Annotated in this window: 52 protein-coding genes and 1 tRNA gene (2 of these 53 cut by a window edge); 38 read left to right on the top strand and 15 right to left on the bottom strand. The window is 32.8% G+C overall.

Translation table 11 applies throughout. The features are described 5' to 3' along the window. The 3 genes from gldM to DK442_RS01660 all read left to right on the top strand — a co-directional run. On the top strand, positions 1 to 398 hold the 3' portion of the coding sequence (gldM, locus tag DK442_RS01670; protein WP_109434105.1) for a gliding motility protein GldM. It extends 1,150 nt beyond the left edge of the window; only the last 398 of its 1,548 coding nucleotides appear in the window; its start codon lies off the left edge, out of view; it ends in the stop codon at positions 396 to 398. An 18-nt stretch (positions 399 to 416) separates the two neighbouring features. Next, positions 417 to 1,307 carry a gliding motility protein GldN gene (gene gldN, locus DK442_RS01665; protein WP_109434104.1) on the top strand — a complete coding sequence of 297 codons (891 nt, stop codon included), beginning with the start codon at positions 417 to 419 and terminating at the stop codon, positions 1,305 to 1,307. 70 nt (positions 1,308 to 1,377) lie between these two features. Then, positions 1,378 to 2,424 carry an FAD-binding oxidoreductase gene (locus tag DK442_RS01660; RefSeq protein ID WP_109434103.1) on the top strand — a complete coding sequence of 349 codons (1,047 nt, stop codon included), beginning with the start codon at positions 1,378 to 1,380 and terminating at the stop codon, positions 2,422 to 2,424. On the opposite strand, the gene DK442_RS01655 is transcribed toward DK442_RS01660, so the two are convergent. Continuing rightward, the gene (locus DK442_RS01655) at positions 2,416 to 2,802 is read right to left on the bottom strand and encodes a DUF983 domain-containing protein (RefSeq protein WP_109434102.1); all 387 of its coding nucleotides are present in this window, start codon (positions 2,800 to 2,802) and stop codon (positions 2,416 to 2,418) included. The two genes, DK442_RS01660 and DK442_RS01655, sit on opposite strands and share 9 nt — an antisense overlap. A gap of 57 nt (positions 2,803 to 2,859) precedes the next feature. Here DK442_RS01655 and DK442_RS01650 point away from each other — a divergent pair, with 57 nt between their 5' ends. The 6 genes from DK442_RS01650 (at position 2,860) to DK442_RS01625 (ending at position 11,623) form a co-directional block, all read left to right on the top strand. After that, on the top strand, positions 2,860 to 4,782 hold the full coding sequence (locus DK442_RS01650) for an ABC-F family ATP-binding cassette domain-containing protein (RefSeq protein ID WP_109434101.1): 1,923 nt from the start codon (positions 2,860 to 2,862) through the stop codon (positions 4,780 to 4,782). 222 nt (positions 4,783 to 5,004) lie between these two features. After that, a complete protein-coding gene (locus tag DK442_RS01645; protein ID WP_109434100.1) occupies positions 5,005 to 5,463 on the top strand; it encodes a MarR family winged helix-turn-helix transcriptional regulator in 459 nt (152 codons plus the stop codon). 164 nt (positions 5,464 to 5,627) lie between these two features. After that, the gene (locus tag DK442_RS01640; RefSeq protein WP_109434099.1) at positions 5,628 to 6,788 is read left to right on the top strand and encodes an efflux RND transporter periplasmic adaptor subunit; all 1,161 of its coding nucleotides are present in this window, start codon (positions 5,628 to 5,630) and stop codon (positions 6,786 to 6,788) included. 2 nt (positions 6,789 to 6,790) lie between these two features. Beyond that, positions 6,791 to 10,018 carry an efflux RND transporter permease subunit gene (locus DK442_RS01635; RefSeq protein WP_109434098.1) on the top strand — a complete coding sequence of 1,076 codons (3,228 nt, stop codon included), beginning with the start codon at positions 6,791 to 6,793 and terminating at the stop codon, positions 10,016 to 10,018. Positions 10,019 to 10,028: 10 nt separating this feature from the next. Continuing rightward, positions 10,029 to 11,363, top strand: a complete 1,335-nt coding sequence (locus DK442_RS01630) for a TolC family protein (RefSeq protein WP_109434457.1) — start codon at positions 10,029 to 10,031, stop codon at positions 11,361 to 11,363. Between the two features lie 77 nt (positions 11,364 to 11,440). Further along, positions 11,441 to 11,623 (top strand): CPXCG motif-containing cysteine-rich protein, encoded by a 183-nt coding sequence (locus tag DK442_RS01625; RefSeq protein ID WP_109434097.1) that lies wholly within the window; start codon positions 11,441 to 11,443, stop codon positions 11,621 to 11,623. A 156-nt stretch (positions 11,624 to 11,779) separates the two neighbouring features. Here the strand turns inward: DK442_RS01625 and leuB are convergent, their stop codons facing one another. The 4 genes from leuB to leuC all read right to left on the bottom strand — a co-directional run bounded on the left by leuB (position 11,780) and on the right by leuC (position 16,612). Beyond that, positions 11,780 to 12,838 (bottom strand): 3-isopropylmalate dehydrogenase, encoded by a 1,059-nt coding sequence (leuB, locus tag DK442_RS01620; RefSeq protein WP_109434096.1) that lies wholly within the window; start codon positions 12,836 to 12,838, stop codon positions 11,780 to 11,782. 15 nt (positions 12,839 to 12,853) lie between these two features. Further along, positions 12,854 to 14,377 (bottom strand): alpha-isopropylmalate synthase regulatory domain-containing protein, encoded by a 1,524-nt coding sequence (locus DK442_RS01615; protein ID WP_109434095.1) that lies wholly within the window; start codon positions 14,375 to 14,377, stop codon positions 12,854 to 12,856. A 219-nt stretch (positions 14,378 to 14,596) separates the two neighbouring features. After that, a complete protein-coding gene (gene leuD / locus DK442_RS01610; RefSeq protein ID WP_109434094.1) occupies positions 14,597 to 15,193 on the bottom strand; it encodes a 3-isopropylmalate dehydratase small subunit in 597 nt (198 codons plus the stop codon). Between the two features lie 21 nt (positions 15,194 to 15,214). Continuing rightward, positions 15,215 to 16,612, bottom strand: coding sequence for a 3-isopropylmalate dehydratase large subunit (gene leuC / locus DK442_RS01605; RefSeq protein WP_109434093.1), 1,398 nt, complete (start codon positions 16,610 to 16,612; stop codon positions 15,215 to 15,217). A gap of 393 nt (positions 16,613 to 17,005) precedes the next feature. Between leuC and DK442_RS01600 the strand changes: the two genes are divergently transcribed. From DK442_RS01600 to DK442_RS01590, 3 genes are all read left to right on the top strand, one after another. Continuing rightward, positions 17,006 to 17,078: transfer RNA gene (locus DK442_RS01600), tRNA-Met, on the top strand. 603 nt (positions 17,079 to 17,681) lie between these two features. Beyond that, positions 17,682 to 18,683: a sugar phosphate isomerase/epimerase gene (locus DK442_RS01595; RefSeq protein ID WP_109434092.1), complete on the top strand. Its 1,002-nt coding sequence runs from the start codon at positions 17,682 to 17,684 to the stop codon at positions 18,681 to 18,683. Positions 18,684 to 18,685: 2 nt separating this feature from the next. Then, positions 18,686 to 20,908, top strand: a complete 2,223-nt coding sequence (locus DK442_RS01590) for a heparinase II/III family protein (RefSeq protein ID WP_109434091.1) — start codon at positions 18,686 to 18,688, stop codon at positions 20,906 to 20,908. A gap of 421 nt (positions 20,909 to 21,329) precedes the next feature. Here DK442_RS01590 and DK442_RS01585 read toward each other — a convergent pair whose 3' ends face one another. Further along, positions 21,330 to 22,082 (bottom strand): SDR family oxidoreductase, encoded by a 753-nt coding sequence (locus DK442_RS01585; protein ID WP_109434090.1) that lies wholly within the window; start codon positions 22,080 to 22,082, stop codon positions 21,330 to 21,332. A gap of 389 nt (positions 22,083 to 22,471) precedes the next feature. Between DK442_RS01585 and DK442_RS01580 the strand changes: the two genes are divergently transcribed. From DK442_RS01580 to DK442_RS01525, 12 genes are all read left to right on the top strand, one after another. Continuing rightward, on the top strand, positions 22,472 to 22,876 hold the full coding sequence (locus DK442_RS01580) for a nuclear transport factor 2 family protein (protein ID WP_109434089.1): 405 nt from the start codon (positions 22,472 to 22,474) through the stop codon (positions 22,874 to 22,876). Between the two features lie 235 nt (positions 22,877 to 23,111). Further along, complete coding sequence (locus DK442_RS01575; protein WP_109434088.1) at positions 23,112 to 23,666, top strand: peroxiredoxin; 555 nt, start codon at positions 23,112 to 23,114, stop codon at positions 23,664 to 23,666. Between the two features lie 46 nt (positions 23,667 to 23,712). Further along, positions 23,713 to 24,810: an NADH:flavin oxidoreductase gene (locus DK442_RS01570; protein WP_109434087.1), complete on the top strand. Its 1,098-nt coding sequence runs from the start codon at positions 23,713 to 23,715 to the stop codon at positions 24,808 to 24,810. A gap of 34 nt (positions 24,811 to 24,844) precedes the next feature. After that, the gene (locus DK442_RS01565) at positions 24,845 to 25,267 is read left to right on the top strand and encodes a nuclear transport factor 2 family protein (RefSeq protein ID WP_109434086.1); all 423 of its coding nucleotides are present in this window, start codon (positions 24,845 to 24,847) and stop codon (positions 25,265 to 25,267) included. Positions 25,268 to 25,635: 368 nt separating this feature from the next. Beyond that, positions 25,636 to 26,478, top strand: a complete 843-nt coding sequence (locus DK442_RS01560) for an AraC family transcriptional regulator (protein WP_109434085.1) — start codon at positions 25,636 to 25,638, stop codon at positions 26,476 to 26,478. A gap of 133 nt (positions 26,479 to 26,611) precedes the next feature. Then, positions 26,612 to 27,145, top strand: a complete 534-nt coding sequence (locus DK442_RS01555; protein WP_109434084.1) for an NAD(P)H-dependent oxidoreductase — start codon at positions 26,612 to 26,614, stop codon at positions 27,143 to 27,145. Between the two features lie 75 nt (positions 27,146 to 27,220). Continuing rightward, on the top strand, positions 27,221 to 27,733 hold the full coding sequence (locus DK442_RS01550) for a hypothetical protein (RefSeq protein WP_109434083.1): 513 nt from the start codon (positions 27,221 to 27,223) through the stop codon (positions 27,731 to 27,733). A 19-nt stretch (positions 27,734 to 27,752) separates the two neighbouring features. Further along, positions 27,753 to 28,217 carry a hypothetical protein gene (locus tag DK442_RS01545; RefSeq protein WP_160114009.1) on the top strand — a complete coding sequence of 155 codons (465 nt, stop codon included), beginning with the start codon at positions 27,753 to 27,755 and terminating at the stop codon, positions 28,215 to 28,217. A 255-nt stretch (positions 28,218 to 28,472) separates the two neighbouring features. Next, positions 28,473 to 28,769, top strand: coding sequence for a putative quinol monooxygenase (locus tag DK442_RS01540; protein ID WP_109434081.1), 297 nt, complete (start codon positions 28,473 to 28,475; stop codon positions 28,767 to 28,769). 49 nt (positions 28,770 to 28,818) lie between these two features. Next, positions 28,819 to 29,583, top strand: a complete 765-nt coding sequence (locus tag DK442_RS01535; protein WP_109434080.1) for a DUF6503 family protein — start codon at positions 28,819 to 28,821, stop codon at positions 29,581 to 29,583. 130 nt (positions 29,584 to 29,713) lie between these two features. Next, positions 29,714 to 29,938, top strand: a complete 225-nt coding sequence (locus DK442_RS01530; RefSeq protein ID WP_109434079.1) for a tautomerase family protein — start codon at positions 29,714 to 29,716, stop codon at positions 29,936 to 29,938. A 72-nt stretch (positions 29,939 to 30,010) separates the two neighbouring features. Beyond that, positions 30,011 to 31,078, top strand: coding sequence for an alkene reductase (locus DK442_RS01525; RefSeq protein ID WP_109434078.1), 1,068 nt, complete (start codon positions 30,011 to 30,013; stop codon positions 31,076 to 31,078). Between the two features lie 217 nt (positions 31,079 to 31,295). On the opposite strand, the gene DK442_RS01520 is transcribed toward DK442_RS01525, so the two are convergent. From DK442_RS01520 to DK442_RS01495, 6 genes are all read right to left on the bottom strand, one after another. Then, entirely contained in the window at positions 31,296 to 32,906 is a 1,611-nt protein-coding gene (locus tag DK442_RS01520; protein WP_109434077.1) for an isocitrate lyase, read from the bottom strand. 962 nt (positions 32,907 to 33,868) lie between these two features. Further along, on the bottom strand, positions 33,869 to 34,726 hold the full coding sequence (locus DK442_RS01515; RefSeq protein ID WP_109434076.1) for a hypothetical protein: 858 nt from the start codon (positions 34,724 to 34,726) through the stop codon (positions 33,869 to 33,871). Between the two features lie 186 nt (positions 34,727 to 34,912). Next, on the bottom strand, positions 34,913 to 35,716 hold the full coding sequence (locus tag DK442_RS01510) for a DUF4249 family protein (RefSeq protein WP_109434075.1): 804 nt from the start codon (positions 35,714 to 35,716) through the stop codon (positions 34,913 to 34,915). 4 nt (positions 35,717 to 35,720) lie between these two features. Continuing rightward, positions 35,721 to 38,414 (bottom strand): TonB-dependent receptor, encoded by a 2,694-nt coding sequence (locus DK442_RS01505; RefSeq protein WP_109434074.1) that lies wholly within the window; start codon positions 38,412 to 38,414, stop codon positions 35,721 to 35,723. Between the two features lie 86 nt (positions 38,415 to 38,500). Beyond that, positions 38,501 to 39,457: a FecR family protein gene (locus DK442_RS01500; protein ID WP_109434073.1), complete on the bottom strand. Its 957-nt coding sequence runs from the start codon at positions 39,455 to 39,457 to the stop codon at positions 38,501 to 38,503. A 71-nt stretch (positions 39,458 to 39,528) separates the two neighbouring features. After that, positions 39,529 to 40,047: an RNA polymerase sigma factor gene (locus tag DK442_RS01495; RefSeq protein ID WP_109434072.1), complete on the bottom strand. Its 519-nt coding sequence runs from the start codon at positions 40,045 to 40,047 to the stop codon at positions 39,529 to 39,531. A gap of 405 nt (positions 40,048 to 40,452) precedes the next feature. On the opposite strand from DK442_RS01495, the gene DK442_RS01490 reads away from it, so the two are divergent. From DK442_RS01490 to DK442_RS01460, 7 genes are all read left to right on the top strand, one after another. Beyond that, positions 40,453 to 41,169 (top strand): PspA/IM30 family protein, encoded by a 717-nt coding sequence (locus tag DK442_RS01490; protein WP_109434071.1) that lies wholly within the window; start codon positions 40,453 to 40,455, stop codon positions 41,167 to 41,169. 166 nt (positions 41,170 to 41,335) lie between these two features. Continuing rightward, positions 41,336 to 41,713, top strand: coding sequence for an adenosylmethionine decarboxylase (speD, locus tag DK442_RS01485; RefSeq protein WP_109434070.1), 378 nt, complete (start codon positions 41,336 to 41,338; stop codon positions 41,711 to 41,713). After that, the gene (locus DK442_RS01480; RefSeq protein WP_109434069.1) at positions 41,703 to 42,497 is read left to right on the top strand and encodes an ion transporter; all 795 of its coding nucleotides are present in this window, start codon (positions 41,703 to 41,705) and stop codon (positions 42,495 to 42,497) included. The genes speD and DK442_RS01480 overlap by 11 nt, the downstream gene beginning before the upstream one ends. Before the next feature lie 5 nt (positions 42,498 to 42,502). Next, a complete protein-coding gene (locus DK442_RS01475) occupies positions 42,503 to 43,036 on the top strand; it encodes a DUF4178 domain-containing protein (protein ID WP_109434068.1) in 534 nt (177 codons plus the stop codon). 10 nt (positions 43,037 to 43,046) lie between these two features. Next, on the top strand, positions 43,047 to 43,751 hold the full coding sequence (locus tag DK442_RS01470) for a hypothetical protein (protein ID WP_160114008.1): 705 nt from the start codon (positions 43,047 to 43,049) through the stop codon (positions 43,749 to 43,751). Between the two features lie 33 nt (positions 43,752 to 43,784). Then, positions 43,785 to 44,654, top strand: coding sequence for a DUF350 domain-containing protein (locus DK442_RS01465; protein ID WP_109434066.1), 870 nt, complete (start codon positions 43,785 to 43,787; stop codon positions 44,652 to 44,654). A gap of 23 nt (positions 44,655 to 44,677) precedes the next feature. After that, a complete protein-coding gene (locus tag DK442_RS01460; RefSeq protein ID WP_109434065.1) occupies positions 44,678 to 46,216 on the top strand; it encodes a polyamine aminopropyltransferase in 1,539 nt (512 codons plus the stop codon). Here DK442_RS01460 and DK442_RS01455 read toward each other — a convergent pair. Next, a complete protein-coding gene (locus tag DK442_RS01455; protein WP_109434064.1) occupies positions 46,213 to 47,730 on the bottom strand; it encodes an FAD/NAD(P)-binding protein in 1,518 nt (505 codons plus the stop codon). The genes DK442_RS01460 and DK442_RS01455 overlap by 4 nt on opposite strands. A 9-nt stretch (positions 47,731 to 47,739) precedes the next feature. Next, positions 47,740 to 49,281, bottom strand: coding sequence for a polyamine aminopropyltransferase (locus tag DK442_RS01450; protein ID WP_109434063.1), 1,542 nt, complete (start codon positions 49,279 to 49,281; stop codon positions 47,740 to 47,742). Between the two features lie 481 nt (positions 49,282 to 49,762). Between DK442_RS01450 and DK442_RS01445 the strand changes: the two genes are divergently transcribed. The 4 genes from DK442_RS01445 (at position 49,763) to DK442_RS01430 (ending at position 53,077) form a co-directional block, all read left to right on the top strand. Further along, positions 49,763 to 50,515, top strand: a complete 753-nt coding sequence (locus DK442_RS01445) for an SDR family oxidoreductase (RefSeq protein ID WP_109434062.1) — start codon at positions 49,763 to 49,765, stop codon at positions 50,513 to 50,515. Positions 50,516 to 50,592: 77 nt separating this feature from the next. Next, positions 50,593 to 51,474, top strand: a complete 882-nt coding sequence (locus tag DK442_RS01440; RefSeq protein ID WP_235010883.1) for an AraC family transcriptional regulator — start codon at positions 50,593 to 50,595, stop codon at positions 51,472 to 51,474. A gap of 276 nt (positions 51,475 to 51,750) precedes the next feature. Then, complete coding sequence (locus DK442_RS01435; RefSeq protein ID WP_109434061.1) at positions 51,751 to 52,170, top strand: RidA family protein; 420 nt, start codon at positions 51,751 to 51,753, stop codon at positions 52,168 to 52,170. 34 nt (positions 52,171 to 52,204) lie between these two features. Beyond that, positions 52,205 to 53,077, top strand: coding sequence for a sulfurtransferase (locus tag DK442_RS01430; protein ID WP_109434060.1), 873 nt, complete (start codon positions 52,205 to 52,207; stop codon positions 53,075 to 53,077). 106 nt (positions 53,078 to 53,183) lie between these two features. Here the strand turns inward: DK442_RS01430 and DK442_RS01425 are convergent, their stop codons facing one another. Continuing rightward, positions 53,184 to 55,061 (bottom strand): sulfatase, encoded by a 1,878-nt coding sequence (locus tag DK442_RS01425; protein ID WP_109434059.1) that lies wholly within the window; start codon positions 55,059 to 55,061, stop codon positions 53,184 to 53,186. A gap of 354 nt (positions 55,062 to 55,415) precedes the next feature. Between DK442_RS01425 and DK442_RS28040 the strand changes: the two genes are divergently transcribed. The 3 genes from DK442_RS28040 to DK442_RS01415 all read left to right on the top strand — a co-directional run. Beyond that, complete coding sequence (locus DK442_RS28040) at positions 55,416 to 55,583, top strand: hypothetical protein (protein ID WP_160114007.1); 168 nt, start codon at positions 55,416 to 55,418, stop codon at positions 55,581 to 55,583. Positions 55,584 to 55,689: 106 nt separating this feature from the next. Beyond that, positions 55,690 to 56,187, top strand: a complete 498-nt coding sequence (locus tag DK442_RS01420; RefSeq protein WP_109434058.1) for a DinB family protein — start codon at positions 55,690 to 55,692, stop codon at positions 56,185 to 56,187. Positions 56,188 to 56,274: 87 nt separating this feature from the next. Beyond that, positions 56,275 to 57,671 carry the 5' portion of a cobyric acid synthase gene (locus DK442_RS01415; RefSeq protein WP_109434057.1) on the top strand. The gene runs 73 nt beyond the window's last position, so the window shows 1,397 of its 1,470 coding nt (coding positions 1–1,397); its start codon is at positions 56,275 to 56,277; its stop codon lies off the right edge, out of view.

Raw genomic sequence — 57,671 nt, 5'->3', positions numbered from 1 at the left:
GTATTAAAGTAAGTGGTAAACTTGCAAATGGTACTACTGTAAGTGATAGTAAGAAATTTAGAATTAAAGATATTCCAAGACCTGTAGGAACAGTTCGTGGAGAAGATGGTTCTATCAAAATGGCTAGAAATGCATTAGAAATTTCTTCTATCGGAGCTATTTTACCAGATTTTGATTTTGATATCAAATTAAAAGTTACTGGATTTAAATTTAAAGTAGAAGGTCAGCCTACGGTTAGTGTACGTAGTGGTAGATTGGATTCTAAAGCTAAATCTGCTTTACGTAAGGCTAAAAGAGGTTCTTCTGTGCAGATTATAGATATAAAAGCGCAATTAACTACGAATGCTGGATATAAATTGAAAAAGATATCTCCGGTTATTGTTGAGTTAACAAATTAAAAATAAACTTACGCAGTTATGAATTTGAGAAATTTTTTATTAATCGTTTCCGTTCTATTGGTTTCCATGATGTCGTACGGTCAGATCAATGTATTAAATGCTAATGAGCCTGCAGAAATTGGAATGAAAACTGAAGAAATGATCGCATATGATAATGACCATCCTTTAGAGTATGGTTATGTAGATAAGCGTGATATACTTTGGGCAAAGACTACATGGGAAACTATTGATCTTGATGAAAGAATTAATTTTCCTTTGTATTATCCTATAGATACCAATAACATTGGTGTGAATCGTAGATCCCTATATGATGTATTAGTATCTAATATTAAGAACGGAAAGATCAAGAATATTTATTCAGATTCATATTTTACTGAGACTCGTACATTTTCAGATTTAGAATCTACAATGTCTAAAATAGATACTACTGATTTAGGATATGAGCAATACAATGCTGGTGAAGAGGTTGATCCTCAATATATCAATAGAAGAGATATCAGTTCTGCAGATATAGCAGAATATAAGATAAGAGGATATTGGTATTTTGATAAACGTTTAGGAGAATTAAGATACAGATTGCTAGGATTGGCGCCTGTTGCTCCAGATGTTAACTTTATCGATGATGATGAGCCTGATATGGTAGCATTATTTTGGATTTGGTATCCAGATGCAAGAGAAATTCTACATAATGCATTAGCATTTAATAGGAGGAATACTTCCATGCCATTTACGCTAGATCATATTTTAAATGCTAGACGATTTAATTCTGTAATTTATAAGGAAGATAACGAACAAGGAGATAGATCTATTGATGATTATATTGTAGATAATGCCTTAATGCAACTTCTGGAAAGTGAAAGAATTAAAGAGAGTATTCGAAATTTTGAAATGGATATGTGGAGCTATTAATAGTTTCGGTATTTATTAAATTATAAGAAAAACGCCCAACTATAAGTTGGGCGTTTATTATTTTTGAGCTATGTTAGATTATATTGTAGTTGGATTTGGATTATCAGGTTTGTCCTTTGTAGAACAATTGGATCTTGATGGTAAATCGTACAAAGTTTATGAAAACTATTCTCAGAAATCGTCCCGTGTTGCGGGGGGGCTTTACAATCCAGTTATCCTAAAACGTTTTACGCTTGCTTGGCAAGGGGATAAGCATATGGAAGAGGCGGTGCCTTTTTATAAACATATAGAAACCAAATTGCAACAGTCTTTTGTCTCACAACTTCCGGTATTGCGACGATTTAATGCTGTAGAAGAACAAAATGCCTGGTTTGAAGCAAGTGATAAGCCTTTTTTAAATGAATTTCTTTCTTCAGAATTAATCCGAAATACGAATTCAGCTTTAGAGATCCCTTATCAATTCGGAAAAGTAAAACATACCGGAAGAATTAATATAGAGGTCATGTTATCTTCATATATACAGTATCTTAAAACAAATAATAATTTTGAGAACTCTTCTTTCGAACATGATAAAGTAATTCTAAAAGAAGATCATGTTGAATATGATGGGGTTAAAGCAAAAAATATTGTATTTGCAGAAGGTTTTGGTGTAAAGAACAATCCATTTTTTAACTATTTACCTCTATATGGTAACAAAGGAGAATACATTGTTATCAAATCCAAAGCGTTAAAATTACAAGATGCAGTAAAATCTTCGATATTCATTATTCCATTAGGTGAAGATGTATATAAAGTAGGAGCGACGTATAATAATAAGGACAAATCACCAGAAATAACTAGTGTTGCAAGAGAAGAGTTGCAAAAAAAATTAGAACGTTTTATGTGTGTCGAATATGAAGTTATTGATCAGGTTGCAGGGATAAGGCCAACTGTTAGAGATAGAAAACCATTAATTGGCACTCACCCAAAATATCAAAATATGCATATTTTAAACGGATTAGGGAGTCGAGGTATACTTATTGGTCCAACTGTAGCTAAAGAACTGTATGCGTCTATTGAAAAAAGAATTCCTTTAGATCAGGAGATTGATATTAAACGTTTTGAAGCGTTAAGATAAGGGTTCTTTTTTTTTGTAATGCATAAAAAAATTGATCCAAATATTTCTTGATAACCGTAGGATAATAGGTAAAAAGACAATCATGGTTCCCGCAATTACAAAAAAAGTAGCAACTAAATTTAATTTTAAAAAGAGATTACTGATAACAAAGGCTGCAACAGCAAAAGCTATACCTACTGGATAACTTACATACATAGCTCCATAGAAGAAAGAAGGCTCTATTTTATATTTGGTATTGCAATGACTACATCGATCTTGCATTTTGAGCGTTTGACTTAGTTTATAAGGGTTAGATTCCTTATACATACTTTCTTCCTGGCATACAGGACACCTACCAGTAAAGATGCTATAAATTTTAGTTCCGCGTAAGAAGTTCATAAGCGTTTTTATTCTAACACAAAATTAATCATCTTTGCACAAAATATTCAAAAGCTGATGTTAAACATACATAACTTATCGATTTCGTTTGGGGGAGAGTACCTTTTTGAAGAAATAAGCTTCAGGTTAAATGCAGGAGATCGAGTAGGGTTGATTGGTAAAAATGGTGCGGGTAAATCTACCATGCTTAAGATCCTATCCAAAGAACAAGAGCCGGATTCTGGTCAGATAGCAATGGATAAGGATATAAAAATAGGATTTCTAAAACAAGATATAGATTTTGTGCTGGGACGTACAGTTTTAGAAGAAGCATATGAGGCTTTTACTGAGATTAAAAAGATTGAAAGAGATATTGATAATATCAATACGCAATTGGCAGAACGTACCGATTATGAAAGTGAAGCATACAATCAATTAATTACTGATTTAAGTGATCATACACAGCACTATGAGGTTCTGGGAGGATATAATTATCAAGGAGAGACAGAAAGAGTGTTACAAGGGCTTGGATTTGCAAGAGAAGATTTTGACAAACTAACCGATACCTTTTCTGGAGGGTGGAGGATGCGTATTGAATTAGCAAAGCTTTTATTACAAAACAATGATATCTTATTGTTAGATGAGCCAACAAATCACCTGGATATCGAATCTATAATTTGGTTGGAGAATTTTTTAAAAAATTATGGAGGGGTAGTGGTTATTGTTTCGCACGATAAAATGTTTCTTGATAATGTTACCAATAGAACGATAGAAATTTCTTTGGGACGAATCTATGATTATAATAAACCATACTCTAAATATCTGATACTTCGTAAAGAAATTAGAGAACAACAGTTAGCTACTCAAAAAAATCAATCAAAACAAATCGAACAAACAGAAAAGTTGATTGAAAAATTTCGAGCTAAAGCTTCTAAAGCTTCGATGGCACAATCGCTGATTAAGAAATTAGATAAGATCGATAGAATAGAGGTGGATGAAGATGATAATGCAGTAATGAATATTAGTTTTCCTATACATGTACAACCAGGAAAAGTAGTGATAGAAGCAGATGGTGTAGGTAAAAGTTATGGAAATAAAGAAATTCTTAAAGATATTGATTTGCTCGTGGAGCGAGGATCAAAAATAGCTTTTGTTGGTCAGAACGGACAAGGTAAATCTACCTTAGCCAAAATTATAATTGATGAAATAACATATGACGGGGAGTTTAAATTAGGGCACAACGTACAAATAGGATATTTTGCTCAGAATCAATCAGAATATTTGGATGGAGAATTAACCGTTCATGATACCATGATAAATGCTGCAGATGAGAAAACACGTAGTAAAGTACGTGATATGTTAGGCTCATTCCTATTTAGAGGAGATGAAGTAGATAAAAAAGTAAAGGTACTTTCTGGAGGTGAACGAAACCGATTGGCGTTATGTAAAATGTTATTGCAACCTTTTAATGTATTGGTAATGGATGAGCCCACGAATCATCTGGATATTAAATCCAAAAATGTATTAAAAGAAGCCCTGAAAAATTTTGAAGGGACCCTGATCCTGGTATCACATGATAGAGATTTTTTACAAGGATTAAGCAATACCGTATATGAGTTTAAAAACAAAAAAATTAAAGAATACCTTGGGGATATAAACTTCTATTTGGAAGAACGAAGACTAGATGATCTGCGAGAAATAGAAAAGAAAGATAAGCAAGTTACATCTGTTTCTGATACAAAAGAAACGGCCAAACAATCCTATCAGGATCAGAAAAAGCTCAAATCACTTAATAATAAGTTGAGTAATGTAGAATCTAAAATCAATAAATTAGAAAGAGAAATCAAGGAGATTGATGTCGAATTAGCAATTAATTATGACCAGACTATAGCGCAGCCAGATTTTTTTGATAGTTATCAGGCAAAAAAAGATAAATTATCTTCTTTGATGGAAGATTGGGAAGTATTACAAGAAGAAATTGATGCTATAAATGCAGTTTGATTTTTTTCTTAAATTTTAAAGAATCCATAAAATTAAATGTATAATTTACATTTTTAATATTCTCAATATGGTTTTTTTAAGAATACCGCACAATATAGACGTATCTTCCTAAAGTAGTACAGAATACGGTATGTTACTTTTGTGATATTTTTATAGTGAGTAGCAGGTACAACTAGAATTTTATAGATATTTTTGCGTTTGATAATTTAAAGAACGGTATTTATGAATGATACAAAAGCCATAGATTTAAATGCTCATGCATTATCCTGGGTAGGCAAGATTCACTATGATTTTGGGTTTTTAGTTCAAAAAGCATTTGGAGAAAATGGATTGGACTTATCCAAAGAACAATGGAGTGTTTTAAAACGCCTAAATGTAGATGATGGACAGCCCCAAAATGACCTTGCATTTATTACACATCGTGATAAAACATCCATGACTCGATTAGTGAATACCATGGAAAGTAAAAAACTTGTTGTTAGAAAAAGTGATGAAAATGACAGAAGGGTTAATCGTATTTTTTTAACCGATTACGGAAAAGAAGTTATAGAAAAAGTACAGCCTATTATGTATGATCTTATTCCGGCGGTTCAGGAAAGCTTGGATGATGAAGAGATCGAAACCTTGATTGCGGTATTGAAAAAGGTAAAATCTAAGATTGCGCAAATCGCTGAAGAATAGAGAGTAAGTATCATATTTTATTATAAAAAGCACCCGTATTAATGGGTGCTTTTTTTGTGGTAAACCGCAGGGATTTAACTTTTATGAGTTTTTTAACTGCATCGCACTGCTATGGTTGATAGTTTTGTATGCGATTTTGCACTAAGTGCAGATACAATTATGCTATGAGAAAAATTATACTTTCTATTCTTGGATTATTATTAATTGTGGTTGCAGTATTTGCCGCCAAAAAGATTGTTGATAATAAAAGAAGACCCAAACCTAAACCTGCAAAAGTAATTAAGACTGTTTTTGTAGACACTGTAAAAAATACCACTATCCCCATTCAAATTGCTGCCAATGGTAATTTAACAGCAAAAAGAAGGTTGGAGTTATACTCCGAGGTTCAGGGGATTTTTAGAGGAGGAAGTCAGCTTTTTAAAACAGGTCAGCAATACAAACGTGGACAAGCATTAATAAGAATTGATGCATCAGAGTATTATGCAAGTGTACAATCGGCGAAAAGTAATTTGTATAATCTGGTTACTTCAATAATGCCTGATTTACGATTAGATTATCCAGAGATTTATGATAAATGGCAAGAGTATCTTAATACTTTTGATATGAGTAAAGCGACACCAAAACTACCGGAAATCACTTCAGATAAAGAAAAATACTTTATAACAGGTAGAAATATATTTACCACCTATTATAATGTAAAAAATCAAGAACAACGCCTGGCTAAATATACTATTTCTGCCCCGTTTGAAGGAGTACTAACAGAGGCTTTGGTTACTGAGGGAACTTTAATCAGACAAGGACAAAAATTAGGAGAGTATATCGATACGAGTACATACGAAATGCAAGTCGCTATTGGGAAAGAATATGGAGATTTACTTCAAGTGGGAGAATCTGTAGAACTTTCTAATCTTAATAAAACAAAAACATTTACAGGGAAAGTAGCCAGAATTAATGGAAGCGTTAATCAAGCTACTCAAACCATCACTACATTTATAGAGGTTGCTGATCCATCGCTTAGAGAAGGGATGTATCTAGAGGCTAATCTTGATGCAAAAAAAGAAGAAAATGCTATAGAGATTGATCGAGGATTACTTCAGGAAGGTGATAAGCTATTTGTTGTTAGAGATAGTATTCTTGATATTATAGATGTAAATCCTGTGTATTTCTCTGATAAAAAAGTGGTGCTCAAAGGAATTCCCGAAGAAACCATCATACTATCCAAAAGCGTTCCGGGAGCATATGCCGGAATGCTGATCAAGATCTATCAGGAAAAGAAGAAAAATGTTCTTATTGATACTGCTGTGAGTACAACTAAAAAACAATAGTTATGCGTAAAATTATTGCTTATTTTATTAAGTACCACGTTGCTGTAAATGTTGTCGTGATTGCATTTTTTGCCTTTGGTATTGTGGGAGCACTTTCATTAAAATCTTCATTTTTCCCTTTAAGTGATTCTAAAAATATATCTGTTAATATTACTTATCCAGGAGCATCTCCTCAAGAGGTAGAAGAAGGAATTGTACTTAAAATAGAAGATAATTTAAAAGGATTAGAAGGTGTAGATCGTGTAACATCGGTCTCTAGAGAAAATAGTGGAACCATAAATGTTGAAATTGAAAAAGGAAAAGATATCGACTTTATGTTATTAGAAGTAAAGAATGCGGTAGATCGTGTTCCTTCTTTTCCGGTGGGCATGGAGCCTTTGGTAGTGGCAAAGCAAGAAGCAATTCGTCCTACTATTAACTTTTCGGTAAGTGGCACAGAGATACCTCTTTCAACTTTAAAACAAATTGCAAGACAAATTGAAAATGATCTTCGAGGGATAGATGGTATCTCTCAGATTAATATTTCAGGATATCCGGCAGAAGAAATTGAAATAGCTATAAACGAAAAAAACTTACTGGCATATAATCTTAGCTTCACCGAAGTTGCGCAAGCAGTAAGTCGAGCTAATATTTTAACAACAGGAGGAACCATCAAAACAGATGCCGAGGAATACCTCATAAGAGCAAATAACCGCTCGTATTATGGTAACGAACTTTCTAATTTGATTGTTCGTGCTGACGCTACAGGTCGGGCAATACGATTAAAAGACGTAGCAGTAATACGTGATCGTTTTTCAGAAACACCAAATGCCACATATTTTAATGGAGATTTGGCGGTAGATGTGCAGATTACAAGTACGAATACCGAAGATTTGATTTCTTCAGCGGAAAAGGTAAAAGCATATATAGAAGATTTCAATCAGAAGTATAATAACGTTCAATTAAATGTTATTAGTGATCGGTCTATTACCTTAGTTCAACGTACAAAACTTCTTACAGAAAACGCGATCATAGGAATGCTATTGGTGCTCACTTTTTTATCCTTGTTTCTAAATACAAGATTGGCATTTTGGGTAGCATTTGGACTTCCTGTAGCTTTTATGGGAATGTTCATTTTCGCAGGACAATTTGATGTCACAATCAATGTACTTTCTTTATTCGGGATGATTATTGTTATTGGAATTTTGGTAGATGATGGAATTGTTATTGCTGAGAATATATACCAACATTACGAAAAAGGAAAAAGCCCTGTTCAAGCCGCAATAGATGGTACAATGGAAGTAATTCCTCCAATTATCTCTGCAATTATTACAACCATATTGGCCTTTAGTATTTTTCTGTTTTTGGATGGTCGAATAGGAGAGTTTTTTGGAGAAGTTTCTGTGGTGGTAATTCTTACACTCACAGTTTCTTTAGTAGAAGCATTGATTATTCTTCCAGCTCATTTAGCACACTCCAAAGCCCTTAAGAAACAAGACGCTAAGCCAAAAACAAGCATTGGTCAATTATTTGCAAAGCTGCGGTATATCAATACGTTTGGAGATAGTATTATGGGATGGTTACGTGATCATTTGTATAGCCCTTTATTACGTTTTACACTCCAAAACAAGTTTTTTATGTTTTCGGTATTTGTGGTTTTTCTGGTATTAGCAATTGGTAGTATAGGAGGAGGGATTGTTCGAACATCTATTTTTCCTCAAGTGGCCAGTGATCAGGTAAGAGTAACACTTAATATGCCTAATGGGACTAACCAAAAAACCACAGATAGTATAATTTCTTTAATTGAAGTCAAAGCTGTAGAAGTCAATGAGGAATTAACCAAAAAGCATTTAAATGACCCTATATATGAGGGGAAAGAACTATTTAAAAATATTATTAGTAACAGAGGTCCTGGATCTTCTGCCGCTGCATTAGTGATTAATTTATTACCAGGAGAAGAACGTCCTTCTGAGATATCATCATCTATGGTAACTAACCTGATCAGGCAAAAAATGGGAGAGGTTACAGGAGTAGAAAGCTTGGTGTATGGTAGTGGTGGTAATTTTGGAGGAAGACCAGTTTCTGTATCTTTATTAGGAAACAATATTGCAGAGCTAAAAGCTGCGAAAAAAGAGCTGAAAGAAGTCTTAGTTGCTAATTCTTTATTAAAGGATGTAACCGATAATGATCCCGCAGGAATTAAAGAGATTCGAATAGAATTAAAAGAGAATGCATACCTATTAGGGTTGAATTTAAACGATGTGATGCGCCAAGTACGAGCTGGTTTTTTTGGAGTGCAAGCACAACGATTTCAACGTGGTCAAGATGAGATACGGGTTTGGGTACGTTATGATCGAGATAATCGTTCCTCTATTTCGGATTTAGAAGATATGCGTATTAGTGCAATCTCAGGAGAAAAAATACCATTATCAGAGATCGCTAATTATAGTATTGAACGAGGAGATGTTGCGGTTAATCATTTGGATGGACGTAGAGAAATACAAATTTCTGCAGATATTAAAAACCCTGAAACGACAAGCTCTACTGATATACTAGCAGAAATTCGAACGGTCACAATGCCAGAAATTCTGTCTAAGTACCCTACGGTAACCCCTTCTTATGAAGGGCAGAATCGTGAAGCAGGTAAATTCTTAGGATCACTTGGTCCTGTAGGATTAACCGTCTTGGCTTTGATTTATATTACAATAGCATTTACTTTTAGGAGTTATAGTCAGCCGTTATTGTTATTACTGCTAATCCCACTAAGTTTACCTGCAGTAGCTCTAGGACATTGGGCGCATGGTTTTTCAATAAATCTATTGTCTCTGCTAGGAATTATTGCACTTATAGGTATTATGGTTAATGATGGCTTGGTACTTATCGGTAAGTTTAATAGTAACCTTCGGGAGGGATTATCTTTTGATGAAGCTATTTATGAGGCTGGTAGATCACGTTTTAGAGCTATTTTCCTAACATCATTGACTACTATAGCCGGATTAGCACCATTGATTTTTGAAGAAAGTCGTCAAGCAAAATTTCTGATTCCTATGGCCATTTCTATTGCATATGGTATTGGTTTTGCCACTGTGTTGACATTGTTGGTATTGCCGTTGTTTTTATCATTTAGTAATAGTGTAAAAGTAAGCTCAAAATGGTTAGCTACAGGAAATAAGATCACCAAAGAAGAAGTAGAAAGAGCCATTAAAGAACAAAAAGAAGAGGATGAAGAACATCATGAATTGCAAGTATAATACCCATATTATGAGATTATTTTGTCTGCTATTTTTGATTTCTGGTAATGTGATAGCTCAGCAATTAACCAAGCAAGAAGCGATACGACTTACCTTAGAAAACAATTTTGGAATATTAATAGCCACCAATTCGATAGAAGTGGCCAAAAATAATAAAGGGATTCTTAACTCGGGATATTTACCCAGATTGTCTACCAGTGCTGGGGCAAACTATCAATCAGCAAATAGTACAACGTCTTTTGGAGGGGCATTAAATCCCAATACAGGAGAACCTCGTGCTGATATTGAGATTGAAGATGCAGAAACCCAACGATATAATGCAGGAATCGATCTGGATTATACTTTGTTTGATGGTTTGGGTAGATTTTATAATTATAAACGGTTAAAAGAAGAGTATAATCTCACAGAATTACAGGCAAGAGAAACAATCGAGAATACGATTCTACAGTTATTTACAGTGTATTATGAGGTCGCCCGATTATCTGAAAACGAAGGAATTTTAGAAGAAACGCTTCGAATTTCTCGTGAGCGTGTTTCACGATCCAATTATCAATTTGAGTATGGTCAGAATACAAAACTCAATGTGCTTAATGCAGAGGTAGATGTAGCTAATGATAGTATTAATTTATTGAATACCAGACAACAATTGGTCAATACCAAAAGAGATTTGAATGTAATTCTGGACAATGAATTAGAGCGTAATTTTGAAGTAGATACCATTATACAGTTTATCCCTAAACTCAAATTAGATGAGTATTTGGAGAAATCTACAGAAAATAATGTGACCCTATTACAAAATGAAAGTAATATCAAGATATCTGATTATGATATTAAGGTAAGTAAGTCAGGATATTTGCCAACAATAGGGTTAACCGGTTCGTATGGATGGAATGAAAATAGAAATCCACCGTCGGCATTCTTTCCTGGTAATGTTGCTGATACCTATACGCTAGCTGCCGGAGTGAGTCTTACCTGGAATCTTTTTGATGGAGGTAGTACGATTACCAGAGTAAAAAATGCAAAAATAGCATTAGATAACCAGGAAATCATAAGAAGTCAAGTGCAGAAGGAGGTTAAGCGAGATATTGCCAATGCTCTTGGGAATTATGAAAACCGATTGAATGTATATAAAATACAGCAACAAAATGTATTGACCAATCAAAACAACTTTGAACGTACTAAAGAGCGTTTTAAGTTGGGGCAGGTAACTTCAATAGAATTCAGGCAAGCGCAGATCAATTTAATTCTTGCAGAAACCAATAAGAATTCTGCGAAATATGATGCTAAGATTGCTGAGTTACAATTATTACAATTAACAGGACAATTGCTTAACGAAGAATTTTAAGTTTCTCTTCGACTAGATTGTCACACCGAGCTTGTCGAAGTGTTTTGTCAATAGGAACGCGATAAAAAAAGGGAATCATGTTCGAACATTTTTTTCAATGTCCATATTGTTGGGAAGAAATATCAATGTTATTAGATCCTTCAATACCATATCAGGTATATGTTGAAGATTGTGAGGTGTGTTGTAATCCCATAGAACTTCATCCCAGGTTCGAAGATCAGGAATTAATAGCTTTTGAAGTGTTAAATATTGAGCAATAGTAATATAAGTGTTTTTTGTCATTCTTGTGTAGGCTGGAATCTATGTGTAAACATCATTGTATATGTTAGATTCCCGATCAATTCCTGAGATGTTATATCAAACAACAAATCCAAAGAAAACTTTCTTTGGATTTGTTGTTTGATCAATAACTGAATTTAAATATTCTCTACCAGCCAATCTCCTACTTCTGTAGTTTTATAAGCTTTGTTGTCTCCAGAAAGATCTTCGGTTACGATTCCTTCATTAAGAGATTTGTCAACTACCACTCTAATTGCTTTAGCTTCATCATTTAACCCGAACGCTGTTTCAAACATCATTGCTGCAGAAAGTACAGTTGCTAAAGGGTTGGCAATGTTTTTTCCAGCTGCTTGAGGATACGATCCGTGTATAGGTTCGAATAAAGCTGTTTTTTCTCCCAGAGATGCAGAAGGCATAAGTCCCATTGAACCAGAGATAACAGAAGCTTCATCTGTTAAGATATCACCAAATAAGTTTTCGGTAATCAATACATCATATGAATTAGGCCATTGTACCAAACGCATGGCTACTGCATCAACAAATTCATAACTTACTTCGACTTCTGGATAATCTTTCTCCATAGCTTGTACGGTTTCTCTCCAAAGCCTGGAGGACTCCAGAACATTAGCTTTATCAACGCAGCATAATTTTTTACTACGTGTCATTGCCATTTCAAACCCTTTTTTGGCTAGACGTTGTACTTCTGCTCTTGTATAAGTACAAGTGTCATAAGCTGTGTTACCATCATCTTCTCTACCTCGTTTCCCAAAATAGATACCACTGGTTAGTTCACGAAGAAATATCAGATCTGTTCCTTCTATTCGTTCTTGTTTTAATGGTGATTTATCAATTAATGATGGGAACGTAAATGTAGGACGTACATTGGCGAACAGCCCTAATTTTTGACGCATCTTAAGTAACCCTTGCTCCGGACGTACTTTTGCAGATGGGTCGTTGTCAAATCTGGGGTGACCAATGGCTCCAAATAATACAGCATCGGCATTCACACAGATTTCGTGAGTTTCATCGGGATAGGGTTCTCCTACAGCATCTATGGCGGCTGCACCAGTAAGAGCAGTGGTCCATTTTATATTATGATTATATTTTTTTGCAATCGCATCACAAACTTTTACAGCTTGATCGATTACTTCGGGTCCGATACCATCTCCCGGTAACAGTGCTACGTTTAATTCCATTTTTTATTCTAAAAATTATTGTTCTATGATATTCAGCATTTTTTCTGTGGCTTTGATAGCAGAAACCGTTTGATCAGAATCTAGTCCTCTGGTAACAAATTCTTTTACTTCAGTTTTCCAGGTAATGACAGTTTCGCAAAGTGCATCAGAATTACTTCCCGGAGGAATCCTGACTGCATAATCTATAAGCTTAGGTAATACTTTGTTCTTTTGTTTATAAACTTTTCCCAGGGCATTTATAAAAGCATCGTATTGACCATCTCCCTGGGCATGTTCTTCTATAACCTCATCTTCTATTTTTATCGCTACAGTAGCAGAAGGGCTTAATCCTTTGGCATGATTTAACACGTAAGATTTAATCTTTACTTTATTTGTATATAATTTACTGTCTAATACATCAGAAATGATATATGGAAGATCATCCTGGGTAACCACTTCTTTTTTATCTCCTAGTTTAATAATCTTTTGGGTAACCTTTTTAATGTCTTCTGGACTTAGTTTTAACCCTAGTTCCTGAAGGTTTTTCTCTATGTTTGCTTTTCCTGAAGTTTTTCCTAAAGCATATTTGCGTTTTCTACCAAAACGTTCTGGCATAAGATCATTAAAATAGAGATTGTGTTTATTATCTCCATCGGCATGAATACCTGCAGTTTGAGTAAATACATTATCTCCTACTATAGGTTTATTTGCAGGGATTTTAAATCCAGAAAATGTTTCAACAAGTTTACTTACTTTGTATAAAGCAACTTCTTTTACACGAGTGGTCACATCGGGGAGATGGTCATTAATCACAGCTATTACACTAGCTAACGGGGCATTTCCTGCACGTTCTCCCATTCCGTTCATGGTTAAATGTAATCCATTTACACCAGCTTTAAGTCCTTCGATAGCATTAGCGACTCCAAGATCGTAGTCATTGTGCGCATGAAAATCGAAGTGTAGATTGGGATATTTGCTTCTAAGTTGTGCTAAATAGGTGTACGTTTCAGAAGGAATTAGAACACCTAAAGTATCCGGCAATAAAACCCGTTTTACAGGCTGCGTACAAAGAAAATCAAGAAATTGATATACATATTCTGGAGAATTACGCATTCCGTTACTCCAATCTTCCAGGTAGATATTATTGATAATCCCTTCTTTTTGCGCTAGCGCGAAAGTTTCTTTTACATCATTAAAATGTTGCTCTGGAGTTTTCTTAAGTTGATATTTGAGATGATTTAAAGATCCTTTGGTGAGTAGATTCTGAACTTTGGCACCAGTATCTTTCATCCATTGTATCGACTTTCCTGCATCAACAAATGTTAATATTTCTACTCGATTAAGGTATTCATTTTCTTTAGCCCAATTAATAATATTTTTTACCGCTTCAAACTCTCCTTCTGATACTCTTGCAGATGCTACTTCTATTCGATCCACCTCTAATTCTTCGATAAGAAGGCGTGCAATGGTTAGTTTTTCTGAAGCAGAAAAGGATATTCCGGAAGTTTGTTCACCATCCCGAAGTGTAGTATCCATGATTTCTATGGTTCGTTTGCTCATTTCTTCTATTTCTTAGATCTCAGGTATTTTCGAAACCTGTGAGGTCTTTTTTTGGAATTTTTTTTTGCGTTAGGGATAGTAGTCTTTTCGACTTCGCTCAAAACAAGCTTTTATCTTTTTTTGTTATCCTAAGCTGTCACACTGAGCTTGTCGAAGTGTTGTCCGAAGGAAGTCATAAAAGATTATAGCGAATAGCACGCTCGAACACCCAAATTATATTTAAAAAGGGCGCTCTGCTGCAAATTCCTGAATTTCTGATGTCATTTTAGTTAGATAATCAATATCATCATATCCGTTAAGCATATTTTCCTTTTTGTATGTATTGATATCAAAAGATTCTGACGCTCCAGAAGCTTTAATCGTAATAGTTTGTTCTGGTAAATTTATTTCAATTTCAGTATCAGGATTGGTTGCTACAGCCTTAAATATTTTTTCTAAAAACTCAGGACTTACCTGAACGGGTAAAACTCCAATATTTAAACAATTACCTCTGAAAATGTCTGCAAAAAAACTAGAAACTACACATCTGAATCCGTAGTCATATACCGCCCAGGCAGCGTGTTCACGAGAGGACCCAGATCCAAAGTTTTTGCCTCCAACAAGGATTTTGCCTTTGTAGGTTGTATCGTTAAGTACAAAATCTTCTTTGGGAGTATCATCATTATTATATCTCCAATCTCTAAAAAGGTTATCACCAAATCCTTTACGTTCTGTTGCTTTAAGGAAACGTGCAGGAATAATCTGATCTGTATCTACATTTTCTATAGGTAATGGTACTGCGGTAGAGGTTAGTATTTCGAATTTATCGTATGCCATTTTTTCTTTTTTTTTAAATAATTACACTAAAAGCGTTCTGGGATCAGTTACTACTCCGGTAACAGCAGTTGCTGCAGCAACCAGAGGACTTGCAAGTAAGGTTCTTGACCCAGGTCCTTGTCTTCCTTCAAAATTTCTATTCGAAGTACTCACTGCTAATTTCCCGGTAGGAATTTTATCTGCATTCATTGCTAAACATGCAGAACATCCGGGTTCTCTTAAGGTAAATCCAGCTTCTGTAATAACGTCTAGTATCCCTTCTTCCTTGATTAGTCCTTCTACTTCGTGTGATCCAGGAACTAACCAGGCGGTAATATTATCTGCTTTCTTTTTTCCTTTTACGATAGAAGCAAACGCTCTAAAATCTTCGATTCGTCCATTGGTGCAACTTCCTAAGAATACATAATCTACTTTTTTACCAATCATAGCGTCTCCTTCATTAAAATCCATATATCCTAAAGATTTTTTGTAGGTAGCGACACCTCCTTCTATGGTTTCTGCAGTAGGGATGTGATTGGTAATCCCGATTCCCATTCCCGGATTAGTTCCATAAGTAATCATAGGTTCGATATCGGCACCATTAAAGCTAAGTTCTTTATCAAAAACAGCATCTTCATCTGTTGTCAATGTTTTCCAATAGGTCATGGCTTTATCCCAGGCATCACCTTTTGGTGTAAGAGGTCTTCCTTGTATGTATTCATATGTTTTTTCGTCTGGAGCGATCATTCCTCCTCGGGCACCCATTTCTATACTTAGGTTACAAACTGTCATACGACCTTCCATCGTCATATTGCTAAATACGTCTCCGGCATATTCTACAAAATACCCTGTAGCTCCAGAGGTAGTGAGTTGCGAGATGATATATAATGCTACATCTTTTGGTGTAACTCCAAAACCAAGTTCTCCGTTAACATTAATACGCATCTTTTTTGGCTTAGGCTGCATGATACATTGTGAGGATAGTACCATTTCTACTTCTGATGTACCAATACCAAATGCAATGGCACCAAAAGCTCCGTGAGTAGAGGTATGAGAATCTCCACATACTATTGTAGCCCCCGGGAGTGTAATTCCGTTCTCTGGTCCGACAACATGCACAATACCATTTTTTTGATGTCCCAATCCCCAATGAGAGATACCCCATTCTGCAGCATTTTCTTCTAATGCTTTTAACTGATTAGCAGATAATGGATCATCTACAGGGAGGTGTTGGTTTATTGTTGGAGTATTATGATCTGCCGTTGCAAAAGTACGTTCTGGATATAATACTTTATTTTTTCTATTTTTTAATCCTAAGAAAGCCACCGGACTGGTTACTTCATGAATGAAATGGCGATCAATAAAAAATACATCTGGTCCATTTTCTATTTTACGTACTACGTGCGAATCCCACACTTTGTCAAATAATGTCTTACTCATTTTTATGATCTTTACTACTATAATTGATATGATGCATTTCGCATCTTATTATTAAAATGTTAAAAAGCAGACAAATTTACAAGATACCTGAGATACGTGCTAATAAAAGCGTAAAGTTTAGATCAGTTTTGAATATATTTCAATAATAGCGTAAATTATAAATGATTTGACAAAAAATAAGCCTGTTTTTATAATTTAAAATATTAGGTGCTAAGTTATCTGGTTAAAAGTCAATGCATAAGAAAATGATGTAAATAAATATGATTAGTTTTTATTAATTATGCTTTGTGAAACTAAAAAAGGTTGTATATTTGCCGTCCGTAAGGAATGATAAGGAACTTGTCAGAGTTATGATCTGAAGTTTAAAAGACAAGTAGGTTGCTAATCATATATCGCGGGATAGAGCAGTAGGCAGCTCGTCGGGCTCATAACCCGAAGGTCACAGGTTCGAGTCCTGTTCCCGCTACTAAGTAAAAGCTTCAGGAAATTTCTGAAGCTTTTTTTATTGCTAATATTTTAATAAGACTTGACAGGACGAGAAGTTTATCTTGAACCCTTCGACTAAGCTCAGGATAAACGAGGTACGAGTCGAAGGGAGTCCTGTTCCCGATACAACAGGTAACCTATTCATGTTGGATAGGTTATTTTTGCTACCACGGAACTATTAATTTTAACAGCGGATCATGGTTTTCATGTGAAATTACACTTTTTTGTGGTAGTAAGTCTAATAACAGTGCTGTATTTTTATTCACTTTTTAATAATGAATTGTATTGGTTTTTAAATTTTTGATAGAATATTATAACATTTGTGACCATTAGATAGTTTGCACGATGGGTGCAAGTATTCCTAAAGTCAGCTACAGTTACAATAAAGATAATAACTGCAAATTTAGAATATGAAAAAAAGTAGATTCAGCTAAGTACAAATCGTCAAAGTTTTAAAACAACACGAATCAGGAGTTTCATTGAAAGTGTAAGCGCTCCTAAATTGGGCAATAGCTGGTTTAGGGATACAGGAATTTATTTCTGGAAACCAAAATGATAATTTTAAGCCAAAAAAAAGGGTAAGATGATACATTTTCTTAAATTGGTTAACCAATTTAAGAAAATAATGATGGATAGAAATAATCATTGTAGAAGAGATTTTATAAAAAAAGGTTCATTGGCAACCATCGGAGGTCTTTCTTTTACAAGTGTAATAGGACAAAAACTGGTTAATTTTGAACCAGAGTCGCATACGCCTGAATTATACATTTTTTCTAAAGCCCTACAATTTTTAGACTACAAAGAAATGAGTGTGGCGGCAAAAGAGATTGGAGCAGATGGCTTAGATCTTACAGTAAGACCCAAAGGGCATGTTCTACCAGAAAATGTGACTAGAGATCTACCAAAGGTTACAGAAATTATGCAATCGTATGGTTTAAAAACCAAATTGATTTCCTCTAGTGTAAAAAACGCAGAGGACCCTGTAAATATTCAACTTTTAAAAGTAGCAGCAAAGCTTGGTTATTCACATTACCGAACCGGATGGTTCAAATATCCCAAAGATATTGCGATAGAGAGGGATATAGAAGCTTATGCAATTCAGCTAAAAGGGTTAGCTCAATTAAACCAAGATATAGGGATCACCGGTGCGTATCAAAATCATTCTGGTTTATATTTTGGGGCTCCTATTTGGGATTTAAAAACTGCTTTAAAAGATATGAATCCTAAATTTTTAGGATGTCAATACGATATTATGCATGCCAGTTTAGAAGGTGCTAAAAGTTGGGAGTTAGATTTTCAACTCATTCAACCACATATCAACTCTTTGGTGATTAAAGATTTTAAATGGATAGAAAATAATGGAATCTGGAAAAAACAATATACGTCACTTGGAGAAGGGATGATAAATTTTGATGCCTATTTTGAAGTCTTGAAAAAATATAAAATTAACGTACCCATTTCAATTCATTATGAATATGATTTGGGAGGAGCAGAGCACGGAAAAATACCTACGATACCGAAAGAAAAAATTCTTAAGCAAATGAAAAAAGATATAGAATTCATTAAAAAGGGACTAAGCAAATAATTATGACACCATTATATAAGACCGTAGTGTGTTTTTTATTACTCCTTATCGTAGGGATGATAGTTCAAGCACAAATACCAACCGATAGAGTACTTTTGAATACAGAATTGAAAAACTATTTGCAAGAAGATCTCAAAACAAAACTGGATTCAGAAAGTGATTTAGCTCACTATTTTCGTTTGAAGTTTTCAGAACGCTTTTTTTCAGATTGGAATAATTTTTCAGCGCGTTTAGAAGATTATAATGCTATGTATACACCTCTAGAACAACATAGGAGTAGAGCAGAAGATCATATGGGTAAGTTTTCGGCAACAACCAAATGGCAGTTGCCTTTTACTTATAGTAATGAAAAAGAAGTAAATGCTTATGCACTTAGGCATTTGGCCAGGCAACATAAAATGGTTGATATTGCTTTTCATTATTTTAATTCAAACAAAGACCCTAAATATTTGAATTATTTTTTAGAGCAACGAAATTCCTTAAATGAAGCACTTGCTAATAAAAAAGTAGAAACCTTGGACTCGGGCAATGGAATATATGAGGTATTTAGATCGGGCTATCGAATTTTAAACTGGCTTCAAATTCACAATATGTTTATTGGGGAAGAAAGCTATGATGATAAAGAGCAATTGATCACCATAGCTACTTTACTACAACACGCGGCAGATTTATACCAAAATAATTCAAAATTTAGAGCAGGGAATCATCAAACCAGAGGGATGTCAGCACTGGCAATACTTTCTATTTTATTTAGGGATTTTAAAGATGCTGATCTTTGGCGTGAAAGATCAATGAAACGATTAAAAGAACATTTGGACAAAGAAATTAATCCCGATGGATTTCAATTTGAACGATCCGTACACTATCATATAAGCGACATTGAAAATTATTTTTACGTGTACCAGTTATTAAAAATTAGTGATTTAAAAATAGATACACTGTGGGAGGAAAAATTAAAGTCACTTTTTATAAGCTTAATAAAAATTGCGTATCCTGATAAAACAGCCCCTGTTTTGCAGGATGACACCAATATTCCTTGGGCAGAAAAAAATGATATTTCAGGTGCAATGACTTTAGGGTATTTATTATTTGATGATCCAGTGATGGGGTATTTTTCTAAAGATAAAGTAGCTTCTAAAATTTATTGGTTTTTAAGAAAGAACCAGCTGGAATCTTTAAAGGATATAGCTACTCAAAAGCCCAAATTTAAATCATTAGCATTACCCGAAACTCAATATTATGTGATGCGAAAAGGGTGGAATACCAAAGATCAAATGATGATTATTAGTGCCGGTGTGGATACCGAAAAACCAGACCATCAACACGGGGATGTTTTGGGAGTACAAGCTATTGCCAATACCCAAGTTATTTTACCAAATTACCAAGTACGTTATCCGTTGAAAGATTTAGAGATATTTAAAAATTCAATGACTAAAAATGTAGCCTTGGTAGATGATGAGTTGCAAGGAAAAAAATGGACTTCAAACAAAGGAGGAAGTGGTTTTGGGAAATTCAAGTCATTACCCACTCCAAAAGTGATCGGTTGGGAGACAAATTCTGATTTCGACTTTTTTACAGGAAGTCATGATGGTTTTTCTGACTTGGGAGTTAATTATAGCAGGCAAGTAATCTATGTAAAAGGAGATTTTTGGATTGTAAAAGATAATTTTAAAGCCAACGAACAGCATAGCTATAAGCAAGTATGGCAAGGTCACTATACTCAAGAAAAAAGCCCAAATTTATTACGCGCCATTTACGATGATGCTTCAGGTTGTGATATTTATCAAATCAATACAATAGATAGCGTAGAGCAAGGAGGTACTAGAGGAAAAAATTGGAATATCGCTAAGGCAGCGCCATCTAAAAATTTTGAATTTATCACCCTAATTTATCCGTACAAAGGATACAATAATCGAATTGACGAAGAAGCAGCAGTTCCAAAAATTAAAAAATGGAGTTTACATCAAACGTATTATGAAGTTAAAGGAAATAAGGTGACATCAATTTCAAAAGGTAATGAATGGTATTTTTTTAACTTAAAATCTTTAAAAAGGAAAGATCTGGAGATTACATTAGATGCTGAAAGTGATATTTTTATTAAAGAAAATGATCGAGAGACTACGTTTTACAATTTGAGTGATAAAGAAATTAAAGGAAAAATTTCGGGAAAATCAATTCAGGACTTTGTTTTAAAACCAGGAGCGTTTTTGAGTTTTCCTAAATAATATATGTTTGATATAAGCAATAAAAGCTTTTATAGCGGTAATTAATTGGTATAGAGTTGCTTATTGATTTGTTAAGATGTTTTCTTTAAATTCTTTTTATACAGCATTATTGGAGACGGCCAAGAGAAAATTCATATTTACAGAAGCTTGAGTTTTCTTTAATTGAAACATAATCAAAATATACAGGGATTTTGTGTATCCAAATACTATGAAATGTTATCAAATACAGTTGTTTAAAGATTAAAAATAGAGTTAGAAGACAAATCGAAGTATTAACTTTGGCAATAATCGATATAAATGAAACCATGCTCCAAAACGGAGCATGGTTTTTTTATACCAGAAAACCTGATGAATCTCGTCATTGGTTTTCTGTGTGTAAGCTATTCTTTAAGGTCCACTGATTGTGAAAATACTGAACGGATTAAAAATCCTGAACTGTTGGACGAATAACGATTTCATTGACGTCTACATCGGCGGGTTGCTCTATCGCAAAAGCAATGGTTCTCGCAATAGAATCTGATGGAATAGCGATTTGATAAAACTCTTTTACAAAATCAGAACTCTCTGTGTGTGAGCTACCATGTTTTAATTCAGAATCTACAAGTCCTGGCTCGATAGAGGTTGTTCTAATATTTCCACCAACTTCATGACGTAAACCTTCAGAAATTGCTCGAACAGCAAATTTTGTCCCACTGTAAACAGTTCCTCCTGGACTAAATACTTTTACTCCAGCGACAGAAGATAAATTAATAAAGTGTCCAGATTCTTGCTTTTGGAAAATTGGTAAAGCAGATGCGATCCCGTATAAAACACCTTTTATATTAATGTCAATCATACGATCCCATTCATCGATTTTAACTTCGCTCATAGGAGCAATAGACATTAATCCTGCGTTATTGATCATCACATCTAACTTACTAAATTCACTTACCGCTGCTTCAACCAAAGTTTGTACATCTTCTTTTTTAGTTACATCGGTTTTAACATAAATTGCTTTGCCATTTCCTTGAGCATTGATTTCTTTTGTGATCGTTTGTAGACGTTCTTCTCGTCGGGCACCTAAAACTACGTTTGCGCCTTTTGATGCCAAATAACGAGCTGTGGTTTCTCCTAATCCGCTACTTGCTCCTGTAATTACTACTACTTTTCCTGTAATGTTGTCTGTTAAATTCATATCGTTTTTTTTATAAAGTTTAATGTTTTAGCATTTCAATGTATGCCGCAATAATTTGTTATTATCAGGGGCAAAAGTAGATGCAGTATTTAGAATTGAACAGGAGAAATAGTCCTTATGTATGGATATTTGGGTCAAATTTGATAGCTTTCTCAAAAATGATGAGGTAAGTTGCTATTTCCTTTTAGGTATTGTTTTAATAAATGGTATAAGATATCTTTTTAATAATGTGTCTGAGACAATATATTATCTGAACGTATTGTCCATATCAAAGAACTTTTTCTCCATTCCTTGTTTGCATAACGACGATATCTTTGTTGTCGTAATCAGGTTCTAAGAATATCTGATAGAATCAAATAGTTTATTTAATAAAAAAATCTAAAATAAAAATGGAAACAATAACAAAAGAGACAGCACAAGACGAGATTCAAAATTTTAATGAATATCAAGAAGTAGTAAAAGCGCTTCAACCTTATATCGAAAGTGCAAAGACAGGAGACGGGAAAGTGATTCGTACTGCATTTTATGAACATGCACATATTGTAGGATCTATGAATGGGGATCATTTAAACCATACCGCAGATCAGTTTGCTGAAGCGGTAGGTTCTCTAGGAGCGTCAGAAAATGTAAAACATCATATTGCCTGGATTGATATTTCAGGTCCTGCAGCAGCAGCAAAGGTAGAATTCATTGATTGGCTTGGTTTTCGTTTTACCGATTTCTTTGTTTTATACAAGAAAGACGGACAATGGAAAATAAGTGGAAAGGTATATGACTCACACGCAAAAAATTAATTTAACGTAGTGTAAAACTATACACGAGGGCTGGTTATATTATGATGGATTGATATAAATGGTGTACTTAATGATATCCAGCCTTTGTTGATTAATAAAGAAAATGACTAATCACGTGTAAGAAAGAAACTCTGATAAAAGAATGAATTACAGGTTTAATAAAAACGGGAGTATATAAGGTAGTCATTAATAAAACAGATATGTCTTTTTTACTAAGAAACTAATTTTAAAAACAATGGAAAAGATAGTAGAGAATGACCTTTTAATACCTTTTAAGGCAGAAGATATCAATGGAGAGACGATAAATCTAATTGATTACATGGGGCAAAAATTATATCTGGTTTTTTTTAGGAAAGCTGCTTGTCCCTTTTGTAATATGGGAGTTAGAGAATTGATAAAAAAACATGATGAATTTATAAAAAAAGGGATAAAGGTGGTTGCTCTTTTTGCTTCATCAAAAGCTGAGATTCTAAAGTACGCTGGAGAACAAAAGGCACCATTCCCGATCATTCCTGATGAGAAATACAATATTTATAAAAAATATGGGATCGATATTTCTTACAAGGGCATGTTAAAAACCATGTTTAATCCGGGTAAAGTATCCAAAGCTATAACCGGAGGTTTTTTTAGTTTGAAAACGACATTTCAAGACCCTGTTTTACCTGCAGACTTTTTGATTGATGAAGAACAAAACGTGGTAAAAGCACACTATGGCAATACATATGATGACCATTTACCAGTGTCCAAGATTTTAGAATGGGATATTGTCTCTACTTTAGAAATGAATTAAAAAATAACTCTCCAGATTTAGATATTTAAAAGAATTAGTCATCAAAATGAGCGTAGTTAATTACAAAGCGAATAAAGCTAATGAAACTTTAAAGTTTACTAGCAAAAAAGTCATGAAGAATAGGTTTATGTTGGCTCCTTTGACCAATAAACAAAGTCATGACGATGGGAGATTATCAGATGTAGAACTACATTGGTTAACAATGAGAGCTAAAGGACAATTTGGCTTGGTGATGACATGTGCCTCAAATGTAATGGCCAATGGAAAAGTATGGGAAGGAGAGTTAGGTATTTATTCAGATGATCAGATACCTGGACATCAAAAACTAACAAAGAGTATTAAAGCTCATGGTAGTCTTGCGGTTATACAAATCTTTCATGGAGGCATGCGTTCTCCTAAAGATTTAATAGATGGGCAACCAGTAGGTCCTTCAATCAACAAAGAATTTGATGCAAGGGAGTTATCTTTAAGAGAAGTACATGAGGTAAGAAATAATTTCATATTGGCTGCAGTCAGAGCAAAAGAAGCAGGCTACGATGGAGTAGAAATTCATAGTGCACATGGATACTTGATCGCGCAATTTTTGAGTAGTGAGATTAACCATCGTACCGATGAATACGGCGGTAGCCTTGAAAACAGATCCAGATTATTACTCGAAATTGTAGATGGTATACGACTTGCTTGTGGAAACGATTTTGTTATCGGTGTTCGTTTATCACCAGAACGTTACGGAATGATTTTAGAAGAAGTAAAATTGATAGCTAAACGATTGATTAATACTGATAAAATTGACTTTATAGATCTTTCACTATGGGATGTTTTTAAAATTCCTGAAGGGCAAACAGAAACTAATAAATCATTGTTGGATCATTTTTTAGAATTAGACTATAAAAGTGTTAAGCTTACTGTGGCTGGTAAAATAACTGGTGGTGCAGAAGTACATAAGGTTCTTAATTCTGGAGTAGACTTTGTAACCATAGGAAAGTCTGGCATTGTACATCACGATTTTCCTAAACAAGTATTAAATAATAAAGATTTTATCCCTTTAAATCTTCCTGTGTCGGCAGAACATCTTCAAAAAGAAGGCCTTAGTCCGAAATTTATTGCATTAATGAAAACATGGCCGGATTTTGTTGAAAATTAAATGATTATATAAAACAGAAAAACATAAAAAAAATATGAAAAAGCTTTTATCTATATTGGTTATAGTAACAACTATAACAACAGAACTTCAAGCACAACAAACAGATTTACAACTTGTTGAAAAAACAGTGAATTATTATCTAACAGGACTTGTGAATAACGACGCTAAAACACTTAAAAAGGCATATCATCCAACGGCGACTATGAAATGGATTGGCGATGACTATAAAGAAGTTAATGCTATCAAAGGCTTAACAGAAGGTATGGATGGAACTCCGCACAAGGAAAAGATAAATACTCGTGTCGTTTCAGTAAACATTGCTGGTAACGCTGCGAGTGCACAATTGGAAATTCAGTTCCCAACCTTTACATACATAGATTTTATGCATCTGTTAAAAGTTGATGGAGAGTGGAAAATAGTAAGTAAAATATATTATACTAGACAAGAGTCAAAATAATAGCACATACATAAAAATAAGGTGTAACCTATAACCCGCCAGATAGGCGGGTTATGCTGTACAATATATCACATGAAATTAATCATGATGATTTGCAAAAATCAATCCAACGATCAGCTTCTTCTTATGGATTATTGCTATTTAAAGTTTTTGTCATTGAAGATGAATCCATAAGAAAAAAGCTATAGCGAGTATCTTGGTGGCAACCTTAAATAACAGGTATCTTTCTTTTGCAGTGTGCAGTAGTACCCAACAATCCATAATAAATGTTTTGTTGAAAGAAGAACAGAAATAGTATATTTATATTGAATACTATTTCTGGTTAATTAATATAATTAAATATAAATAGACTCATAAAAAATAACTAAATGATTCTTGAGCGACTTACATTTGAATATGACAATAAAATCCTTATCGAAAAGGTGAAAATTGGTACTCCTTTTAGATATGAAGCTATTTTTGAAAACAGTGGTTGTTTTATATATTTTAAAGATAGAGCACCTAAATTATTATCTGCAGAGCAGAATGTTCAGGTAAATAGTCAAGAAGCAGTTTTGTTAAAGTGCGGAAATCATTTTTTGGATATGTTGAAGAAAACCGATGATGAACAAGTTGAAGTTATGGTCGTGCATTTATATCCGGAAGTACTAAAGAAAATATATGCAAACGAGTTACCTAAAATAATAGAGCAAGGAGACTGTAATATACAAAGTAAAGTAGTAGTGTCAAGAGAGGTTATTTCGAGATTTATAGAATCTCTAGAGTTCTATTTTCAGAATCCAATTTTGATAAATAACGATCTACTTGAGTTAAAAATAAAAGAACTGGTGTTATTGCTTATACAATCCGAAAATGTTTGTTCTATACAAGAATTAATCTCTGATCTATATTCAACTAGGAGCGTTCATGTAAAAAATGTAATCGAGTTGCACCGTTATTCGAATTTAGGATTAGATGAATTGGCTAAGTTATGTAATCTGAGCCTGTCTTCTTTTAAACGAGAGTTCAAAAAAGTGTTTAATGACACTCCTAATAATTACATAACTGACCAAAAATTAAAAAGAGCCAAAGAACTTCTTCGTATTACAGAAATGCCTGTCAGTGAAATTGCCTACGGAGTAGGATTTAATGATCCTTTATATTTCACACGAATTTTTAAAAAGAAAATTGGCGGTTCTCCAACAGAGTATCGTCAAAAAAATATAGCTTGAACCTATAATCCATATCTGCGGACTTTTCCTCCATTTGTTGCCCATTTGATCTCAATACCTTTGTTTTAGAAACATTTTATAAAACAAATAACACATAAAAAGATTCAATAAATGTGTTCTAAAACAAATGAGTATGGAGAAAACATTAATTATAGTAACGCATCCTAAATTAGGGAGTTCTAAAATAAATAAACGTTGGATTCAAGAACTTCAGAAATACCCAGATAGATATGTTATTCATGATTTACATTCTACATACCCAACTCTGGAAATAGATGTCATAAAAGAACAACTTTTACTAGAATCTGTAAATAAAATTGTGCTTCAATTCCCGTTTTATTGGTTCAATTGTCCACCTTTTTTAAAGAAATGGATAGATGATGTCTTGACTCATGGATGGGCATTTGGTAAAAATAGCGGTTATAAACTTGCAGGTAAAAAGTTTGCATTAGCCGTTACTGCAGGTATTAAAGAAGAGGATTATAAGGCAACAGGGCAATACGAATATACGCTCGAAGAACTAACCAGACCTTTTGAAACTACATTTAAGTATGTCAAAGCAGATTATAAACCGCTCTATGCATTCTATGGCGAAGAACATAATCCAACTCAAGAGGATATCGAGGCGAATACCAAAAACTACATAAGCTTTATAGAAAACTTATAAATCAGGTAACTAAGAGTATTCGTAATTAATTAAACACCCCTAATAATTTTTAATAATAATAATGAATAAAGAAAAATGAGAAAATTATTTTTAATAGCATTAATAGGTTATTTAGTAACCTCTTGTGCAAACGAGGAAAAAGTAAAACATGTGGTAAAACCATTAGCTGAGCAAACAGCAGAACAAAAAAAGTATGAAGAAGATAATTTAATGGAAACCAGTCGCAAGTGGTCTAAAACATTTTCAACCGAAGAATATTTTAGTTTTATTGGAAAGGATGGTATAATGATGGCTCCAGATAAAGGGATTATACGAGGTCATGAAAAGATTAGAAAAATATTACAAGAATTTCAATCATTACCTGGTTTTAAAGTCGCTTGGGAACCACAAGAAGCTTTTGTGTCTAAGAGTGTTGATTTAGGTTATACAATAGATCTAATGTTAGTGAATTTTGATGGTGAAAATGACAACACGGTAAGTCTATTTGAAAAAGTCGTTACGGTTTGGAAAAAAGATAAAAAAGGGGAATGGAAAATGGCTGTTGATATTTGGAATGTGGATCCTACTATCACCTCAATTTATAAATAAGCTCAACCTAAAATTAGTGATGTACAGGTGCATATTTTTATTGGGTTTCTTGTTTTTGTTTACAATAAACCTGATAGCTCAAGACAAAAAACTGTCTAAAGAAATACTTGTTGGTTTTATTTTTTCACCTTCTGCAACGACTATTTTTGAAGGAGATCCGCCGTTTTCTGTAGACACTTCACTATTCTTTACTGCTGCTATTGTAAAAGGGGATTGGTCCATAGCTCCCTACTATAATTTTGGTTCAAATGGAGCAGGTGCTTTTGTTAATTATAATATCTCAAATGAATTTGGAGCGTATATAGCAATAGATAAAATATTAACAGGAAACACAGGGAATTACTTTTTGGGTTTCACCACGCCAATATTAGAAAATTATATTCAAGGTTACATCGAAGTAGGAGGCACATTTGGAGATGATCCTACACCATTTTTAGGGATGGGACTTTATTTCAATATTCTTAAATCCATTAAGTCTTGGTAAAAATAATAATAACCTTTTTCTTAAAAACTAATACTGAAATAGGCTGCTATTATAAATATTGTTAGAAATAGCCGATACACCAATTTAATTTTAAACACAAGACGTATTGTTTGTCAAATATGAATGAGTGTTGAAGGGTAGCAATAATCTGAAGATTGTGAGAAAAACATACACAACAACAAATTAATAAAATATAGAAATTCGACAGAGCATTAAGGTCATTATAGTACTCTATGTAATCAAAAAGCAGATATTATGAAAATTATGGTAAAAATAGAGCTAGTTGCTCAACCAGAAAACACTGAAAAAGTCCACCATTTTTTTAAAAGAATACTTCCTGATACAAGAGATTATAAGGGGTGCGAAAGTGCAAAAATATCAAGATTTCCTATGGAACCTTATAAGTTTATCCTCATAGAGCATTGGGAATCTAGTCAGCACTACCTGGATTATGGAGAGTGGAGAAATAGAACAGGAGATTTTAAGATACTTAGGTCTATGCTTTTTTCAGAAATAGACTTACAAATTCTAGAAGTATTGACCGATGCATAAAAACAACAATAAATCCACAAAATAGAAATAATAAAATAAACATTAAAAAATGAAAAACACAATTAAAACCCTACTGATAGCAATCTTTACAATACCTATGGTATCTGCTCAAAATGCTGAAAAAATAATAGCAGATATGATTAATGAATTGGGAGGCAAGAATGCTTTCTACAATATGAAAAATGTCACTTATGATGTAGAATATAAAGATCCAAATACGCCAATGTCTCTTGTGAGTAAGGAAATCTATGTTTTTGATAAAGAACGCTCTTTTGCAACATATTCTGAACATTCTATGTTAAAAGGAAAAGGTAAAGTAACAGAAGCGTATGACGGAGAAAATGTTTGGATAAAGTTTGATGATAAAATTTCTAATGATAAGCAAGCAAATCAAATAGCACGGTTTTGGAGAAAGACAAATTATTATTGGTTCGCCATGTTCTTTAAGTTACAGGATAAAGGATTAAATCTGCAACATATTGGTAACAAAAAAGTAGAAGGACGTGATTATGATCTGATAAAAGTAACATTTGGTAATAATATTGGAGACTCTCAAGATACTTATGTGTTATATGTTAACAAAAAAACAAAACTAATTGATCAATTATTGTTTACAGTCGTAGCATTTGGAATCACAGAACCAGAATTGTTAAAGCTTCATTACAAGACAATCAATGGTATAAAAGTACCTACAGAACGTGTAGAAATTTCATCTAATTGGAAAGGTGAAGTCGTGGGTAAAAAATGGGCGACAACCTATTGGACAAACATCAAGTTTAATACTAAAATTGATATGGACATCTACGCAAAGTAGTTTAAAATAATATTCTGAGGATAAAAGTAAAATGTGAGATTAGAGAAGGATATTTTCTATTTAAACAATCCTATATCACTCCTCATAAAAAAATGTAAATAAATTATAAACCTTTAATAACGTAAAAAAAATGCCAACAGTAAAAATTAGTACGCCAAAAGGAATGCTTACAGAAGAAATTAAAAAAGAAATCCATCAAGGGATAACAGAATTGATGATCAAAACAGAAGGAAGAGGCAATGAAGATTTTGCCAAGTTTGTTACAGTAATCATAGATGAACAAGATCCAGTTAATTGGAGTATTGGAGGTAATGTGGTTACCTCTGAAATAGTCAAAAACCTTGTTTCTGCTTAACGAAAGATAATAGTTGATACGCCTATATTCATGAAGTAGTCTAAAGACGATGATATAAAAAAAATAAAAAATATGAAAACGTTTGAAAAATTTAAGTTAGGAGATATACAATTAAATAATAGAATTGTTATGGCTCCTTTAACAAGAAGTCGAGCTATTAATAATGTTCCAAATGAATTAATGCGTAAATACTACGCACAAAGAGCTACCGCTGGATTAATCATTTCAGAAGGTACTTCACCCTCGCCCAATGGTCTTGGATATGCCAGAACACCAGGTGCATATTCAAAAGTGCAGATTGAAGGATGGAGAAATGTTGCAGAAGGGGTTCATGAAAATGGAGGAAATATTTTTGTACAACTAATGCATACTGGTCGGGTAACATCGCTGTTAAATTTACCAGAAGGTTCACGAGTACTTGCTCCATCTTCGATAACGCTAGAAGGAGAAATATATACAGACAGTAAAGGGTTTCAGCCACATGATACACCACAAGAAATGACTATTGCAGATATCAAAAAAGTTCAGGACGATTATGTGAACGCTGCAAAGCAATTGGTTGATGCAGGTGTTGATGGAGTCGAGCTTCATGCAGCAAATGGATATTTATTAGAACAATTCATTAATCCGAAAACTAACGTTAGAACAGACGAATACGGCGGAGATTATAAAAATAGAGCCCGTTTTGTACCGGAACTTGCAATACGCGTAGCAGATGTTATAGGAAGTAATAAAGTTGGAGTTCGTGTTTCTCCTTATGGTGTTTTTAATGATATGAAAGGAGATTATGATGATCTGGTAGATATCTATACATATATGGCAGAGGAGCTTGGTAAATTAGGTATAGCTTATATTCATATCGTTGATCAAAGAGTTGCTATGAATGCTCCTGATTTTACTACAAATATAAAACGAACGATAAAGACTGTTTTTGAAGGAAATATAATTGTAGGAGGAGATGTAGATAGCATATCTAAATCTGAGAAACTACTTAATGAAGGATACGATTTAGTATATATAGGAAGGCCATTTATTTCAAATCCAAATCTGGTTGAGAAGCTAAAAAATAATCAAAAGCTTATAGATCCTAATCCTGATACTTTCTATACACCTGGCGAAGTAGGTTATACAGATTATTAATTACAATTTTTCATCAACAAAAGAGTAGCCGTAATTAAACTACTCTTTCGTTTTCAATATTAGATGTAGATTCAATGTTTTAATTTGTTCATGATCAAGCTAACACTATAGAACTTCACTTCTACTAAAGTAATTCAACAGCTTCTTTTATTTTTTAAAGCTACAAAAAAGGTGACCTTATTGTAGGTCACCTTTCTAAACAACTTCAATATGAATTTTACTTATCTAAAGCCAGTTCTGGCTCTTTGATATTTGTTTTAATTTCAAATTGATTACTGGTATTTTTCTCTCCGCCAGCTTTTAACGCTTTTTCTCCAGCAAAAAATGTTTTATGATCATCTCCCAAGTCAGAACCTGCCATACGTTGGTGTTTTACACAAGATACACCTTTTCGTATTTCTTGACGTTGAACAGAGTCTACATAAGCCAACATTCCCTCGTCTCCAAAATAACCTTCCACAAGATCGTTCATATGTAACGCAGTCGTATGATATGTTGGTAGTGTAATTAGATGATGAAATACACCAGCATCACGAGATGCTTCTGCTTGAAATAATCGAATCATTTCATCTGCTCGGTTTGATAATTCAGTACCATCATATTTAGCATCCATTAACTCAGAACGGTTATAATCAGATGTATCTTCTCCTAATTCTACCATAAGATCAAATGCCTGCTGACGGAAGTTGATCGTCCAATTAAAAGATGGAGAATTGTTGTATACTAATTTGGCATTTGGCACCTTTTCTTTAACTCGGTTTACCATATGCGCAATTTGCTTAACATTTGGCGTCGGAGTCTCAATCCATAATAAATCTGCACCATTCTCTAGACTTGTAACACAATCCAATACAACACGATCGATATTAGAACCTTCTTTAAATTTATACAAACCGTTTGGCATGCGTACCGGACGAACCAATTTACCATCACGTTTGAATAAGACATCATTTTCATTAACCTCACCTATAAGAACTTCCTCTGCTTCAACAAAATCCATGTACTGTGATGCCAAGTCTCCATCCTCCATAGATACGGGTAGTTTTTGTGTTAAACCGGCACCTTCAGAATCTGTTCGGGCAACAATTACACCTTCTTCTACACCCAATTCTAAGAACGCATACCGCAGGGCATTTAGTTTAGCTATAAAATCTTCATGTGGTACTGTTACTTTACCATCTTGGTGACCGCATTGCTTAGCATCAGACACTTGGTTTTCGATCTGAAGTGCACAAGCACCCGCTTCAATCATTTTTTTGGCTAAAAGATACGTTGCTTCTTCGTTACCAAAACCAGCATCAATATCGGCAATGATAGGTACAACATGGGTCTCAAAATTATCGATCTCGGCTTGAACATCTTCTCCTGCATCCAGACGACGAAAAAGATCATTTAATTCTACAGCATCAGCTTGACGTAAGAAGGTGTATATCTCTTCGATTAATTTAGGAACTGAGGTTTTTTCGTGCATGGATTGATCTGGTAAAGGCCCTAATTCTGAACGTAATGCTGCTACCATCCAACCAGAAAGATATAGGTATGTTTTATCTGTAGTGCCTTTATGCTTTTTTACCGCAATCATTTTTTGTTGGGCAACAAAACCATGCCAGCAACCTAAGGATTGTGTGTAATTTATACTATTAGCATCATAAGCTTCCATGTCTTTGCGCATGATAGAAGCCGTGTATTTGGCAATATCTAATCCTGTTTTAAATCTATTTTGTACAGCAATACGCGCCGCGTTTTCTGGATTTATGGTTGCCCAGGTATTTCCATGTTTTGCCTTTAGTTTACGTACGATATCAAGAGTCGAATTATAAGTAGTCATAATCTTGTTTTTAATTTTTATTTTAGGTTAATGTTTTTGTTTTAACTATTGTTTTTTTGAGCATTGTAATCATAACTATTGTAGTCAATCGTATTATTAATAGCCCAATTTGTAACCAATGTTTTGGTTTTTGCTTTAGATTTCATCCTTTAGATTTTTACCATTTTATTAATAATTTGAATCCCGATCAATATCTACGAAACAGCATTTGTGGGGTTCTTTTTTTTGCAATGCGATTAAGAAAATCATAACCTCATTTTTTCAATACTTCTAGATCACCTTTTTATGAAAGCTGTATATAGTTTGGACAAATGATTTATTGTTTTTCATAATTAATTACAGGGCAATATTATAAAAAAGTTTTTGATAAAAAAAGCGAACGTTCGCTAAATGTGTAAAAAAGTTGAAATATTTCATGTTCGCAAAAGTTATTTTCTCTAGCTAAAAATTGTTGGAAATCAATCTTGATGTTTTGTTTTTTTTATTGATAATCAATGGTTTGTCTGTTTTTTGAGAAGTTATTGCAATTGAAGTAATCTCAGCTTTTTTGGTTTATTGTGATTCAACTTCAATAAGATTGAAAAAGGATATAATATTCTAAAAATTGATAAAATTATTCTGCTTTTCTGTACTTCGGATGTGTTTTATAACTATATCTTGTTATTAAGTTTGATAAGACTTTGGCTTTCATTGTAGAGATTTTATAGTTTAGAATGTTATAAAATTTCTGTTTTAGTTTTGTTACAAAAGAGTATAATCGTGTTGGTTTTATTAGAAATACTAAAAAAAAATAACCACCTCATTTTGAGATGGTCATTTTTGTTTGTGAATATTTTTGTTTTTAGAAGAACATCGGTTTTATTAAAAATACCAGAAAAGTATTTTTACAGCATTTTAATCATGAAAAATAGCCTGTGAAATTATTAGTAACTTCTTGTCAACTGTACCTATGGTATGATTAATTATTGTAATTGTATTCCAAATGCCTCATTAAAACCTTGTACAACAAAATCATTAATAGTGTCATCGTGATTTCCACTGCTAGTGATTAGGTTAACGTTTTTTGACTGCAAAAATTCAATTTCTAAATCGGTAAGTCTACCAACGGCTTCGTCAATTTCTCCATAAATGTAGGTGATGTTGGATAAGTCTTCAAACGTATTAAGAAGTTCTGTATATCTATTCATCGACAATCCAGCGGCTAGTCGATCCAAATTTCTATCAATTAAATCTGCACCAACTTCTTGGTCAATTATAGGAGTAATTCCGTTTTCAAAATACCCGGGCCTTCCTTCAGAAAATGCTTGCCACATAATAGCATTCATATCTAATCTACCTACCATAATGAGGTACTGATCTGCTGCATCTGCTCCTTTTTTTGAGATAAGATCTTGTGCTATAAATGCACCAAACGAAATTCCTAAAACATAAACAGTTCTTCCTTGATCTTTAAAATATTTAACCACCTTGTAAATCATTTCTACACTTTCTGTATTTAAATCAATAGCTCTATCAAATGTTATATCATTTGCTTCAAATAGACTAGGATTTAATGTTTGTGCTTGGTGTACATTTACCACTAAAAGGTCGGTAGTATCAAAAGTTTGAAAAATTTCGTCAACTTCACCTGTGCTGAGTTTTGTATCTGGTCCACTTTGGGCATTTACTATAACTGTAGATGCATCTTCATCTCCTTTGAAATAAATTAAATCTTTAATTTCCTTAGATATTCCAATAGTTTGATTGGCATCATCAGAGCTGCAGCTTATAAAAAGTAATGATAAAATAATTGTTGTTGTGTACTTGCTAAAATGTTTCATAATACTTTAATTTTTATGTTATTTATAATTATTTGATAGGGCACCTTGTTTATGGTAACCTCTTTTTAATAAGTGAATTACATTGTTAAAAGGTGTTGTTTTTTTAAAATAGAAGGATAAGACTGCCGGGGGTAATTTATTACCTCAACTAGTTTTGAAAAAAGTGTATTTATAAAAAGTGTTCGCTTAGAAATTAATAGTCATGGTACTAAATCCTGCTATACCAAAATTGCCAAATGTCAATTCGGAATTTGTAGTATTGGTAATATTACCGACAATGTTAATAGGCAGGAATAAAGATGATAGCTCCAGATCATCTGGGTTTCCAAGTACATTGCGATAAAACTGAAACGTGTTAAAGTTAATATTGTTGATACTGATCCTTAATGCATCACCATTACTTATGTTATAACTAATGTCAAGATTTTTTTCTAATTCTTCATTTATAGCTCTATCATCAAATACACCTGATTCATCAGAAATTAACTCACCATCTTTAAGTACCTCTGAGCGAATTAAGTAGAAATTTTGTTCATCGATTGGGCTTGTAAAAGTTACCCGAACCGTGTTTCCGTTTTTTACCATATCTATAATGGGTATGGGTGATTTTAAAATTTCTTCTTCTGATATGAGTACAGTTTCATCAGGTAGCATGACTTCGATCCAATAAGTATTTCCAATTATGGGAGTAATTATTGCTGATGTTCTATATTCACCATTATTTACTGTAAACGAATCCGAAACCAACGAGACTGTATTGGATGCATCTCTTGTAAATAAGGATACTTGTGCATCGTTTATAGCACCAAAAGTGGTATCGGTTACCGCTACTGTTTTTTGAATTTGAACTGACACAAAACCTTCTTCATTGGTAAGCAATCCAGAAACAAAAACTTGCTCTTTAAATTCAAAATCTGGAGCGATGTCATCAACACAACTTGTTGCAATACATAAGAAAACAAATATTATATGTATAGGTAGTTTTTTCATGATTCTAAAATTTAAAATTATAAGATATGAAGGGTATTGGGGCTGGAATCAAAGAGATTTGTCCAGTTTCTAATTTGTTATCGTCCAAAGTAGAATTAACGGAAAAAACGTTTTTGCGACCATACACATTATATAACCCAAAACTCCAACTACCTTTCCAATTGGTTTTAGGATTATCTGTGGGTGTATAGGTAAACGAAATATCGGCTCTATGGGTGTCTGGAACTCTAAAGGCATTTCTATCAGAAAATGTAAGAAATGAATCTCCGTTTATGCTTAGTCTACCATTGGGAAGAGTAGTGGGTCTTCCTGTTTGATAGGTGAAAAAAGCTCCCATTTCCCACTTTTTAGATAATTTATAATTTGCCGTAATATTCAATATATGAGGTCTGTCAAAATTTGAAGGAAAATATGCGTTGTTATTAATCTGTTCTGAAGAGAAATTACTTTTTGTTTTCCGTTTAGATACGGCATAGGTATAATTTGCATTTCCAGTTAGTCTCCCTTTATTTTTATGGACTGCTAACTCTAATCCATAAGAAAAACCTTTGGCGGGAACTAACTCGGTTTCTAAGTTGTCAACCACTCCTGACCTAGCTCCATTTTTATACTCTACTATATTGTCAAATGTTTTGTAATACCCTTCTATTGAAAAATTATAGCTTTGATCCTTGCTATCATATGCATATCCGGCCGAAAACTGATTCACTTCTAAGGGAGAAATGTACTCTCCAGATGGTTTCCATATATCGTTAGGCAAAACTATAGTTTGAGCAGAAATTAAATGGATGTATTGAAACATTCTATTGTACCCTATTTTAAAAGCTTTTCGATCATTAAAATCATATTTTAAGGCCAGGCGTGGTTCTAGTCCAAAGTAACTTTTAGATATTTCGTTATTTTTAACCTCTCTAAAGCCTATAACTGTACTTGGCGTTTGAGGTAAATCAGGCCTATAGATCGCTATACTCTCCGCACCAAAATTTGCAAACCAGGAATACCGTAAACCTGTGTGCAGTGATAATTTATTCCATTGCTTTTCAATACTATAATACGCTGCTAGTTGTACTGCTTTTTCTTTGTCAAGAAGAACATTGCCTTCTGGTATTTTTTGTTTTGGAATAAATTGATATAAATTACCAGAAAGACCAAATCTCATTTTTGTAGCAGGATTTGAATAATAAGTGAAATCAGGCTTAAAAATCCAATTTTTGATAGACCTATTAAAGGTGTCTTCTATGTCTTCTTCTCCAAGATCCTGTCTGGTTCCAAATGAATAATCATATTTACTATAAATACCTGTAATATTTGCAAATAATTTATTAGAAAAGATATGGTTCCATCGTAAGGTAGCAGTAGTATTTGTCCATCCAAGGTCTAAGTCAGAATCAAATCCCCCTTCACCATCTTCTTCTTCTTGATTAAATTTTATAATATCAGCAGCAAAAAAACCTGAGGCATACAATGTATTGTTTTTATTGATGTTCCAGGTAAGTTTTGTATTCAAATCATAAAAATGGAATTTATCAACAGCTTCGTTTCCTTTAAAAAAAGGAAAAAATACATCAAAATAAGATCGTCTACCAGAGGCTAAAAAACTTACCTTATCTTTTTTAATAGGGCCTTCTATAGTAAATTTAGAAAACAATAACCCTAACCCACCTTCTCCCTTTATTCTTTTTGAGTCTCCGTTTTTTTGTCGAACCTCTAGTACTGATGATGCTCTACCTCCAAAACGTGCTGGGATTTCGCCTCTATATAATTGTATAACTTTTATAGCATCTGCATTAAAAATAGAAAACAATCCAAATAAATGTGAGGTATTGTACAAGGGAGCTTCGTCGAGTAGAATTAAATTTTGATCTACATTCCCACCTCTTACATTAAAACCGCTGGTTCCTTCGCCAACGCTACTAATCCCTGGTTGCGCTAATACCGTTCTGGTAATATCTGGTTCTCCCAAAAGAGCTGGTGATTTTTTTATTTCTGATGTTGTTAAATTAGAAGTCCCTCCAAGAATTGATGCTACCTGACTTTTATTGTTCTGGTTTGATAATATCACGATTTCATCTAGCTCGCTTGAAGAGGGCTGAAGTTCTATCTTTATGTCCATATTATGTTGCAATTGAACCTCAACTTCTTTGGTGACATAACCCAGGTGTGAAATTTCAAAAAGATAATCTCCTTTTGGTAATGTTATAGAATAAAAACCATATTCATTAGTAAATACCCCTTTGTTACTATTTTTGACAATAATACTGGTACCTATAAGTGTTTCGCCTGAACTTGCGTCTGTAATAACTCCAGAAATGGTAAAATCACCATTTTTCTTTTTGATTCTGGAAAGAATAATATGATTTTTTTTGATTTTATAAGAAATTGTAGAATTCTTAAAAAGTAATGCAACTGTTTCTGTTACATCCTTTTCTATAACGTTAATACTAAAATTTTGATCAACATCGATTATATCGTTATTTAGAATAAAATTGTAAGATGTTTGTTCTTCAATTTTATGTATAATTGATTTTAATGAACTATTTTCTTCCTCTAGTGTGACATTGTTTTGAGAAAACCCATTGAATGCTAAGAGTTGAAAACAAAAAACAAGATAAAGAAAGAAGGATAATTTCATTAAGAAAATGGTTTTTCCATAACTATTTTTTGGCCATGGGATGACCTCAAAAAGGTTTATTTTCATAAATTTGAATATTGTTAATTTTTACTGATTTCGCGATTAGAATTTTTTAGCATTTATAGTGGGGAAATGGCAGTTTTCCCACTTTTTTATTGGATTATCCACTCATTAGTTTTTGTATTTAGTTTATATGTAAAATCTTTTGAGATTTTAAGGGTTTCAAAAATCTCATCTATAGGAGTTGTATTATCAAAAGAACCTGTGAATTTAGAATTTGCAATGTCTTCATTTTTAAAGTGGATTTGTTTGCCAAATTGAGCTTTTAGGTCAATGGCTATTGCTCTAAAGGTTTTGTTTTCGAATTGTATTTTTCCTTCTTTCCAGGCAATTTTAGATTCATTAAGATCCATTTTAGACTTTACTACTTTTTTGGTGTTCTTATAAAAGATTACTTTTTCATCCGGAATCATTATAACACTTTTTTCAAACTGTATATCAGAAGTAACCTCTACTTTACCTGTAAGTAATTTTGTTTCTGTAATAGGACTATCCATGTACGATTTAACATTAAAACTGGTACCTAAAGCTTTTACTGTAATGTGATCTGGTGTGGTAACTGTAAAGGGATGTAATGTGTCTTTTGCAACTTCAAAAAATGCTTCTCCTTCCAGGTGTAAAGTTCTTGGAGTTTCTGCATCATAGGATAAGCTACTTGATGCATTCAACCAAACTTTGGAGCCATCTGATAGTTCTATGTTCTTTTGTTCACCAAAAGTTGTTTGTACGACTATTTGATTGTTATTTGATAATAAAGTATTGTATAGATATGTTCCAGAAATTACTACAATCAGTATGGCCGCATATTTTAGCATGCCTTTCCAAATCAATTTTTTTGGTTTGACAGTATTAAAAAAACGTTTTTTAGCTTGTTCGATAGAAGGACTTTGTTCAGAAGTATGATTATGAATGGTAGTTATTTTGATAAATAGATCTTCATCAAAATCTGTAGAATCCATCCATTTTTCTACTTTTTGAATCGTTATATCATCAGCCTTTTTTGAGATATATTCCCAAAGTTCGGTTTCTGTAATTTTAAAATGCTCCATACCAAAAAGGTGTTTACTACTTATAAGACGTTTGCCAAGCAGGGTCTCCCTATTAAAAACCCGTTTTTTTCTTAAAAGTAATCCTTTAAGCCGTTCTTAAATGCTGTTAAAGCCTTTGAAATATGAAGTTCTACGGTTTTTATAGAAATGCCTTTTTGTTTAGAAATTTCTTTGTAAGTCAAACCTTTATCTCTTGATAGTTTGAAAATATCTGAGGTTTTTTGTTCGAGAGTAGTATAAATATCTTCAATACGCTGTACTAATTCCCATTGTTTATCAATATGGGTTTCTATACTGGTGTTAAGAGCATATAAATTAGTATGTTTTTCCCTGGTCTGTTTTTTTCTATAATCATCTATAATTTTATTTTTGAGGGTTGTGATTAAAAATGATTCAATAGAACGTTCGGACTCCTTGATATGCTCAAAATTTCCCCATAGCTTGATAAAAGTTTCTTGAACTAACTCCTCAGAAAGGTCAGTTTCTTTTAAAACTTTAAAGGCATAATTGTACAATCTGTTATAATGCTTGTCAAACAAATTGGAAAATTTGGCCTCTTTGATAGAATTCGATTTGATTTTTTTATTCAAATAATTTAGTAAAGGTTAGTATTGCTAAATTATATAAAAAACGTTCAAAATTCATTTCTGTTACATTTTACTTCCTCATCACATTTTTTTTTAATTTTTAATTGAATATATCAATCGTATCCAATATCTGGGTTAAAGTTTTAAAGCCTGAATCCTTTAAAACAAGATAGATGTGCTAAAAAAATTAGCTATTTATGGGTAAAATGAATGTAGTGCTATCTTATTGTTCGTGTAGCTTATAGTGTTTTTTTTGTTTGTGTGGATATTGTTGAAGGGCTAGCTTCAAATAATAATATTTTTGTTGCTAATTTTTTTAGCAAACGTAAAAAAATGTATTATATTTGTTTTTTAAATAGAATGAAAATATGTAATGTGTTCATTGCATACCAATAAAATAGATGTTATATGAGTTTGTTTAAGAGATTATTTACTATAGGAAAAGCAGAAACAAATGCAATAGTCGATAAATTAGAAGATCCTATAAAAATGACAGAGCAAGGGATTCGAGATATGAAAAAAGATCTAGAAAATAGTCTAAAAGCTTTAGCAGAAGTTAAAGCACTAGAAATTAGATCTAAAAATGAAATTAGAAAAGATGCTCAAAGGGCTGAAGATTATGAAAAAAAGGCAATTTTGTTACTTAAAAAGGCGGCAGACGGTCAATTAGCATCGGATGAAGCTGATCGTTTGGCTAGTGAAGCATTACAAAAAAAAGCAGCATGTGAAGAGCATGTAGAAAGAACTTCAAAAGAACAGTTATTATTGAGCCAAAATGTTAGTAAGTTAGAAGGTAATGTAAAAGAATTAAGATCCAATATTAATTCTTGGGAAAACGAATTGAAAACTTTAAAGGCAAGGGTAAAAGTAGCGTCTGCTACCAAAAATCTAAATAAACAAATCTCTGAGATTGATTCTTCCAATACGATTTCTTTATTAGAAAAAATGAAAGAAAAGGTAGAACAAGAAGAAGCCTTATCTGATGCTTATGGAAGTATTGCTAATAAAGGAAAATCAATAGATGATGAAATAAATAGCGTACTACAGGATAGTACTAATGATAAGGTGTCGGATAATTTGGCTGAATTAAAAGCAAAAATAGCTTCAAAAAATAAGGATAACTAAAAAATAATGAAGCCAAAGACCTGTTGGTTTTTATTTACAGGTGTTACATATGAAGCGGTTTAGATTTGGTTAAAAAATCATTATTTTTCGCTAGAATAAAAAAATAAACCACTTCGTAATTAATTGTTGCTAGTAAGCTAACCTTTAAACTACTTTACTTACAAAAATGAATGGACTAGGATTACACATACTTATGGAGTTTTATGAATGTTCTGATACTATTCTTAATAAATTAGATGTATTAGAAGAATCTATGAATGAGGCAGCAAATGTTGCTGGCGCAACCATAATAAAATCAGTATTTCACCAATTTGCACCACAAGGAGTAACAGGAGTAGTTGTTGTAGCCGAAAGTCATTTGGCAATACATACTTGGCCAGAACACGGGTATGCTGCTGTAGATTTCTTTACTTGTAATACTGATATGGATTATCTTACATCGTATCAATTATTAGCCAAAGCATTAAAATCTAAAGTTCATAATTTTAAAAGTGTAGAACGTGGTTTGATAAATAGTAACATAAAGCAACTAGATGAACTATAAAAGATTTAAAAAGCGTTCGTATGAAATTTTAGAAAAAGGAGCGCCTGATGATAAATGGAGTAGAAGAGTTGACCTATTTATTATTTCATTAATTTTTTTGAATGTAGTAGCCGTCGTTCTCGAATCTGTTAATTCATTAAAAAAAGATTACCAATCTGTCTTTGACACTATTGAGATTTTTTCTATTTGTGTTTTTACGGTCGAGTATGTTTTTAGAATATGGTCTATTACAGAAAAAAAAGAGCATTCGAAACCAGTAATGGGACGATTAAAATATTTATTTTCTTTTTATAGTATAATCGATTTAATTGCTGTGGTACCTGCTTACATTCCTTTGTTAATTACTGTCGATTCTAGAGTTATCAGAGGGGTAAGATTAGTTCGCTTATTTAGAATATTGAAACTATCAAGATATAACAGGGCTTTTAGTCACATTCGTACTGTAATTCGATCTAAAAAAGAAGAGTTAATAATTTCGCTTTTTGCGGTATTAACATTATTGGTAGTATCCTCAAGTCTAATGTATTTTGTAGAAAATAAGGCACAGCCTGAAGCTTTTTCAAGTATCCCTGCGACAATGTGGTGGGGAGTTGCTACACTTACAACGGTTGGTTATGGAGATGTATATCCAATTACGTCATTAGGTAAATTTATGGCAGGGATAATGGCCATTTTGGGGGTTGGACTATTTGCGTTGCCTGCAGGAATTTTAGCAAATGGATTTGGCGATACTTTGGAAAATAAAAATAAAACCTGCAAACATTGTGGTAAGAATGTAAATTAATTTATATGGGAATATTTGATTTTTTTAAGAAGGATAAAAGCGAAAGCATTGTAGATTTCACAGTGAATGATCTCAAAAAAGGGTTTATGGTTGATTACTTCATAAAAACATGGGAAGTTAAATCTGTGTATTTATATGATTGGGGAAATAATTCTTATGCAAGAGAATGTTTTTTAGATTCTGGGGATGAATCCTTGTATCTTTATATTGAAGAAGATGATGAATTAATCTGTTCTGTTTGGAAAAAAATGGATCTATTAGACATTCAATCTAATATAATGGAAAGTATTATTGCTAATGATGATGCCCCTGGTACCATAAACTATAATAATAGTATTTTTACAAAAATAGATTCTAGTATGGGGCATTGTATAGAAGAAGGAGAGGAAGAAGAATATGACGAACTAATCAATTGGACATATCAGAATAGAGATAATAAAGAGTTGATCTCGATAAGTAGAGTTGGAGAAGAAGAATTCGAAGCTTCTCACGGGAGTTATGTAAAAGAATATGAGTTTTCCAATATTCTACCAAAATAAAATTAAAAGAATGAGCACATCAAATTTTGTAAAAGTAACAGTATTAGGATTCTTTATATTGAATTTTATAGCAGGTTGTAGCACAAAGAATTTTAAAAAAACACCATTAGATAATTATATCGTAGAAAATAGTAGTGAAGAAGAGTTCTCTGTAATTTTAGAGGATATGGATGTTGAAGGTACTTTTTTTAATACGTATATGCATAAATATAGAGTAATTAAGCATAAAGAAGATGATATGCCGTTTGAAGAGGTTTCTGATTGGGTTGAAGTAGACGAAAAATTCTTTACCAAACATGAAGATAATTTAGGAATGGTTATTTTAGAAAAACAAGGTCAGGGGAAGATTTCTAAAGCCGCGTCTCCTCCTGGATATCGATATGTAGGTGATGATAGATATGGTGAATGGAGAACACATAATGGTATTACTTTTTGGGGATTCTATGGGCGATACATGTTTATGAATCAAATGTTCGGCATGATTAATAGACCTGTATATCGACAAGACTATGATACGTATCGTGGTGGAGGGTATTATGGAAAAAGAAATTATTATGGCCCTAAAAAAGGGAATGGCCAACTCTATGGGACAAATTCTCAACAAACTAGAAAAGAAAAACCTAATTTTTTCAGGCGCAGAGCTTCCAAATCAGGTTGGTCCTCCTCGAGGAATAGATCAGGGAGTAGATCTAGAAGTACAGGTTTTGGTAAATAATCTTTTTATAACAAGTTATTAATTCAAGAAGATATGCAGTTTAATTTTTTAGAAACTATAGATAATTTGGTTACGGCATTAATCTATTTATTTGTAAGTTTTGCCTTGTTTTTAGTTGGTAAAAAAGTATATCAACTCTTACATAAGAGTGTTAATATTGATCAAGAATTAGTAGAAAAAGATAATCTGGCATTTTCATTCGCTAATGTTGGCTATTATATAGGGTTGGTTATTGTAATATCTGCAGTTTATTCTGGTGATGGGATTGGCCATATCATAGATGATCTTATTGAAGTTGGAATCTATGGCTTATTATCTATTGTTTTACTCAATATATCTATTTTGATTTCTGATAAACTGATATTAAGAAAGTTTTCAATTAAGAAAGAAATTATAGAAGATCAGAATATAGGAGTAGGTGTCTTAGAAGCTGCTATATGCATTGCTAATAGCTTAGTGATTTATGGGGTTATTACCGAAAATCAAGATAGTTTTATCGAAATTTTAATAATGTGGGGTATTTCACAATTTGTGTTAGCACTAGTAAGTCTGGTATATAATAAGATAACACCATATGATATTCATGAACATATCAAAAATGACAATGTAGCTGTGGGGATAGGGTTTTCTGGAGCCATAATAGCTGTTGCTAATCTCATACGTTTTGGAGCGCAGATGGAAGCAGATAGTTGGATTATAGTTGGTGAAAATTTCTTACTTGAAACCGGTATAGGTCTGTTATTACTGCCTCTGGCAAGATTTTTAACCGATAAAATATTATTACCCAAAAGAAGACTTACTGATGAGATTATAAATCAAAAAAAACCTAATAATGGAGCTGCCGTTATCGAAGCCTTTTCATATATCGGTGGATCGATACTTATCTGTTTAAGCTTTTCATAAAAGCTTCACTTTTTAATATTCCGATGGTTAAAATAAATAAGGGTTTTTGGCTTAAGATTGCCATTTTTGCGACTGGAATTTCTGGATTGACTTCAGAATTTATATTGTCCACATTAGCTTCTTATTTTATAGGAAATGTAATAGTGCAATGGACTGTTGTATTATCCATAATGCTATTTGCCATGGGAATCGGTAGTCGAATGAGTCGGCTAATAACCAAAAAGATATTGCTCACGTTTCTTGGGATAGAATTTTTATTATCAATTTTAATCAGTTTTTCACCACTATTAGTATATGCAATAGCTTCCAAAACAGAGTTTATACATATTATTATCTATGGGCTAGCATTGTTAGTAGGTTTTTGTATAGGGTTCGAAATTCCTTTAGCAACGCGATTAAATGAAACTTATGAACCTTTAAATAAAAATATTTCCAATATTATGTCCTGGGATTATATTGGAAGCCTTATTGGAGGCTTGTTATTTGCATTTTGGGGTTTGCCAGAATTGGGAATTACGAACACCGCATTTGTTTTTGGAGCTCTTAATTTTGTAGTAGCCATACTCTTATTTCTTAACTATCGAAACACATTATTCAAAGAAAAAAAATGGATAATTACCAGTATACTAGCATTGGTTTCTTTACTAAGTATAGGGTTTATAAAGTCAGAAGACATAGTTTTATATAGTGAGCAATCTAGATATAAAGATAAGATAGTCTATCAGGAACAGTCTAAATATCAACACATTACTGTTACACAATGGAAAGAACATTATTGGTTGTACATTAATGGAAATCAACAATTAAGCACTTTTGATGAGTTTCTATACCATGAACCGATGGTACATCCTATTATGGCGCTTACTCCAGAGCATAAAAATATCTTGATAATAGGAGGAGGAGATGGTTTTAATGTAAAAGAACTATTAAAATATGAAGATGTCCAAACCATCACATTAGTGGATTTAGATCCAGCCATGACACGCTTGGGTAAAGAATTTGAAGGGATTGTGAAATATAATGAATCAGCATTAAGTGATCCTAAAGTAACCATTGTTAATGGGGATGGGTTTACTTTTTTAGAAAAAAACGAAGATTTTTACGACATTATTCTGGTTGATTTACCAGATGCAAAAACCATTGAAATTAATAAGCTTTATTCCTTAGAGTTTTATCATCTGATACATCATGCACTACGACAAAATGGTCATATAATTACGCAGGCAGGTAGTCCATATTATGCAACAAAAGCATTTTACTGCATTGATAAAACTATGAAAGCTGCAGGATTTACAAACTTGCAAATGCATAATCAGGTATTGACTTTGGGAGAGTGGGGTTGGATCTTAGGGAGTAAAAAATATACCAAAGAACAAATGATAAAGAGATTAAAACAAACCTCTTATGAAAGACTTAATAATAAATGGCTAAATAAAGAATCGATAGATTTAATCACTTCTTTTGGTAAACCCCTCATAGATACAACCAAGATCGAAATTAATACAATTAATTCACCAATGCTTTATAAATATTATTTAGATGGTAATTGGGATATGTATTAGATAAAAGCAGTATTAACCATTTTTGCAGCCTGTATCCCAGAATCCATAGCATCAAATAAAAGAGGCAAACGTCCAGTATCTGATCCTGCAAAGGCAAGACCATCTGTTAATAGGGTTCTGGATTTAGTTAAATATCCAGGTTTAGGAAGTGGCATAGCATGTCCTAACAGCTTGACGTATACTTCTTTTACAGCAATGATGATGTCTTTTTTGTAATAGGTAGACATCTTTTGTATTGTTTCATATACTATAGTATCATAAGAAGTTTCGATATTTTGGACGCTATAATGATGCATGTCAGGAAAACAGTAATATGCCGTAAGTACACGCTCCTGTTTTTGATTCTGAATTTTGGAATCAGTAAAGCCTAAAAAGGTAGTGTCTGTAGAGATAAAATCATTTTGCCATTTACTATTAGGTAGTGTAATTGTCTCATTAAGTACCACATTAATAATTACCCAAGGTGTATAAGAAACATCCTTAAATTGAAGATGAGATTTGGGATGAATGTATTTTAGGGCATGTTTTTGCCCTCCATAAATCACAGTATTAGCAACTACCCTTTTTCTAATCATATTCTTGGTGTCTAATATGTCAACATGCCATTTATTGATTTCTTTTTTCATTCCAAAAACTAAATGATCACATTGTATATTATCAGAAGGAAGTTGATTCGCCATTTTTTCTATAAAATAGTAGTTTCCTTGTGTTGGTGAGAATACCTTGATATTCTTATTGGTGTAATATGGTCGACATGTATAATAATGAATCCCAGCTAAAGCCGAAACTTGTTTAGAAGTACCTCCATAATCATCCAGCATCTGATAATCTATAGCATTAATAAACGAACTGTCAATAGGTAAGTATTTATTTAGATAATCGTAGAATGTAATACGATCAAGGTCATAAAATTCTGAAGAAATCAAAGTACTTGGTAAGAGAAATTTTCCTTTTAAGTCTTGTAATAAAGAAAAGAAGTTTTTACGTAAATCAGAGTTTAGTAATACAGAAGTTTTCATTTCCCCGTGCATATAACAAGCTTCTTCTTGATCAGAATCAATAAGGTATTGTCTGTCGATAAAATCCCACAAATTGGTATGTGAATTGAATCGTATTATATTTAATTTCTCTAGTAATTTTAATCCTTCCTGTCCATAATTATGTAAATAGGTGTGTTCATAATGTGCGCCTTGCGAATACAATACATTATTAATAGATAAAGCGCTAGAAGTGCCTCCCAAATTTGAATTTAACTCACAAACTAAGAAATCATTTGATGGTAACGAGCAGGCCGCAGCGAGTCCAGAGATTCCTCCACCTACAATAAGTGTTTCTGTGGTCAAAGTAGAATTTATAGGCAGTTGAATTGCAGATTTAACAAGATGTCCTGTAGCGCTATTAGAATCAATATGAATAGGGAAATTAGGTTTAGATATAGCTTCTCTGTTCCATTTTTTACAAGCCGTAATGGTTATTAATCCCCCGCTAAGGTATAAAAATTGACGTCTATCCATCGATGTGTGTTATAAAAATTTGGCCCATGTACCATCTAAATAATATTTATAGAGCACAGGATTACGTATTGTATTTATCTCTACACTGTCTATTTTGATTAAATCTCTACCAAAGGAAGTCATTAAATTCATAGATTCATTGGTAATCCATTCTACTTCTATATCCTCAAAATTCATATCCAAAAGACGTTCTTTGAGTTCACCTTTGCTTTCTTGTTTAGATCCGATCACCCAACCCCATTCTCCAAAAGAATATACATGATTGCGAATAGGAAATGCTGTAAAACCCGAAGCACTTATTGTTTTTTCGATCGATCGAAAAGCTTTTGTAGTATAATAAGGGCTAACTGCCTGTGTAATTATATGTCCAAAAGGTCTAAGCCTGCGATGACAAAGTCGATAAAACTCTTTAGTATATACTCTGTTTAAATCAATACTTTTAGGATCAGGAAAATCCAGAATCATCACGTCATAGAATGCAGTAGTATTTTCCAAAAATTGAAACGCATCTTGATTCACTACTTTTACTTTTGGATCATAGTATGCACTATCATTCATCGTGGTGAAGATTTCATTTGATTTTCCGATTTTTGTCATTTCAGGATCAATATCTACCAATGTAATTTGTTCTACATCCTTATATTTTAATACTTCTCTTATTGCGCAGCCATCACCAGCTCCAAGAATCAGTACATTACGAGGATCCTTGGTTAGTTTCATAACAGGATGCACTAGTGGTTCGTGGTATAGAAACTCATCAAAAGTACAGAGTTGTTTACTTGAGTTTAGGTACAACCAATAATGTTCTTTCCATTGCGTAATGGTGATTTTTTGATAACGTGTTTGCTTAGAGAACACTACTTTGTCATTGTATCTTTTTTGTTCTCCATACAATACAATCTCGTCTGCATTATAACTTAAAAATAGAATGGTACATAATATGACAGGAATGGTAATAGTAAAAGGTATGCGATAAGATATGTCTATATATTTTTTGAGTCGTATAAAAAGAGCAATAGCTACCAAAAAATTAATCCCACCAAGAATAAAAGGAGTATGAGTTAAACCCAAAAAAGGTAAACCGACAAAAACAAAAAATAAACCACCAATGAGACTACCATAGTAATCATTTTCCATAACACCAGCAATATTAGTTCTCAACTCTTCATTGTCCTCATTAATACGAGTTACTAACGGAATTTCCATACCGATTAATAGTCCAATAGCAATACTAAAACTATAGATGACTACTCCAATATTTTCTGTAATTCCCATCAAGAAATACGTAGTGAGTGCAGCTGTAGATGTAAGCAGTGATAATAAAAACTCAGCGATCAAAAATTTTTCTAAAATTTTTGTTGTAAAAAATGTACTTAACCGACTTCCTACTCCCATAGAAAACAACATAATCGAGAGTATCATCGTCCATTGAAAAACAGAATCCCCAAGAAAATAAGTGGCTAGAGTAGATAAAATGTACTCTGCTACGATTCCAGAAAGTCCTGTAGCAAATAGAGCAAGTTTGAGAATTCTAGATTTTTTTTGTGACAAGTGTTATACATTAATAGGTTTACAATGGTATTCGTGTAATCTTTCCAAAATTACATAGAAAAAAATGAAAAGAGAGAATAGGATTGTAATTAACTTATTTCATACATAAGAGTGCAAAAATGACATTGTGAGATAACATTATAATGTTTAGTGAATAAGTATAGGTTAGATATCTTTACGTTGGTTTTTCGTTAGAAAAAATTACCGTATTTCCTTAGGGTAGTGAGCGTCCGAAAAAACAATGTATTCAAAATTGAGGCAGTAATAATTTCGATCATACATTTTGACTTTAAATTCATTTGACAGTAAATAATCTGATTATTAAAAGACGTAGCATGATCATTAGCTAATCAAACTAACGTTAGAACTAAATTATATCCTAGATTTATAGTGAGTAATTTGTTTCAGTACTTCCTTTTTATGTTTTAGTCTTTTTTTAGATTCTGAATCTACTTTTGTAATCAATTTAAAAGATATTGATATGGAATTATCTAAAAATATAAAAGACAAAGTTGTTGTCATAACAGGTGCTAGTAGTGGGTTAGGAGAGTCTACAGCACGTCACCTTGCTGCTTTAGGTGCTAATGTTGTATTAGGAGCTCGTAGAGAAGCTTCATTAAAAACGATTTCAGAAGAAATAAATGCCGAAGAAAAAGGTGAAGCTGTTTATTTAAAAACCGATGTTACCAAAAATGATGAAGTACAGAATTTAATTAATAAAGCCATGGATACTTTTGGTAAAATTGATGTTTTAGTGAATAATGCAGGTCTAATGTCTATTGCTCCAATGAGTGAGGTAAAAGTTGAAGAATGGGATAGAATGATTGATATTAATATTAAAGGAGTACTTTATGGAATTGCAGCCGCATTACCTGTATTTCAAAGGCAAAACTCAGGGCATTTCATTAACATTGCATCGGTTGCAGGAATTAAAGTATTTAGCCCAGGAGGAACAGTATATAGCGGAACAAAATTTGCCGTAAGAGCTATTAGCGAAGGGTTACGGCATGAGGTAGGAGGAGCTATAAGGACCACTACGATTGAACCTGGAGCTGTTGATTCTGAATTAAAACATGGGAGCTCACATAAAGAAAGTGTTGATAACCTTAATGCATTTTATGGTATAGCCATTCCTTCAGAATCAGTAGCCAGAGCAATTGCATATGCAATAGAACAACCTGCCGATGTTGATATTAATGAAATAGTACTTCGTCCTACAGTGCAAGATTTTTAATAATTTCATATAGTTAATTTACCATAAATCTGGCAACATTTATTTTACTAGATTTATGGTTCATTTTATTTCGTTTTATGATCCCACATTTTAATAGTATAAAAGATTTTAACCGGTATCTTAATCTAAAGAGTCCTAAAAAAGACCTCATAGATGTGGTTAAATATGATGACTATGATGATTTAAAATTAGAGTCTGCTGGGATTACTTTTGACTATTATATGATTGCATTTAAACGTAACATGAGTGATTTGCGTTGGTACGGAAATACAGAATATGATGAGAATTCTGGTTTCTTATATTTTTTAAGTCCAAACCAGCGTATTGAATGGAAATCTAAAAATCAATGGAGTGGTTATCATATCATGATTTCTCCCATATTGCTTCAAGAATTTAATATTGATTTTAACTTTTTTAAGTATCAAATTTCAGAAGCACTTTTCCTTACAGAAGAGGAACAAATGAGAGTAGAAACATTGTTTGAGCAAATAAACGATGAATATCTAAAAGATGATTATTCGATGGATTTATTAATGGCCTATTGTAATCTGTTTTTTACCTATGTACAAAAATGTTATCATAGGCAATTTAATAGCAGGCAACCATTACATAATAAATTAGTGGTAGAATTTAAAAAACTGTTGAATACGTATTACTTAGATAATCCAAATCAACTTCCTTCAGTAAATTATTTTGCTGAAAACCTGAATTTGTCACCTAATTATTTTAGTGATTTAATAAAATATCATACAGGAAAAACTACCATTGAAATCATTCATGAAAAGACAATATCAATTGCTAAAAAAGATTTAAAATCTACAAATAAACCTATTTCAGAGATAGGGTATAGTTTAGGGTTTGAGTACCCTACATATTTTAGCAGATTGTTTAAAAAATTTACAGGAAAGACACCAACCGAATTTCGAGAAATAAATACTTCAGGTAACAAAAGTATATAGAGCATAGCTAATTAGACTAAGAAGTACGACAATACAAAAAAAATGGCATGTGATCCAACAAAAATAGTTTGACATTCATTGGGTTATCTATGTTTTTTGATAAAAAGAATTTGAGGTAATAACCACAGGAGGTAAATGATATTAGAAGAATCAATAAAACCTAATTGTACCAGACAAGTATTCTTTTACCCATTCTTTAAAATGTACAACCGATATATTTTTGTATGACCTTCATCTTTGAAATTTAATTTTTAAAAACCTTAAAAAAATAGAAAAATGACACAGAAAATAGCAACAATAGACCAACCAGAATATTATCAGTGCAGATCACAAAAAACCGAAAATGGTTTTGGATACTCATTCGCTGTAAAAATAGGAAACCTTATTAAAGCTTCGGGAGCAGTAAGTATGGATGAAGAAGGAAAACCAACTGCTGTTGGGGATTATACACAACAAATGAAAAATTGTTATGCAGATATTGAGAAAATGCTAACGCATTATGGTTGTACTTTTGATGATGTTATTGTAGAAAACATTTACACTACAAACATGTCTCTATTTTTAGAAAATCTAGAGTATCGAAAATCGTTATATAAAGAAAATCGCTACCCAAAATCAACTTGGCTGGGTGTTAAAGAATTAGCAATGCCAGAACTTATGATCGAAATTGAAGTAGAGGTATATAAACCACAATAGTAAATGTTTTGACTATTGATAAACGTATAATACTATGACACAAAAAAAATCAAATACAGTTAAAGAAGGTAATTTTTTATCCCCTCTTATATCTGCTAAAGAACTCAATGATATCTTGGGTACAGCTAATGTCAAAGTTTTTGATGTTAGAGGCACTTGGGGAGACAATCCCAGATCACTATATAATGACTATAAAGAAGGGCATATTCCTACCTCAACTTTTCTGGATTGGAGAAAAGAATTTATAGAGCAAGATATAGCGCCAAATTTGGCACAAGTAGCATCATTCGAAGAAGTGAAACAATCCTTTAAGAATTTGGGGATTAATAAAGAAGATACGGTAATACTTTATGATGATGATTACCATATGTTTGCCGGCAGAATTTGGTGGGCTATGCAATATTGGGGCTTTGATAATGTGCGTGTTCTTAATGGAGGACTCAAATATTGGCAATCACAAGATTTACCAATCTCTCAAGAAATTCCTGAAATCTCAATAGGTACATTTGAACCCATGTGTCAAGAGCATTTGAGAATACCTCTGGAAGATTTTTTGATCAAAAAACACAATGCTTGTGTTTTAGATGGTCGCGGTATAGTGGGGTATAATGGCAAACCAGAAGACTCTAGAACGGGTCATATTCCTTGTGCAAACAGTGTTCCTTATAATGTAATTGTGGATAAAAAAACCGGACTTTTTCTAGAAAAAGAGGCAATTATTACATTATTTGATGACACTGTACCAAACTGGCGTACTCAAAAAATCATATCTTCTTGTGGAGCAGGTTATTCTGGAACTGTTGCAATGTTGGCTTTGGCTAGTTTAGGTATTCAATCCAGTTTGTTTGATGGGTCGTTCTCTATATGGAAACTAGATCCAAATCGTCCTGTAGAACAATCCTTTTAAGCCATATATAAAATGAAAAGAATAACCCTCATAATATTATTAATTATGTCCTATACAACAGATACCTTAGCGCAAACATCAGATTTTGGATAGATAAAAATTAAGACTATAAAATATTTAAGAATTCTAGTCTGCTTTTAATATCTCTGTTCTTTATAAGATTTGCTGAAATATTGTTAAGTTGTAATTCAAATTTATAGTTGTACTTATTGGATTGCATCAATACAATCGAATTCAATATTAATAGTGCCTCTGCAGGTTTTTTAGAATTGTATAATGCAGTAGTCATAATAGCTGAAGGATCTTCATGCTTTGTTATACCCAAATATTCAGCAGCCCGAACACGATTTAAATTTTCTGGATCATTATGAGCAATAGCTTGTATTATAGACTCCAAAGATTTAGCATCTTCTCTAAAGTTGCTACATGTAATTAATCCCCAGTATCTTTCCCAAGGGTCCTCAGAAGTTAAGCAGGTAATGACCTGTTGTTTTACATTTTTAAATTTTGATAAGCATAAGTTCGAAATATCTATATATTTATGGATTTGATCGATATGTAATCTCCCATATTCGACTGGGTTATCAATAGCATTTTCGATTAAAAAATGTTCTGGAAAAAAAGACAAGTCAGGCATTTGTTTTACCCATTTGTTTAATCGTTGACGCATATCATTAGAAATATCATGATATTTTGGATCATCAATAAGATTTTTAGTTTCGAATGGATCAGATTCTACGTCAAAAAGCATTTCTGGCTCACGATCTTTGAAGAAAGCAGATTGTATGTCATTTAATTTGCCTTCTTCATATAAAGATTGCCATTCTTGATAAGCTAATTGTTTGTATCTATAATTATTCATAATACCATCATAATTAAAAGGCTGATAGTTTCTGATATATTTAAATTTTCCTTTACGAATGGCACGTATCTGATCATATTTTTCATCAAATCGATCGGCATAACTAAATGTTTCATCTCTAGTGTCGACTTCCTCAAGGTCAATATTCTCTCCCAAAAATGCTTTTCCATCTAATCCCTCCGGAATCTGAGCTCCTGCTAAATTCAATACAGTTGGAGCTAAGTCAACAAAGCTTACCATCCCTTTAATCACACTTCTTTTTTTAACATTCCCTAAGTGTTCGTATTTTTTAGGAACATGAATTACAAGAGGTACATGTAGTCCTGTTTCATATAGATACCCTTTACTTCCGGGTAAAATTCCTCCATGATCTCCAAAATAAAATATAAATGTGTTTTCAAGTAAATCATCTTTTTTAAGTTCGTTAATTACCTCACCTACTTTAGCATCCATCTCTTGAATCTTATCGCGATAAAGAGCGTTTGAATATCTAAAAGTTTTAGTATCAGGATGATTAGGTTGTATTTTGAAGGAATTCTCGTCTGTTTTAGTAGGATTCGATTCCATTTCCTTCTTTGTAAAATGTAACTCTCCTTCATGGGTATTATGAATATTAAAGACATGAAAAAAGGGCTGCCCTTCTGATCGATTCCTCCATGATGCTTTTCTAGAGGACTCATCCCATACACTATCTCCTTTAATTATATTATAATCTTCTTTACTATTATTGGTAGTGTAATACCCTGCTTCACGTAAATAAGCTGGAAACATCAATATTGAATCAGGCATAGGAACTGTTGCTATTTTTCTATGATATTGAGCAGCTATTTTTGGGCCATAAATCCCCGAAATTATCGCAGAACGAGCAACGCTACAAACTGGGGCGTTTGAAAATGCCCGATGAAAAACTATACCATGCTCTGCAAGCGATTCAATATTAGGAGTCGAAATTCCATTATCATCAAACATCTTTAGATAATGTTTTGAATTATCCTCTGAAGTTATCCAAACGATGTTTGGTTTTTCAATCCTGTTTTTATCCTGACTACATGAAGAAGCAGGAGCTAACAAAATAATAGTTAGAATTGAAATTATAGATAGCTCTTGAATGTATTTTATCATGTGAAAATTGATTGTAGTAGCTAATGTAAGAAATATAGAATAGGAGATTGACCTTTTTTAGATTTGATAATGAGCTCAATATAAATGTTTTTGATCTTTTTACTTCTAGGTTTTTAAAAATAAAAGATAACTCTAGAACAAATATTGACTCATCGTAAACAAATAAATATCAGGAAGTATGGAATAAGTATTTCTGTATGATACCTGTTTTCTTTGTCTATATATTTATGTTAAATAAGAAGTAGAATCTGAAAAAATCATAGAATAAAGAAGAGTATATATTAAAGTTTAATAATGAGGAGTTTTCTGAAAATCCTGTGTAATAGAGTAAGAGGTAATTAAATTAGAAATAAGATGAAAAATAAAAAAAAGATCGGTTTGAGTCTTAAAAAAATTCAGATTTCAAAATTAGAAAGTAGCACTATTAATGGTGGTAGAGCAGCATTATTTTGTACAAATGATTATGGTACTTGTGATGATTGTCAAACAGATTATAGGAGTTGTACTGATCATGTTAAATAGAATATGGTATAAATATCGATAACAAAAGAGATCGTCTTATAGCCATTGAGTCGATCTCTTTTATTTTGCCCTTCAGTAGTCATTTTGTTTTAAAATACATAGTATCATGATACTTTTACCGAGTAAAGAATACGACATTCATATTGGAATGCTAGTTTCCCAGATGAACCATACCAGAGATGTTACTTTGCGAATAGTGAAAAATTTAACACCCAAAGAATTAGACTTTTATGTAGATGATAAGAGTAATAGCATTGGGATGTTGTTATTTCATATTGCTGGCTCAGAATTCTATTATCAAAAACCTCTTTTTTATGATAGATTAATCAATGCTCAAGAAGAAGAAAGACATAAAGATGCAGCCCCAGAATATATGAATACACGAAAAATTCATAGCAATGATTTAGAATATTATTTATCAGAGTTATATGAAGTGAGACAACATACTTTGGAAAACCTTAAAAACTATGATGACAATTGGGTCTTTACTCGTAATCAACATATACCGATCCTAAATAATTACTATATGATAAAACATTTTGTAGATGATGAAATTAGTCATCTAGGGCAAATAAAATGGATTATGAAAAGATGCCAGATATAATTACTTTAAATATAAAGGTATTCTGCTTAGACCACAAAAATCAAATTATTTACCTAATTTTGGGATCAATTCACCGAGTAAATAAGCATGAAAAAATCACGCCCTATTATGTTCGTGGGCACGGGCTCTGATGTTGGAAAAAGTATGTTGGTTACGGGTATCTGTAGACTCTTAAAACAAAGAGGTTATACTCCAGCTCCTTTCAAAGCACAAAATATGTCGCTTAATAGCTTTGTAACTCCAGATGGACTGGAGATCGGAAGAGCGCAAGCAGTGCAAGCCGAAGCTTGTAATATTGATTGTTCTACAGACATGAACCCTATCCTGTTAAAACCTTCTGGCGCAAATAAATCTCAGGTAGTATTACATGGCAAACCTATTGGTGATCAAACCATAAAGGACTATTTTTTAGGAAATAATAAAACACATTTGTTTGAAGAGGCTAAGACTGCATTTTTTCGATTGCAAGAAAGATATAGCCCAATTGTTTTAGAAGGGGCTGGAAGTATTAGTGAACTCAATTTAAAACATCGGGATATTGTCAATATGAGGATGGCACAAGCCGCAAATGCAGATGTATACTTGATAGCAGATATTGATAGAGGAGGTGTTTTTGCAAGTGTATATGGATCTATAGCTTTGCTAGAACCTTGGGAAAAGAAATTGATAAAAGGAATTATCATTAATAAGTTTAGAGGTGATATTTCTTTATTTGAAGAAGGAAAAAATATGCTGGAAAAACTTACCGGAATTCCTGTGTTAGGAATTGTGCCTTATGCACAAGATATTTATATTGAAGAAGAAGATTCTGTGGGGTTACAAAAAAAGAAGAACACTGCTACTGGTGGAAGTATTAATATAGCAATCGTATTACTTCCTTATATCTCTAACTATACTGATTTTAATGTGTTAGAAAAAGATCCAAGAACGCATTTATTTTATTCTAATGATCCTAAAAGTATTGCCGAAGCAGATGTTATTATACTTCCGGGAAGTAAAAATACTATTCAGGATCTTTTATTTCTTAGAGAAAAGGGAATTGCAGAAGTGATTTTGAAAGCTCATGAATCCCAAAAAATAATTATCGGTATTTGCGGAGGGTATCAGATGTTAGGAAATCGTATAGATGATCCTTTAGGAGTAGAAAGTGATGTAAATACGCTTCCAGGGCTTGGGATTATACCCATTATAACAGAATTGACTGCAGAAAAAACGACTACACAATGTAGTTTCAAGTTCAAAGAATATCCAGAAATATGTACAGGATATGAGATTCATATGGGAGAAACTACTTTTGAACATACAGCACCTTTAAATCAAATAGGAGGACAGACTGAAGGATATCGACAGAAAAATTGTTGGGGTACTTATATTCATGGTATTTTGGATAATGCTGTTGTGATAGAAGATATATTGAGAAATTTCTCTTCAGAAAAATTAGAAACAAATTTTGATTACAAAGCATACAAAGAAGAGAATTATGA

The sequence above is a fragment of the Aquimarina sp. AU119 genome, from assembly GCF_900312735.1.
Classification (GTDB): Bacteria; Bacteroidota; Bacteroidia; order Flavobacteriales; family Flavobacteriaceae; genus Aquimarina; species Aquimarina algiphila.
This window is presented reverse-complemented; position numbering and strand designations above follow the sequence as displayed.

Excerpts from the sequence above, each read along its gene's own strand:
- DK442_RS01525 (WP_109434078.1), top strand. The coding sequence starts at position 30,011 with ATGAAAACGTTTGAAAAATTTAAGTTAGGAGATATACAATTAAATAAT.
- speD (WP_109434070.1), top strand. The coding sequence starts at position 41,336 with ATGAATGGACTAGGATTACACATACTTATGGAGTTTTATGAATGTTCT.
- DK442_RS01425 (WP_109434059.1), bottom strand. The coding sequence starts at position 55,061 with ATGATAAAATACATTCAAGAGCTATCTATAATTTCAATTCTAACTATT.
- leuD (WP_109434094.1), bottom strand. The coding sequence starts at position 15,193 with ATGGCATACGATAAATTCGAAATACTAACCTCTACCGCAGTACCATTA.
- DK442_RS01500 (WP_109434073.1), bottom strand. The coding sequence starts at position 39,457 with ATGGAGCATTTTAAAATTACAGAAACCGAACTTTGGGAATATATCTCA.
- DK442_RS01445 (WP_109434062.1), top strand. The coding sequence starts at position 49,763 with ATGGAATTATCTAAAAATATAAAAGACAAAGTTGTTGTCATAACAGGT.
- DK442_RS01625 (WP_109434097.1), top strand. The coding sequence starts at position 11,441 with ATGTTCGAACATTTTTTTCAATGTCCATATTGTTGGGAAGAAATATCA.
- DK442_RS01435 (WP_109434061.1), top strand. The coding sequence starts at position 51,751 with ATGACACAGAAAATAGCAACAATAGACCAACCAGAATATTATCAGTGC.
- DK442_RS01565 (WP_109434086.1), top strand. The coding sequence starts at position 24,845 with ATGAAAAAGCTTTTATCTATATTGGTTATAGTAACAACTATAACAACA.
- DK442_RS01615 (WP_109434095.1), bottom strand. The coding sequence starts at position 14,377 with ATGAGCAAACGAACCATAGAAATCATGGATACTACACTTCGGGATGGT.
- DK442_RS28040 (WP_160114007.1), top strand. The coding sequence starts at position 55,416 with ATGAAAAATAAAAAAAAGATCGGTTTGAGTCTTAAAAAAATTCAGATT.
- DK442_RS01635 (WP_109434098.1), top strand. The coding sequence starts at position 6,791 with ATGCGTAAAATTATTGCTTATTTTATTAAGTACCACGTTGCTGTAAAT.
- DK442_RS01645 (WP_109434100.1), top strand. The coding sequence starts at position 5,005 with ATGAATGATACAAAAGCCATAGATTTAAATGCTCATGCATTATCCTGG.
- DK442_RS01455 (WP_109434064.1), bottom strand. The coding sequence starts at position 47,730 with ATGGATAGACGTCAATTTTTATACCTTAGCGGGGGATTAATAACCATT.
- DK442_RS01590 (WP_109434091.1), top strand. The coding sequence starts at position 18,686 with ATGACACCATTATATAAGACCGTAGTGTGTTTTTTATTACTCCTTATC.
- DK442_RS01640 (WP_109434099.1), top strand. The coding sequence starts at position 5,628 with ATGAGAAAAATTATACTTTCTATTCTTGGATTATTATTAATTGTGGTT.
- leuC (WP_109434093.1), bottom strand. The coding sequence starts at position 16,612 with ATGAGTAAGACATTATTTGACAAAGTGTGGGATTCGCACGTAGTACGT.
- DK442_RS01575 (WP_109434088.1), top strand. The coding sequence starts at position 23,112 with ATGGAAAAGATAGTAGAGAATGACCTTTTAATACCTTTTAAGGCAGAA.
- DK442_RS01460 (WP_109434065.1), top strand. The coding sequence starts at position 44,678 with ATGGTTAAAATAAATAAGGGTTTTTGGCTTAAGATTGCCATTTTTGCG.
- DK442_RS01660 (WP_109434103.1), top strand. The coding sequence starts at position 1,378 with ATGTTAGATTATATTGTAGTTGGATTTGGATTATCAGGTTTGTCCTTT.
- DK442_RS01515 (WP_109434076.1), bottom strand. The coding sequence starts at position 34,726 with ATGAAACATTTTAGCAAGTACACAACAACAATTATTTTATCATTACTT.
- DK442_RS01550 (WP_109434083.1), top strand. The coding sequence starts at position 27,221 with ATGAGAAAATTATTTTTAATAGCATTAATAGGTTATTTAGTAACCTCT.
- DK442_RS01595 (WP_109434092.1), top strand. The coding sequence starts at position 17,682 with ATGATACATTTTCTTAAATTGGTTAACCAATTTAAGAAAATAATGATG.
- DK442_RS01560 (WP_109434085.1), top strand. The coding sequence starts at position 25,636 with ATGATTCTTGAGCGACTTACATTTGAATATGACAATAAAATCCTTATC.
- leuB (WP_109434096.1), bottom strand. The coding sequence starts at position 12,838 with ATGGAATTAAACGTAGCACTGTTACCGGGAGATGGTATCGGACCCGAA.
- DK442_RS01520 (WP_109434077.1), bottom strand. The coding sequence starts at position 32,906 with ATGACTACTTATAATTCGACTCTTGATATCGTACGTAAACTAAAGGCA.
- DK442_RS01555 (WP_109434084.1), top strand. The coding sequence starts at position 26,612 with ATGGAGAAAACATTAATTATAGTAACGCATCCTAAATTAGGGAGTTCT.
- DK442_RS01475 (WP_109434068.1), top strand. The coding sequence starts at position 42,503 with ATGGGAATATTTGATTTTTTTAAGAAGGATAAAAGCGAAAGCATTGTA.
- gldN (WP_109434104.1), top strand. The coding sequence starts at position 417 with ATGAATTTGAGAAATTTTTTATTAATCGTTTCCGTTCTATTGGTTTCC.
- DK442_RS01540 (WP_109434081.1), top strand. The coding sequence starts at position 28,473 with ATGAAAATTATGGTAAAAATAGAGCTAGTTGCTCAACCAGAAAACACT.
- DK442_RS01470 (WP_160114008.1), top strand. The coding sequence starts at position 43,047 with ATGAGCACATCAAATTTTGTAAAAGTAACAGTATTAGGATTCTTTATA.
- DK442_RS01430 (WP_109434060.1), top strand. The coding sequence starts at position 52,205 with ATGACACAAAAAAAATCAAATACAGTTAAAGAAGGTAATTTTTTATCC.
- DK442_RS01630 (WP_109434457.1), top strand. The coding sequence starts at position 10,029 with ATGAGATTATTTTGTCTGCTATTTTTGATTTCTGGTAATGTGATAGCT.
- DK442_RS01490 (WP_109434071.1), top strand. The coding sequence starts at position 40,453 with ATGAGTTTGTTTAAGAGATTATTTACTATAGGAAAAGCAGAAACAAAT.
- DK442_RS01580 (WP_109434089.1), top strand. The coding sequence starts at position 22,472 with ATGGAAACAATAACAAAAGAGACAGCACAAGACGAGATTCAAAATTTT.
- DK442_RS01510 (WP_109434075.1), bottom strand. The coding sequence starts at position 35,716 with ATGAAAAAACTACCTATACATATAATATTTGTTTTCTTATGTATTGCA.
- DK442_RS01440 (WP_235010883.1), top strand. The coding sequence starts at position 50,593 with ATGATCCCACATTTTAATAGTATAAAAGATTTTAACCGGTATCTTAAT.
- DK442_RS01570 (WP_109434087.1), top strand. The coding sequence starts at position 23,713 with ATGAGCGTAGTTAATTACAAAGCGAATAAAGCTAATGAAACTTTAAAG.
- DK442_RS01545 (WP_160114009.1), top strand. The coding sequence starts at position 27,753 with ATGTACAGGTGCATATTTTTATTGGGTTTCTTGTTTTTGTTTACAATA.
- DK442_RS01655 (WP_109434102.1), bottom strand. The coding sequence starts at position 2,802 with ATGAACTTCTTACGCGGAACTAAAATTTATAGCATCTTTACTGGTAGG.
- DK442_RS01480 (WP_109434069.1), top strand. The coding sequence starts at position 41,703 with ATGAACTATAAAAGATTTAAAAAGCGTTCGTATGAAATTTTAGAAAAA.
- DK442_RS01420 (WP_109434058.1), top strand. The coding sequence starts at position 55,690 with ATGATACTTTTACCGAGTAAAGAATACGACATTCATATTGGAATGCTA.
- DK442_RS01465 (WP_109434066.1), top strand. The coding sequence starts at position 43,785 with ATGCAGTTTAATTTTTTAGAAACTATAGATAATTTGGTTACGGCATTA.
- DK442_RS01505 (WP_109434074.1), bottom strand. The coding sequence starts at position 38,414 with ATGAAAATAAACCTTTTTGAGGTCATCCCATGGCCAAAAAATAGTTAT.
- DK442_RS01585 (WP_109434090.1), bottom strand. The coding sequence starts at position 22,082 with ATGAATTTAACAGACAACATTACAGGAAAAGTAGTAGTAATTACAGGA.
- DK442_RS01535 (WP_109434080.1), top strand. The coding sequence starts at position 28,819 with ATGAAAAACACAATTAAAACCCTACTGATAGCAATCTTTACAATACCT.
- DK442_RS01650 (WP_109434101.1), top strand. The coding sequence starts at position 2,860 with ATGTTAAACATACATAACTTATCGATTTCGTTTGGGGGAGAGTACCTT.
- DK442_RS01530 (WP_109434079.1), top strand. The coding sequence starts at position 29,714 with ATGCCAACAGTAAAAATTAGTACGCCAAAAGGAATGCTTACAGAAGAA.